The following is a 54,647-nucleotide window of genomic DNA, read 5'->3' as shown; positions in this document are numbered from 1 at the left end:
TGCTTGTCCACAAGCCGTTCGAACACGCCCCAGGGAACATGCTTCAAGACGTCGTGGAAAACGCTATTGTGGTGCCGCACGGTGTTGCTCCCTCGTGTCCGGAAGACGCGCCAAACGTCTGAACACGAGTAGAATCAACACCGTGCGCTCAGTCCACAAAATTAAACCGGACAGCCGTGGGCCTGACCCGGCCATGACCGCCTCGGCCCCGCTGCGAGGCAGGTCGTCAAGGTCGGCGCAAGCATTGCCCGGCCCTCAGCCGGAAAATCCGCCGCCGTCGAGATAGCGCTTTTCGGCGGCGCTGGAGACGCGGCCGAGGATGGCGTTGCGATGCGGGAAGCGGGCGAAGCGGCGGATGATGTCGCGGTGGTCGAGGGCGTAGGGCAGTGTCGCGTCGCCATCGCCGAGCGCGTGGGCGAGCGCGACGCAGCGATCCTGCGCGGCAAGGCTTTCGGCGTGCATGAAGGGCATGGCGAAGAATTTCCTCAGCTGAGGATCGACCCTTGCGTCATGGCCGCGTGCCAGCGCCGCCTCGGCGAGAAGAAGCGCCTTGCCATCCTCGGCGAAAGCCTCCGGTGTGCCGCGATGAAGATTGCGGGAAAACTGGTCGAGAACGAGGACAAGCGCCAGCGCTCCCTCCGGGGTGTCGGCCCAATGGTCGAGCTCGCCGGCGGCGGCCGCCTTGTGCAGGTCGGCGAAGCGCTCGCCTATCCTTGCGTCGAAGCTGGAATCTGCAGCGAACCATTTTTCCGGTCCCGCCTCAAGCCAGAAGGCGAGAATATCGGCGGGGCCGGTCGACGAAGCCGGCGTTGCGTTGGTGTCGGTCAACGGTCTCTCACAAGCTCAGAAACGCATCTGACCGCTGACAATCGCCTCGTAGAGGCCTTGGTCGAGCGGCACATAGGCTTCCTTGTCGGGATGCAGGACGTAGAGCGGATCGTGGATCTGATCCGGATCGAAGCCCTCGCGCACCAGATCCACCTTGCGCTGCTTGAAGGTGCCGGTGATGTCAAGCGCCTGCTGCACGCGCAGGAAGATCGGCCGGGCATAGCGCGGCAATTGCCGGCTGACATGGTTGTGGAAGCCGGCGAGATCGAAATCGTCCTCCACCACCAGCGCCACCATGCCGGCGCGCCCTTCCGTGCCGGGGATGGCGACGCCGAAGACGTTCGCCTCCTTGACGCCGGGATAGACGGTGAGCGCCTCGGAGACCTCAGAGGTGGCGACGTTCTCGCCTTTCCAACGGTAAGTGTCGCCGATGCGGTCGATGAAATAGAAATAGCCGTGCGCGTCCTTCTTCATCAGGTCGCCGGTGCGGAACCACATATCGTCCTTCTCGAAGACGTCGCGCAAAATCTTCTTTTCCGTCGCCACCGGATCGGCATAGCCCTCGAAGCGTTGGCTCGGCCGGTTCGGATCGTCGAGGATGCGCGAGATCACCTCGCCGACCTCGCCCGGCCCGCATTTGATGGCGTAGCCGTCCGGGCCGCGCATCGGCTCCTCGTGCTCGTAGTCGAAGCGCACCACCTCGGTGACGAAGCGCCGCTCGGCCCATTTGGGGATGCGTCCGACGGAGCCGACCTTGCCGTCGAAATTGAAGAAGACGGCGTTGCCCTCCGTGGAGGCGTACCATTCCAGGATCTTGGGGATACGGAAGCGGGTCCTGAAATCCTCCCAGATATCGGGGCGCAGGCCGTTGCCGCAGGCCAGCCGCAGCTTATGGCGCGTCTCCTTGGGATGCGTCGGGCTGTTGACGAGATAGCGGCAGAGCTCGCCGATATACTGGAAGATGGTGCATTCGAAATCGACGACGTCGTCCCAGAACTGGCTGGCGGAGAACTTCTCGCGGATGACGACGCTGGCGCCAGCCGTCAGCGCCGCCGCCGAGGCCACGCAAGAGCCGGTCGTGTGATAGAGCGGCAGGCACACATAGATGCGGTCCTCAGGCGTCATGTTCATGGCGCCGTGAAAGCCGAGCGAGATGGCGAGCACGCGGTAATGGTTGATGTTCGCCGCCTTGGGCATGCCGGTCGTGCCGGAGGTGTAAATGAACAGGCAGCGGTCGGCGGTGGTGAGGCTCGGCTTCTCGCTGTCGGCGAGGTTGCCGCCATCCATCGTCGCCAGCGCCGTGTCCAGGCGCTGCCAGTTCTCCACCGCGCCGTCGAAGGCCCAGTTTTGCGGACCGGGGTTGAGGTGCCGCTCGGCCGTATGGAAGGCGTCGGCGAGCGCGGCGTCGACGATGACGTGCTTGGGCTCCACGATGTTGACGCAATTGGCGAGCACGGCGCCGCGCAGATTGGTGTTGAGGCAGGCTGTGACGCCGCCGGCGCGGGCGATGCCGAGCCAGGCCGCCATGTAATCAGGACGGTTGGGCATCATCAGGGCGACGCAATCGCCCTTCTTGACGCCATTGGCGAGCGCCCAGCGGGCATATTGGTTCGCCCGCTCGTTGTACTCGCGGTAGGTCCAGCGCTCCTGTTCGGAGATGAGGGCCGGCCGGTCCCCAAAGCGCTCGGCCAGCTCGTCGGCAATGTCAGGAAAGGTGCGGTTCTTGTTCTTGGCTGCCGCCGTCACCTTCTTCAGAGTGCGAAGCGCGCCGCGTAGATAGGCGGCTTCGCTGGCGATCCTTTCGAAAATCCCCATGCGTCTCCCCCGTAGCCCTTCGCAGGCCACGACCATCTTGCTTCTTGCCTTTTGTCTCGCATAGGAGAAGGCAAAGTGGAAGCCATTACGCCGCCGTTGCCCGGCGCAGAAAAGGTGTCTGAAGAGCGCATGCCATCGCCGCAGGACTGGCTGATCGTCGATGTGCGCGGGCTGAAATGCCCTCTTCCCGTCTTGAAGACGCAAAAGCGCATGGCGCCCCTGCCGCAAGGCACCCTCGTGGCGGTGTTGGCGAGCGACCCGATGGCGCGCATCGACATTCCGCATTTTTGCAACGAACACGGGCATAGCCTCATCGCCCAGAGCGAGGAGGAGGGCTTCGTGCGTTACGAGATCAGGAAGGGTGGCGGACGACCCGGCTGAGAGGGCCGCGCCGTGCGATGGCCCGCCGTGAACTCGCCGGCCATTTGCGCCCCACGGGCGACCCCTATGGCTACGGGCCCCTATGGCTGCGGGCGAGGACGCGGCAGGCGCGAGGGCGCGTTCAACAGGCTAGCTGGATCGACGATGGGTTCCGGCGCGGCCTCTCGCGGCGCGAAGGCCGTCGCCAGTCGCGGCGAGAAAGGCTCAATGACGGTGGGACGCGGGCGCGGCAACACACCGATATTGGCGATGACGACGCGCCGGCCGAGCTCCTTCGTTCCCTCGCCCGCCACGCCGCCGGCGGCGACCGCGACCGGCTGCAGACCGGCGTGCCGCTCGCCGATATGCGAGGGTTTGAAGCCCTCGCCGGTGTCGATGAGGATCGGTCCGCCCTTGATCGACTTGTAGATCGGGTTTTCCGGCGAAGCCTGCTTGTTCGCCTTGCCGCCGCCGCACACGATCGGGCGCATATTCGCCGGCTCGGCATAGCCGCTGCCGGAGGAAATGCGGGTGATATCGCCGCGCGTGCCGGCAAACAGGCCGGTGCCGCGCTCAAAGCCCGCATCGAGGAGAATGGCGGCCTGCTCGGCGCGGTCGATGGCGTTTCTGGCGCCGAGCACGACGGCGATCAGCTCGCGCCCCCCGCGCCGGGCCGTGGCGACGACGTTCCAGCCGGAATCGCAGATATAGCCGGTCTTCATGCCGCTGGCGCCGCGGTAGCGGCCGATGAGCAGATTGGTGTTGCGCCGCGTGGCGCCGGAGACCTGGATCGCCGGAATGCCGAAATAGTGCTTGTAGCGCGGGTATCGCGTCATGATCGCCCGCGTCAGAAGGGCAAGGTCGCGGGCGCTCGTTATCTGGCGCGGATCGTGCAGGCCGTGCGGGTTGACGAAGCGCGTGCGGCTCATACCCAGGCGGCGCGCCTCGATATTCATCCGCTGGACGAAATCGTCGTAGCCCCCGCCGACGGATTCGGCGATGGCCGTGGCCATGTCGTTGGCCGAGCGCGTCAGCATCACTTTCAGCGCGTTGTCGACCGTCAGCACCTGGCCGGGCTTGAAGAACTGGCTGGCATAGGGCTCGCCATAGGCGGTCTTGCTCATGATGACCGGGGATTTCAGCGTCAGCTCCCCCGCCTCTATCGCCCGGAAGACCACCCAGGCGGTCATCAGCTTGGTGGTGGAGGCCGGATACCAGGGCCGCAAAGCATCCTGATCGGCGTAGACATCGCCGGTCTTGGCGTCGAGAAGCACATAGGGACCGCTATAGGCGATAGGCTGGGCGGCAAGGGCCGGCGTCCCCACCAGGCTCATCGACGCGAGCAACAAGAATGCTGCGACGGCGGCAAAAAGCTTGCGTCTCAAGGCTCGGCCTTCTTGCTCGGGTGTTGGGCGCTCAGATGTTCGAGGCTCGGTAACATAGATCGCCCGTGCGGCACAAACAGGGCGAGGACGGCAGGACAATGCCGCTTAAGCAGGCTTTGCTTTCCAAGACTTGCACCATAAGTTCTCATTTCGTGAAGAACCAAAAAGGCTTCAAGCCGGGAGGAAACAGCATGCTCTCCAAACGCGTATTTCTACGCTCCTTCGTTGCTTTGGCGGCGGTCGGCGCTTTGGCCGGCAATCTCCTTGCGCCTGGCGAGGCGCGGGCGCAGGAGGAAGAGAATTATCTTCTCGCCACCGCTTCGACCGGCGGCACCTATTATCCGGTCGGCGTGGCGCTCGCGACCTTGGTGAAGGTGAAGCTGCAGCCGAAGGACAAGATCGGCATGTCGGCGATCAACTCCGCCGGCTCCGGCGAGAACATCAAGCTTCTGCGCGACAACGAGGTGCAGTTCGCCATTCTGCAGGGGCTCTACGGCGCCTATGCCAAGAACGGCACCGGCCCGCTGGAGAGCGAGGGACCGCAGGAGGGGCTGCGCTCCATCACCATGCTTTGGCCGAATGTGGAGCACTTCGTGGTCATGAACGATCTGGTGGATAGCGGCAACGTCTCCGATGTGGAGAACGCCAAGGGCGAGGCAGTCAATCTCGGGGCGCAGAATTCCGGCACGCTCGGCTCCAACCGCACCATTCTCGGCAATCTCGGCTACGATATCGAGAACGATTTCGACCTTGTCTATTCCGGCTACAGCGCGGCCGCGGAGGCGCTGCAGAACGGCCAGATCGTGATGATGTCGACGCCGGCCGGCCCGCCGGTGGGCGCCGTCACCCAGGCCTTCGCCAATATGGGCGATCAGATCACTGTGCTCGATTTCACCGACGAGCAGGTGAGCCAGGCGAACGGCGATTTCGGCGAGTTGTGGACGCGCTTCACCATCCCCGCCGGCACCTATCCGGGCCAGGAGAAGGACATCAACACGATCGGCCAGCCGAACTTCCTCGCCGTGCGCGATGACGTGCCGGAGGAGACGATCTACAAGATCACCAAGACGATCTACGAAAACCTGGCCTTCCTGCAAGGCATCCATCCGGCGACCAACAACATGAAGCTGGAAGCGGCGATCGCCGGCCTGCCCTTGCCGCTGCATCCGGGGGCGGCCCGCTACTACGAAGAGCAGGGCATTACCATCCCGGACCGGCTGAAGATGTCGATGCAATAGCCGGGCAAGGCGCGCTCGCGCGGCCCGGCATCGTGAGTGTGGCCGTGCCCTCGCTTGCGGGCATGGCCAACGCGCCTGCGCGACCTCTCGGCCCCGGTGGTGACGCCACCGGCCGGGGTGCCGGGCGATCTCGCGTCAGCTCACACGCGGCACGAAGATGAGCGCCGAGACCCGCAATAGCGAGCCGTGCCCCGATGGCGAAGCGGCGAGGGGCCGGGAGCCGGGCGACCTCGACACGGCGACGGCGGCGAGCCCCGTCGGGCTCGGCCGGGACGTGGAGGGCGAAAGCGAGGCGCATATCCGCAGCCTCGCCGGCTGGCCCGGCCGCGCCTTCGCAGCGCTCGGCATCGCCATTTCGGCCTTCCATATCTGGGCCAATATCGACGGGCGCATCGCAACGCTCTGGCTCGTCGGCCTGCATTTCGCCGGCTTCGCCTTCCTCTGCTGCCTGCGCTATCCCTTGAAGATCGGCCGCTTCGTCGCCCCGCTCTGGCTGGATGCGGCGATCGGGGCGGTGATCGCGGGCGCGACCATCTTCATCGTCGGTTCGGAAAACGCCATCTACGCGCAGGGCGTGCGGCTCTCGCCGGAGCATTGGGCGGCGGCCGCCATCGCCATCTTCGGCGCCGTGGAGCTGACGCGGCGCACCACGGGTCCGATCATCCCAGCACTGATTTTGCTAGCGCTCGCCTATGTGTCCTTTCTCGGCGCGCACATACCGGGCGTCTTCCGCTTCGCCGGACTGTCGCTGGAGACCGTCGTCTTTCGCTCCATCTTCGGCGACGACGCCATGTTCGGCACGATCGGACGCATTTCGGCGACCTTCGTCTTCATGTTCATCCTCTTCGGCGCCTTCCTGGTGCGCTCGGGGGCGGGCGACTTCATCATCGATCTCGCCCGCGCTCTCGCCGGCCGGCTCATCGGTGGGCCGGGCTTCGTCGCCGTCTTCTCTTCCGGATTAACGGGCACGATCTCAGGCTCGGCCGTCGCCAACACCGTCTCCACCGGCGTCATCACCATCCCGTTGATGAAGAAATCCGGCTTTCCGCCGCGCTTCGCCGCCGGGGTGGAGGCGGCCTCCTCCACCGGCGGGCAGCTGATGCCGCCGATCATGGGGGCGGGCGCCTTCGTCATGGCCTCCAATACCCAGATCCCCTATCTCGATATCGTCGCCGTGGCGACGCTGCCGGCACTCGCCTATTTCCTCACCGTCGCCTCCTTCGTGCGCATCGAGGCGAAGAAGCATCACATCACCGGCGTCGACGAGGAGAGCAAGAGCGCCTGGCAGGTGCTAAAGGCCGGCGGGCCGGCCTTTCTCATTCCCATCGCGACCCTGCTTACCCTCCTCATTCAGGGCTTCACGCCGGTCTATGCCGCCGGCTGGGCGATTCTTTCCGTCGTCGCCTCCTCCTGGCTGACGAAGAACCGGATGGGGCCGCGGGCGATCCTGGAGGCGCTGGCGCTCGGCGCCCAGAACATGATCATGACGGCGGTGCTGCTCATCGCCGTCGGCCTCATCGTCAACGTCATCGCCATGACCGGCATCGGCAATACCTTCTCCTTGATGATCGCCGAATGGGCGGGTGGCAATCTTCTCATCGCGCTGGTGCTGATCGCCCTCGCCTCGCTGGTGCTCGGCATGGGGTTGCCGGTGACAGCCGCCTATATCGTGCTTGCCACGCTGTCGGCCCCCGCTCTGCAGGGGATGATCCAGAACGGCTTTCTGGTCGATCTTCTCGCCACCGGCACCTTGCCGGAGGCGGCGCGCGCGCCCTTCATGCTCGCCGATCCCGACGCGCTATCGAAGCTCGCCGAGCCGATGGGGCGGGAAGCGGCGGCCGCTTTCGTCGCGGCGACGCCGATGGAGGTCTTGCGGCTCGTTCACGATCAGGCGCTCGATCCGGCCCTGGTCACTGCCGCGCTCCTGTCGGCGCATATGATCATCTTCTGGCTGTCGCAGGATTCCAACGTCACGCCGCCGGTCTGCCTCACCGCCTTCGCCGCGGCGACGATCGCGCGCACGCCGCATATGGCGACCGGGCTGACGGCCTGGAAGCTCGCCAAGGGCCTCTATATCGTGCCGATCCTGTTCGCCTACACGCCCTTTCTCTATGGCTCGCCGCCGGAAGTTCTCCTCGTTTTCGTCCAGGCGGTGATCGGCTCCTACGCGGTCGGGGCGGCGATGGACGGGCATATGGAGGCGCCGCTCCCATGGCCCCTCAGGTTCCTCGCCGGCGTCGCCGGCGTCGTCGTCCTGTGGCCGGGCCTTCCCGTGGCGACGGCTGTTGGCGCGGCACTGACGCTCGGCCTTCTTGCCTGGAGCGTGCGCGCTGATCGCCGCGCAGCCGCCAGGCTAAGAGCGGCGTGAGCCGTCCTGGCGATCCCGCCCCTGTCGCAGTATCGCATTCGGCGCGGCCGGATCGCGCTTCCCGCCTCCCGCAACGGGGAAGCGGGACGATCACCGCCGGACGACGAGGCCCTGCCCATCATATCGGCTTGTCAGGCGCAGCCGACGCAAACTAGCATGGCTCCAGAACAGTGAGTTCCCATGCCGATCATCAATTCCCTCGCCGAATATGCGGACGACATCGCCCATTGGCGGCGCGATTTGCACCGCAATCCGGAGCTTCTCTACGACCTTGAGCGCACCGCCGGGATCGTGGCGGAGAAGCTGCGCGAATTCGGCTGCGACGAGGTGGTGGAGGGCATCGGCCGCACCGGCGTCGTCGGCGTCGTCAAGGGCCGGGAGGAGGGCGAAACGGTCATCGGTCTCAGGGCCGATATGGATGCGCTGCCCATCCAGGAGGAGACCGGCAAGCCCTGGGCCTCCGAGGTGCCCGGCAGGATGCATGCCTGCGGCCATGACGGGCACACGGCCATGCTCCTCGGCGCGGCGCGCTACCTCGCTCAGACGCGCAATTTTGCCGGCCGCGCCGTGCTCATCTTCCAGCCGGCCGAGGAGGGCGGGGCGGGCGCGCGCGCCATGATCGAGGACGGGCTGATGGAACGCTTCGGCATCGTGGAGGTCTACGGCATGCACAACATGCCGGGCCTGCCGGTCGGCCAGTTCGGCATCCGGTCGGGGCCGCTGATGGCGGCGGCCGACCATTTCTCCATCCAAATCGAGGGCAAGGGCGGGCACGCCGCCAAGCCGCATCAGGGCGTCGATCCGGTCCTCGTCGGCACCGAGATCGTCGGCGCCCTGCAGTCGATCGTGGCGCGCAACGTCGACCCTCTGAAGAACGCCGTCGTTTCCGTCACCACCTTCCATGCCGGCGATGCCTTCAACGTCACGCCGCAGCGGGCCACGCTGACGGGCACTGTGCGCACGCTGGAGCCGGGGATCCGGGACCTTGTGGAGCGGCGCATGAGCGAGATGATTCCGGCGATCGGGGCGGCCTTCGGCGCCACGGCCCGCTTCACCTACAAGCGCAACTATCCGGTGACGGTGAACCATGCCGAGCAGACGGAGAAGGCGATCGAGGTGGCGCGCTCCGTCGTCGGCGAAAAGGCGGTCCTCACCGACAATCCGCCGATGATGGGCGGCGAGGACTTCTCCTTCATGCTGGAGGCGCGGCCGGGCGCTTTCATCTTCGTCGGCAACGGCGACAGCGCCGGGCTGCACCATCCGGCCTACGACTTCAACGACAGCGCCATCCCCTACGGCGCCAGCTATTGGGCCAGCCTCGTGGAAAGGCTGATGCCGGCCTGAACAAGGGGCGCGCGAGCGCTGGAACACGCCGCGCCCGCCCGCGTTGAGGTGACGACGGCCGCCTCCGCAACCGCAGACCTCCAAGAGCTTCCGTGACCCAGCGCTTTGCCACCGATATTCGATGGGGCGCGCGCCTTCTTGACGATGGCGGCGCGCTCTTCCGCCTCTGGGCCCCGGCGCAGAGCGAGCTTCTCCTGCGCATCGGCGGGAGCGAGCGGGCGATGACGCCGGTCGGCGAGGGCTGGTTCGAGCTCGTCGTGGCCGAGGCGCGGGCCGGCCAGGATTACGCCTTCGTGCTCGCCGACGGCTTTGCCGTGCCGGATCCGGCGGCGCGGGCGCAGGCGGGCGACGTGCACGGGGCGAGCCGGCTCGTCGATCCGAAGGCCTATGCCTGGCAAAGCGGCGACTGGCGCGGCCGACCCTTCGAGGAGGCGGTCATTTACGAATTGCATGTCGGCACCTTCAGCCCCGAAGGTACCTTCGCCGGAGTGGAGGCAAGGCTCGACGAACTCAAGGCGACGGGCATCACCGCTATCGAGTTGATGCCGGTGGCGCAGTTCGCCGGGTCGCGCGGCTGGGGCTATGACGGGGTCCTGCTCTACGCCCCGCATCCGGCCTATGGCGGGGCGGAGGGGCTGAAGCGGCTCGTCGACGCCGCGCATGCGCGCGGCCTGATGGTGCTCCTGGACGTCGTCTACAACCATTTCGGCCCGGACGGTAACTACCTGCATATGTACGCGCCGCAATTCTTCGATCCGGAACGCCACACGCCTTGGGGCGCGGGCATCCATTACGACGATCCGGCGGTACGAGCCTTCTTCATCGACAACGCGCTCTACTGGCTCGGCGAATACCAGCTCGACGGGCTGCGCTTCGACGCCATCAACGAGATCAAGGGGCCGGGCGCGGAGAGCCTGTTGCCGGAAATCGCGGAGCGGGCGCGCGCCGCCTTTGCCGGCCGGCATCTCCATCTGACGAGCGAGGACGACCGCAATATCGTGGCGCTGCACGCGCGCGACGCGGCCGGAGAGATCCGGCTCTTCACCGCCGAGTGGAACGACGATTTCCACCATGCCGCGCATTGCCTGGCGACCGGCGAGCACGAGGGCTACTACCGCGACTATGCTGATGATCCGCTCGGCCATCTCATCCGCGTCCTCGCCGAGGGCTTTGCCTATCAGGGCGAGGTCTCCGAGCATTGGAACGGGCCGCGCGGGGTCGCCAGTGCCGGCCAGCCGCCTGCCGCCTTCGTCACCTTCCTGCAAAACCACGACCAGACCGGCAACCGCGCCGACGGCGAGCGGCTGACGCTTCTCGCCGAAGCCGGCATGCTGCGGCTCCTGCAGGCCATCCATCTGTTGTCGCCGCAAATCCCGCTTCTTTTCATGGGGGAGGAATACGGCGAGACGGCCCCCTTTCTCTTCTTCACCGACTTTTCCGGCGATCTCGCCGACGCGGTGCGCGAGGGAAGGCGGCGGGAATTTGCCGCCTGGGCGCGGTTCTCCGACCCGCAAAGCCGGCAAGCCATCGCCGACCCCAACGATCCTCAGACCTTCGAGCGTTCGCGGCTTGACTGGGAGCGGGCGGCGAGCCCGGAGGGGCGAGCCGAACGCGCCTTCGTCAAGGAGCTTCTGGCGATCCGGGGGAGGGAGATCGTCCCGCGCCTTGCCGGCATGCGGGCGATGAACGGCGAGGCGGAACGCCTCTCCGGTGCCGCCTTTCGCGTCGCCTGGCGCATGGGCGATGGCGCTGTCTTGACCATGCTCGCCAATCTCGGAGCGGCGCCGGCGGCGACGAACGGCTTTTCGCCGGCCGCGCCTCTCTACCTTTCCGGTCCCGGCGTCGGCGCGCAACTGCGCGACGGGAAAATCGCGCCGATGTCCGTCGCCGTCTTCATCGAGGCGGCGCATGGCTGAGGCACAAAGTCCCGACGGGCCGCCGCAGGGCACGCCAGGCGCCACCTACCGGTTGCAGTTCCGCGGCGAGATGGATTTTGCGCGCGCCGCCAAGCTCGCGCCCTATCTGAAGCGGCTCGGCGTCACGCATCTTTACGCCTCGCCCGTCTTCATCGCCGTGCCGGGCTCCACGCATGGCTACGACGTGGCGGATTTTTCCCAGATCGAGCCGGCCCTCGGCGGGCGGGACGGCTTTTCGAAGCTGGCGGCGGCGCTGCAAGCGGAGGGGATCGGCATCCTCCTCGACATCGTGCCGAACCATATGGGCGCCTCCACGGCCAATCCCTATTGGGCGGACGTTCTGGAATGGGGCGAGGAAAGCCCCTATGCGAGCGCCTTCGACATCGACTGGTCGGCGCCCAAGCTGCTCGTGCCGGTGCTGGGCGAGCCTTACGGAGAGGCGCTCACGGCGGGCGAGCTGGACCTTGCCTTTCATGCCGAAGAGGGCGGCTTTCGCATTACCTATTACGAGCTCGGCCTGCCGATCGCGCCGCCAAGCTATGCGCGCATCCTCGGCGCCATCGAGGCGCCGCCCTTCCAGGAATTGTCGCTCGCCTTCGCCACGACGGGCGCCGACGGCGCGGCCGACCTCAAGAAGCGACTCGCCGAGCTCGCGAGCGAGCCGGAAGCGCGCCGGCGTATCGAAGCGGCCGCCGCCGAACTCGCTGGCGACCACGACGCGCTGCACGAATTACACGAGGCGCAGAACTGGCGGCTCTGCCATTGGCGCATGGCGCGCGAGACGCTCACCTATCGCCGCTTCTTCGAGATCGCCGACCTCGTTGGGGTAAATGTCGATCGGCCCTCGGTCTTCGAGGCGACGCATGCGCTGACGCGCGAACTGGCCGAGGCCGGAGAGATCGCCGGGCTGCGCATCGACCATATCGACGGGCTGGCGGATCCGAAGGCCTATCTCGCGCGCCTCGGCGAGGCTATACCGGCAGCCGATTACGTGGTGGTGGAGAAGATTCTGGGGCCCGACGAGCGCCTGCCTGAGGGCTGGCGCTGCGCCGGGACGACCGGGTACGAATTCGCCCGTGCCGTCACCGCCATGCAGGTCGCGCCGGACGGTCTTGAGGCGCTGGACGCCGCCTGGCGGGCGCAGACCGGCGAGGAGCGCGACTTCGTCACCATTCTTGCCGGCGCCAAGCGGCGGCTTTTGACCTACAACCTCGCCGGCGAGCTCGCCTTTCTGACCGCGAGCGCGCGCGATATCGCCGAGGGCGATCCGGGAACCCGCGATTTCGGGCCCGATTCGCTGAGGCGCGCCATCGTCGCCATCGCCGCCGCCTTCCCCGTCTATCGCGCTTATGTCGACCTTGCCGGCGCTTCCAAGCAGGATCGCGCGCTGGTCCTGAAGGCCGCGGAGGAGGCCAAGGCCTCGCCCTTCGTGGAAGACCCGGCGGTGGTCGATTTTCTTGCCGCCATCCTGCTTCTGGACATCTCCGATCCGGAGCTTGCGGCCAAGGCGCTCTATTTCGCTCGCCGCTTTCAGCAGACGACCGGGCCGATGATGGCCAAGGCGCTGGAGGATACGGTGTTCTACCGCTTCAACCGGCTGGTGGCCCTCAACGAGGTCGGCGGCGAGGTGGAGGCGGCCGGGCCGGAAGAATTCCACGCGGCGATGCAGGCCCGCCTCAGCAGCCAGCCGGCCGGCCTTTCGGCGACGGCGACGCACGACACCAAGCGCGGCGAGGATGCGCGCGCGCGCATCGCCGCCGTCTCGGAGATGGCGGGCGAATGGGCCGAGGCCGTGACCCGCTGGAACGAGATGCTGGCGCCTCTCGTCACCGAACTGGAGGACGGGCCGGCGCCGGAGCCGAATATGATCTGGCTCTTCCATCAGGCACTCCTCGGGGGCTGGGAGTTCGGCCTTGAAAGGGGCGCGGCGAGCGCGCGCGCGGCTTTCGGCGAGCGGCTTGCCGGCTTCATGCTGAAAGCGGTACGCGAGGCCAAGGAGCGCACCAGCTGGACGGCGCCGAACGCGCCCTACGAGGCGGCCGTGACCGGTTTCGTTGAAGGCGCCCTGGCGCGCGAGGATTATCTCGCCGACTTTCTCGTCGTCTGCCGCCCGCTCTTTGCCGCCGGAGCGGTCAATTCCCTGGCCCAGCTCACCCTCAAACTGACGGCGCCTGGCGTTCCCGACATCTATCAGGGCACGGAGCTGTGGGACCTTTCCTTCGTCGACCCGGACAATCGCCGCCCCGTCGATTTTTCCGCCCGCGAGCGGCTTTTCGGCGAAGCGGCGGCCATGGATTTTACCGAGACGCTGCCGCGCTGGCGGGAGGGGCTGGCGAAGCTTTGGCTGATGCGGCGCCTCCTGGCGCTGAGGGGGGAGCACGCCGACCTCTTCTTGCACGGCAGCTACGAGCCGATCGCCGTGGAAGGGCCACAAGCGCAGCATGTCCTCGCCTTCGCGCGCTGTCATGAGGGCGTTACCATCGCCGCAGCGGTTCCCCGCCTGCCGCTGAAGCTTCTGGAGGGGGACGATGCGCTGTTTTTTCGGGACGATGCGCTGGCGGAAACCATGCTCCGGCTGCCCGAAGTTCCGGGAGATTGGCGTCACATCCTTGCCGACGGACGGTATTCTGAGGGCGGGGCCGTCGACTTGCCGACGCTTCTTGGCGCGGCGCCTCTCGCCATCCTGAAGACCGTCGATTAATAAGGAGCGGACCGCTCGTCACCGCGTTTCGACTTAACCATCCGCTTGGCCCTGGTTGTCGCATATGGAACCCGCCTGCTACAGACGGGTTCTTGAGGGGTGAGGCCGTCGCGCTATTGATGAGATCTCCGCACGATCGGAGACGGGAGAAGACAGAATGAAGATCAGAACCATTGCCATTGCCGGCATTGCCGCCCTCGGCATCACCGCTTGCACCCAGACGGAGCAGAATGCGGCGACGGGCGCTGGGGTCGGCGGTCTCGCCGGCGCGGTGATCGGCGGCGTGGCTACCAATTCGGTCGGCGGTGCCGTCGTCGGCGGCGCCATCGGCGCGGCCTCCGGCGCCATCATCGGCACGGTCGCCAGCCGTCCGGGCTATTGCTACTACCGCGACCGCAACGGACGCCGCTACACCGCCGAATGCCCCGCGGGCTATTGATCGGACAAAGCCGCTCTTGATTGCGAGGCCTCCGGTAATCCGGGGGCCTCTTCGTTTGCGTCGCCTCCAGCCGGCCGTTAAACAACGCTTCCTGCCGTATTCCATTTAACGAGTTCGTCCGTTGCGAAAAGTCTCCAAGCTTCTTGTCGCCAATCGTTCCGAAATCGCCATTCGCGTCTTCCGTGCCGCCAACGAACTGGGGCTCAGGACCGTCGCGGTCTATGCCGAGGAAGACAAGCTCGCGCTGCATCGCTTCAAGGCGGATGAAGCCTATTTGATCGGCTCCGGATCGCATCTGCCCGAGCAGATGGGGCCGATCGAATCCTACCTCTCCATCGACGAGATCCTTCGTGTCGCCAAGCATTCGGGCGTCGACGCCATCCATCCGGGTTATGGCTTCCTCTCCGAGAGTCCCGAATTCGCCGAGGCCTGTGAAGAGGCCGGCATCATCTTCATCGGCCCTTCGCCGCGGACCATGCGCCGGCTCGGCAACAAGGTGACGGCACGCAACCTCGCCGTGGAGGCCGGCGTGCCGGTGATGCCGGCGAGCGAGCCGCTCGGCGAGGACGAGGCGAGCTGGAAGGAGGTCGCGGCCAAGATCGGCTATCCGGTGATGCTGAAGGCCTCCTGGGGCGGCGGCGGGCGCGGCATGCGCGTCATCGCCGAGGAGGAGGCGCTTTTGGGCATGGTGCGCCAGGCCAAGCGCGAGGCCAAGGCCGCCTTCGGCAAGGACGAGGTCTATCTGGAAAAGCTGGTGGAGCGGGCGCGCCATGTCGAGGTGCAGATCCTCGGCGACCGGCACGGCAACCATGTGCATCTGTTCGAGCGCGACTGCACCGTGCAGCGCCGCCACCAGAAGGTCGTGGAGCGCGCCCCGGCCCCCTATCTCGGCGCGGAAAAGCGCGAGGAGCTGTGCGGCTATGCGCTGGCGATCGCCAAGGCGGCCGATTATGTCTGCGCCGGCACGGTGGAATTCCTGCAGAACGCCGATACCGGCGAATTCTACTTCATCGAGGTCAATCCGCGCATCCAGGTGGAGCATACGGTCACGGAGGAAGTGACCGGCATCGATATCGTCAAGGCGCAGATCAAGGCGATCGAGGGCGAGAAGATCGGCGAGCCGGCCTCCGGTGTGCCGGAGCAGGCGAAGATCTTCCTCAACGGCCATGCCCTGCAATGCCGCATCACCACCGAGGACCCGGAAGAGAATTTCATCCCCGATTACGGGCGCATCACCGCCTATCGCGGCGCCACCGGCTTCGGCATCCGGCTCGACGGCGGCACCGCTTATTCCGGCGCCGTCATCACGCGCTATTACGATCCGCTGCTTGAGAAGGTGACCGCCTGGGCGCCGACCCCGGAAGAGGCGATGCGGCGCATGGACAGGGCGCTGCGCGAATTCCGCATCCGCGGCGTCGCCACCAACCTCACCTTCCTGGAGAACATCGTCTCCCACCCGGCCTTCCGGGACGCCTCCTACACGACGCGCTTCATCGACGACACGAAAGAGCTCTTCGACACGATGAAGCGGCGCGACCGCGGCACCAAGCTTCTCACCTATATCGCCGACGTGACGGTGAACGGCCATCCGGAGACGCGCAGTCGCCCGCGCCCGCCGGAAGGTGTGGCGCCGCCGGTGCCGCCGACCTTTGCGGCGCGAGAGTTGCCCGAAGGCTTTCTCGGCACCAAGGCGCGGCTCGACAGGGAGGGCGCGGAGGGCCTCTGCCGCTGGGTGCGCGCGCAAGACAAGGTGCTTCTCACCGACACGACGATGCGCGACGGGCACCAGTCGCTGCTGGCGACGCGCATGCGCACCCACGACATCGCCGGCATCGCCCCGGCCTATCAGGCGGGCATGCCGGAGCTTTTCTCGCTGGAATGCTGGGGCGGGGCGACCTTCGACGTCGCCATGCGCTTTTTGACCGAGGATCCCTGGGAGCGGCTCGCCAAGATCCGCGCCGGGGCGCCGGACATCCTTCTGCAGATGCTGCTGCGCGGCTCCAACGGCGTCGGCTACACCAACTATCCCGACAATGTGGTGCGCTTCTTCGTGCGCCAGGCGGCCGAGGCCGGCATCGATGTCTTCCGCGTCTTCGACTGCCTCAACTGGGTGGAGAATATGCGCGTCGCCATGGATGCGGTGCTGGAATCGGGCAAGATCTGCGAGGCGGCGATCTGCTATACCGGCGACATCAACGATGCGGCGCGCGCCAAATACGACCTGAAATACTATGTCGATCTCGCCCGGCAGCTGGAGGCGGCCGGAGCGCAGATGATCGCCATCAAGGACATGGCCGGCGTGCTGCGTCCCGGCGCGGCGAAGACGCTGTTCACGGCGCTGCGCGAGACGACCGACCTGCCGCTGCACTACCACACCCACGACACCTCCGGCATTTCCGCCGCCTCGGTGCTGGCGGCGGTGGAGGCCGGCGTCGATATCGTCGATGCGGCCATGGATTCGGTCGCCGGCCTCACCTCGCAGCCGGCGCTCGGCTCCATCGTGGAGGCGCTTGCCTCCGGCGAGCGGGCCACCGGCCTGTCGCGCGAGGCCATCCGCCGGCTCGCCTTCTACTGGGAGGCGGTGCGCCACCAATATTCGGCCTTCGAGAGCGACCTCAAAGCGCCGGCCTCGGAGGTTTATCTTCACGAGATGCCGGGCGGCCAGTTCACCAACCTGAAGGAGCAGGCGCGCGCGCTCGGCCTTGAATCGCGCTGGCACGCAGTGGCGCGTGCCTATCACGACGTCAATCTGATGTTCGGCGACATCGTCAAGGTGACGCCCTCCTCCAAGGTCGTCGGCGATATGGCGCTGATGATGGTAAGCCAGGATCTTTCGGTGGAGGACGTGCTGGATGAGAAGCGCGAGATCTCCTTTCCCGAATCGGTCGTGCAGATGATGCGCGGCGAGCTCGGCCAGTCGCCCGGCGGCTGGCCGGAGGCGATCCAGAAGAAGGTTCTGAAGAACGAGGAACCGATCACCGTCAGGCCGGGATCGCTGATGGCGGCGGCCGATCTTGAGGCGGAGCGGGCCAAGGCGGCCGAGGCGACGGGCGTGGAGATCGCGGACCGCGAGCTCGCCTCCTATCTGATGTATCCGAAGGTGTTCACCGATTTCGCCGCCGCGCAGGAGACTTACGGGCCGACCGAGGTGTTGCCGACGCCGGTCTATTTCTATGGGCTTCAGGCCGGCGAGGAGGCGCTCATCGAATTGGAGCGCGGCAAGACGCTGGTGGTGCGCTGCCTCGTCGTTGGCGAGGCGGACGAGGAAGGCCAGGTGCGCGTCTTCTTCGAGCTCAACGGCCAGCCGCGGGCGGTGCGCGTGCCGGATCGGCTGCATGGCGCGGCCGACGCGGCGAGAAAGCCGAAGGCGGAGGCGGGCAACGCCAACCATGTCGGCGCGCCGATGCCCGGCGTCATCTCGCAGGTGACGGTGAAGGCGGGCGAGAAGGTCACGGCGGGCGACGTGCTCGTGTCCATCGAGGCGATGAAGATGGAGACGGCCATCCACGCCGATCACGACGGAACGATCGCTGAGATCTTCGTCAAGCCGGGCGATGCCGTCGACGCCAAGGATTTGCTCGTCACTTACGAGGCGGAGGGCGAGTAGGCCTGCCTCTCACCTGGCGCCGTGGCGCGAGCTTTTGAAAAGGCCGGGCTTTACGGCGATGTCATGAGGATGTGTGGCGGGACAGGCCGCGACGCGGCCGGCACCAGGCGCAGAAGCGCTGACGTCAGACGTCGAGATTGGCGACGTTGAGCGCGTTGGTCTGGATGAATTCGCGACGCGGCTCCACGTCGTCGCCCATCAGGCCGGAGAAGATGATCTCCGCCGCGTCGGCGTCCTTCACCGAGACCTGCAGCAGCGAGCGGCTCTCCGGATCGAGCGTCGTCTCCCAGAGCTGGTCGGGGTTCATCTCGCCGAGGCCCTTGTAACGCTGCAGCGAGATGCCCTTGCGCCCGGCCGCGAAGACGCCCTCCAGGAGCTGGATCGGCCCGAAGACGAGGCTTTCCGCTTCCTTGCGCCTGAGGCGCGAGGGCTTGTCGAAGACGGGGGCGAGCGGCGCGGCATGCTGGTCGATCGCCTTGGCGTCGGCCGAGCCGATGAGGCCGGAATCGAGCCGCACGACCTCGGTGACGCCGCGCAAGGTGCGCTGGAACAACAGCCCGCCTTCGCGCACCTCGCCCTGCCAGCCCTTTTCCGTCTCGTCGGCCATACGGTCGAGGCGCTCCGCCGCGGCGGCGGCGATGCGCGCAGCCTCCGCCGGCACCGCCATCCTCTCCGCATTCAGCGCCCCGGCGAGCGCCGCCTGCTCGACCACGGCGCGGTTGTAGCGCGAATGCAGCCGTTCCAGGGCGCCGCGCAACAGCCGCGCCTCGTCGATGATGGCCCGCAGATCCTGCCCGGCGCGCTCCTCGCCGCTTTCCAGCGTCAGCACCGTCTCTTCCAGGCCGCCGCGGATGAGGTAGTCCTCCAGCGCCCGCTCGTCCTTCAGATACTGCTCGGAACGGCTTCGCGTGACCTTGTAGAGCGGCGGCTGGGCGATGAAGAGATGGCCGCGCTCGATGAGCTCGCGCATCTGCCGGTAGAAGAAGGTGAGAAGGAGGGTGCGGATATGGGCGCCGTCGACATCGGCATCCGTCATGATGACGATGGTGTGGTAGCGCAATTTGTCGGGATTGAACTCCTCAGAGCCGATGCCGGTGCCGAGCGCGGTGATCAAGGTGCCGATCTGGTCGGAGGAGAGCATCTTGTCGAAGCGCGCCCGCTCCACGTTGAGGATCTTGCCCCTGAGCGGCAGCACGGCCTGATAGCCCCGGTCGCGGCCCATCTGCGCCGAGCCACCGGCCGAATCGCCCTCCACGATGAAGAGCTCGGACTTGGCCGGGTCGCGCTCTGAGCAATCCTTCAGCTTGCCGGGCAGGGAGGAGATGTCGAGAGCGCCCTTGCGGCGCGTCAGCTCGCGCGCCTTGCGCGCCGCCTCGCGGGCGGCGGCCGCCTCAGCCACCTTGGAGACGATGATCTTGGCTTCCGCCGGATGCTCCTCGAACCAGGTGGCGAGCGCCTCGTTGAGCACCGATTCCACCACCGGGCGAACCTCGGAGGAAACGAGCTTGTCCTTGGTCTGGGAGGAGAATTTGGGGTCCGGCACCTTGACGGAGAGGATGCAGGAGAGGCCCTCGCGGCAATCCTCGCCCGTCAGCGAGACCTTCTCGCGCTTGGCGATGCCGGAATTCTCCGCATAGCCCGAAACCTGCCGGGTCAGCGCCCCACGGAAGCCGGCGAGATGCGTGCCGCCGTCGCGCTGCGGGATGTTGTTGGTGAAGGCGAGCACCGTCTCGTGGTAGGAATCGTTCCACCACAAGGCCGCCTCCACGGTGATGCCGTCGCGCTCGTGATGCACGGAAATGGGGTCCGGCATCAGCGGCTTCTTGGCCCGGTCGACATAGCGGACGAACTCAATCAGCCCGCCCTCATACTCCATGACCTCTTCGCGGATATCGGCATGGCGCCTATCGGTGAGGCGGATTCTGACGCCGGAATTCAAGAAAGCGAGCTCGCGCAGGCGATGCTCCAGCGTATCGTAGTCGAATTCCGTCATGGAGAAGGTGGCGGTGGAGGGCAGGAAGCTGACCTCCGTGCCGGTCTCTGCGCCCGCATCGCCGGTGACGGCGAGCGGGGCCTCCGCGACGCCGTCGCAAAAGCGCATGGCGTGGATCTTGCCGTCGCGCCAGATGGTCAGCTGCAGCCAGGACGACAGGGCGTTGACGACGGACACGCCGACACCGTGCAGGCCGCCGGAGACCTTGTAGGAATTCTGGTCGAATTTGCCGCCGGCATGCAGCTGCGTCATGATCACTTCGGCGGCCGATACCCCTTCCTCGGGGTGAAGATCGGTCGGAATGCCCCGCCCGTTATCCTTCACGGTGACGGAGCCGTCGGTGTTGAGCGTGACGGAGACCTCCGAGGCATAGCCGGCGAGCGCCTCGTCGATGGCGTTGTCGACGACCTCGTAGACCGTGTGGTGCAGGCCCGAGCCGTCGTCGGTGTCGCCGATATACATGCCCGGCCGCTTGCGCACCGCGTCGAGGCCCTTCAGCACCTTGATGGAGCCGGCGCCGTAATCGGAAGGATTGCGCATGGGCGGGGTTCCGGAAGTGTCCGTCATGAAGAATGTCGAATCGCTGTTGGATATGCGTAACCCCTTATAAATGGGGATTGTGGCGGCGCAAATGAAGGCCGCTCGCCGCTGCGGTGGGGAAAGATTTATCTCATAATCTCAGATACTTGCGACTTCGCCCTCGGAGACCGAGAAAAACTGCGCCGTGCCGGATGCGGCAGCGAAGAGCGCCGCGTCGGTTCCCGTCAGCAAACTCTGGCAGCCAAGCTCGGCAAGCCGTACCAGAAGCGCGGCCCGCCGGTCGGCGTCCAGATGCGCGGCGACCTCGTCGAGAAGCAGGATCGGGCGCATGCCGGCAACGCGCGCGACAAGCTCGGCCTCCGCGAGGATGACGGCAAGCAGCAAGGCCTTCTGCTCGCCGGTGGAAGAGAGCGCCGCCGGCATCGCCTTGGCCGCGAAGGTGACATCCAGGTCGGAACGGTGCGGCCCGTTCAGCGTGCGCTTCGCCGCCCGGTCGCGCCCGCGATCCGCCTGGAGCCTATGGCGATAGGCCTCCTCGGCCTGCGTGGCAGTGCGGCCGGCGACGATCTCAGCCTCGAACTCCCCGGCGAGCGCGAGGCCAGGCACGGGGAACGGCCCCTCACCGTGGCTGGCGAATAGGCCGGCAAGCAGCGCCACGGTCTCCTGGCGGGCGAGCGAAACGGCGAGCGCGGCGGCCGACAGCTCCGTCTCGACCGCCGAAAGCCAGCGCGGGGCGGCATCTTCGTCGAGCAGCCTGTTGCGGCTCGTCAGAAGCCTGTCGAAGGCGCGCACGCGGCCGCCATGGCCGGGATCGATGGCAAGCGTCAGCCTGTCGAGAAAGCGACGGCGCTCGCCCGGCGCGCCGGTGAAGAGCCCGTCCATGGAGGGCGTCAGCCAGAGAATGCGGCAATATTCCAAAAGCGCTTCGGAGCTTTGGGCATCGACGCCGGCAATGCGCACCTCGCGGCTCGTTTCCGGCCCGCCGGGCCTCATTCCGGTGCCGAGCCGCGTCGTCTCGCCGTTCCGGGCTATCTCGGCGGCGACCGCCCAGCAGCCGGCCCCGCCGACGCGGCAGAGCGAGGCGAGCCGCGCGCGTCTGAGGCCGCGGCCGGGGGAGAGAAGGGAGACGGCTTCCAGAAGGTTGGTCTTGCCGGAGCCGTTCGGCCCGGTGAGCACGACGAGCCCCGGCGCCAGATCGAGCCGGGCGGCGGCGTAGTTGCGAAAATCGGTCAGCCGTAATTGGGTAAGGGCGATCTCGGCCGGCGGCCTCGGGAGCCCGGTTTCGGCTCCCATAGCATCAGACGCGCATCGGCATCAGCACATAGAGCGCCTCGCCGCCATCCTTGTCGCGGATCAGCGTCGGCGAGCCGGGATCGGCGAGCTCGAAGCGCGCCTCCTCGGTGGTGAGCTGGTCGGCGATGTCGAGGAGATAACGCGAGTTGAAGCCGATCTCGAGCGGCTCGCCGCTATATTCGACGTCGATCTCATCCGTGGCGCTGCCGGAATCGGGATTGTTGACGGTCAGCACCAGCCGCCCATCGGCCAAGGACAGCTTGACCGCCCGGCCGCGATCGGAGGCGATGGTGGAGACGCGGTCGACGGCGTTCTTGAAGTTCTCCTTGGCGACGGTCATCTCCTTGTCGTTGCCGGAAGGGATGACCCGCTCGTAGTCGGGAAAGGTGCCGTCGATCAATTTGGAGGTGAGGACGATGGAGCCGGCCGTCACCCGGATCTTGGTGTCGGAGAGCTCGACGGTCACTTCCGTCTCGCCGTCCTCCAGAAGGCGCTGCATCTCGCCGATGGTCTTGCGCGGCACGATGATGCCCGGCATCTCGGCGCTGCCTTTGGGCGCGGTCATCTCCGCCTTGGCGAGGCGGTGCCCGTCGGTGGCGACGGCGCGCAGCTGCTCCTCGCCATCTCCGGAGACGTGGAAATAGATGCCGTTCAGATAGTAGCGCGTCTCCTCCGTGGAGATGGCGAACTGGGTGCGCTCGATGAGACGGCGCAGCTCGCCCGCGCCGAGCTTGAAGGAGATCGGCAGGCTGCCCGGATCGAGATCGGGAAAGTCGCTGTCGGGCAGCATCTGCAGCTCAAAGCGCGCCCGCCCGGCCATCAGCTTCATGGTGCCGCCCTCGCCGGTGGAAAGGACGATCTCCGCCCCTTCCGGCGCCTTGCGCACGATGTCGTAGAGCATATGGGCGGGCACGGTCGCCGCGCCCGCCTGCTCGGTCATGGCCGGCACGCGGTTGGAGACTTCGAGGTCGAGGTCGGTCGCCTTCAGCGTCATGCCGTCGTCGCCCGCGCGCAGCAACACGTTCGACAGAATCGGGATGGTGTTGCGCCGTTCCACGACGCGGTGCACGGGGGCGAGGGCTTTCAGGAAGGCAGCCCTCTCGATCGCAACTTTCATAGCGGCATTCCAGACGCTTCAGCGGGGAATAGCGCCGCCCGGCAAGGACCGGCGCCAGGGCGGCGGGCGGTCAAATTGGCGTGCCTGAGGGCAAAAGACAAGAGCGGCCGGCGCCTATCGGCCGGCCGCTCCCCAACCTGCGCGATTCAGTCCTGCAGGAGGCGTCTCAGAAGCTCGATCTCGTCGGAAAGCTTCTGATCGGCTCCGACCATGCCCTCGATCTTGCGCACCGCGTGCAGGACCGTGGTGTGGTCCCTGCCGCCGAATCGCTTGCCGATCTCCGGGAAGGAGCGGGGCGTCATGGTCTTGGCGAGATACATGGCGATCTGTCGCGGCTTCACCACCGTGCGGGTGCGCCTCGCCGAGACCAAATCCTGCCGGCTGACATTGTAGTGCCGGGCGACGACCTTCTGGATGTCCTCGATGCGGATGCGCTTGGGCTCGCGGTCGCCGATGAGGTCGGCGATGGCAAGCTCGCAGGCTTCCACGGTGACAGGATGGTCGGAGAACTGGGCGCGGCAGACCAGCCGGTTGAGTGCGCCGTCGAGGTCGCGCCCGTTGCTCACCACCATCTGCGCCACGTAGTCCAGCACCACCTCCGGGATGAGGAGCCGCGGGTCGCGCTCGCGCGCCGCGCCATAGCGCATCTCCAGGATCTTGCGCCGCATCTGAACGTCGGGGCGGCCCATGCCGACGACGACGCCGCCCTTGAGGCGCGAGCGCACCCGCTCCTCAAGACCTTCAAGCTCGCCCGGGGCGCGATCGGAGGCGACGACGACCTGCCGGGAGGAATCGAGCAGCGCGTTCAGCATGTGACAGAATTCCTGCTGCGTGGAGCGCCCGGTCAGGAACTGCATGTCGTCGACGAGGAGGATGTCGGTGGAGCGCAGCATCTCCTTGAAGTCGAGCGCGGTGCGGTCGCGCAGCGAGGTGACGAACTGCGAGGTGAAGCGCTCCGCGGTCAGATAGACGACCCGGCGCTGGCGATTGATCTGGCGTGATTCATGGGCGATGGCCTGCAAGAGATGCGTCTTGCCGATGCCGACGCCGGCATGGATGTAGAGCGGATTATAGAGCGGCGTGGAGCCTTCCGGCGCGGCGGCGACGGCTCGCGCGGCGCGGTAGGCGACGTCATTGGAGGCGCCCTCGCAGAAGCTGGCGAAGGTCAGGCGCGGATCGAGCGGGGAACCGGCGGAGCAATCCTCCGCAGGCTCGGTCTGGACCGGCGCGAGGGGAGGAGCCGCCTCGGCGCTTACCAGCTTGACCTGCGCCGGCATCTTCAGGGCGCTGCGGCGGACAACCTCGACCCGGCGCACCTCGCCGATTTCCTCTTTCCAAAGGGCGACGAGCCGATCGTTGTAGTGGCTCTTGATCCAGCTTTTCAGAAACTGAGTGGGGGCGGACAGGGTGACGACGCCGGCGACAACGCCCTCGCAGTCGATGCGGCTAAACCAGGAGGAGAAGACGTCGTCGCCCAGCTCGACCTTCAGCCGCTTCTTCACGCGCGTCCAACCTTCCTGGAAATCGCCTTCTCCCGCATCGCCGTCCGCCACGATCTGCTCCTTCATGATCTTTGCCGCCTCTGCAGACATCCGCCACACCTCCTTGCGGTGCCAGGGCGCGCCGAGGGAATCGACGCGCACCAGTAATACAACCTAAGATTGCGACCACGGCAACCCGGTGGCTTTCCATCCGTTCAGATGGCCGCGCTGGCCTTTGTCATCGCGATCGCCTTCAAAGCCGCCAGCAACATTGAAGCAGGGCGAAAACCCCGCTGCCGTCATCGCCGCCGCCGCGGAAGCGCTGCGCGCGCCCGAGCGGCAGATGAAATAGATCGGTGTGCCCTCCTTGATCCCAGCCTCCGACAGGGCCCGTGCAAGTTTCTCCGCGAAGCCGGGGTCAGGTGCGCCCGAGGGAAAGCCCTGCCATTCCGCCAGGAACAATTGCTCCTCCGGCCCTGGAACATCGGGCAGGCCGACGAAGGTCCATTCGGCCCGCGTGCGCACGTCCACCATGACGGCCTCGCCCTGCGAGAGAGCCTCCCAAGCCTCTCGCGGCTCGACATCGCCCTGATAGCCTCCTGCGCGCACACAAACCTCTCCGTTCGCGCGAACGACACGTTCGCCCGCCCCAATACGCCAGACTAAGAAACCCCAGCCCATTCTCGACAAACGAGGCCGAGAGGCCCCGACACGACAGTTCGATCCGGCTCAGCCGGCCTGAGACACAGAAATCCCGCCGCCAGGAGGGATTCCTGGCGTTGGCCGGTTTCGCGTTTTTCTGAGGCTTCGGGTCGCCCCGTCGTCCGACCTAGAAACCATAGCTCGGCGGGGCGGGCAACCGCCCAATTTCCTGCGCTGAGAACGAAGACAAAACGATCGGAAGCGGCCTTGCAGGGGCATCGCGCGAAAGGGCCCCGACAAGCCTTTGGAGTCGCAAGAACTTGGGCAATTTGTGCGCCTTTCGTTGCGTCATCGCGAAACGCCGAAAAAGGATTTTGGCGCCAGGTAGCTTGACGCCCTTCGGTCCGGAAGAATCCGGGTCCCGGCTTCCGTCTTGTTCCTAACAAGTTGTTAACGCGACAAATTTCCTGACAGCAAAAGCCAATCAGACTCACCGCAGCCGCCTTTTCGTGGCGCTTGGCCGGCGATTGAGAATGTCTTTTTGCGGGATGTGGATACCGGGCAAAGCGCGCATGAATGTCTCCGCTCGCAGGAAGCCAAAGCCGTCCCGCCGCGGGGCCGACCGCCCCCCTCGAAAACGAGTGTCAGCCATGCGCGCAATTCCTTCGCGACAAAGCGCGGCGGGCAGGACCGGAGGGGGATGGAGGAATGCTCGCAACGAGGAAAAGCGACAACCGGTAGACGACAAGCATCGCCGCGCCTCGCCCGAAGGAGAGCGCGCCGCTATCGCCGCCGAAACGTCAGAGGATTATCGTCGCTCGCGCGAGAAGCATGGCCGGCTGCGGCAAGGCCGCGCCGGCGGGCGGGCGCATCGCCCGCCGCAAGGCGGTAAACTCAGGCGAGCGCCTTGACGCGCTGCGCCAGGCGGGAAATCTTCCGAGAAGCGGTGTTCTTGTGCATCACGCCCTTGGAAGCGCCGCGCATCAGCTCCGGCTGGGCCACCTTCAGCGCGTTCTGGGCCGCGCTCTGGTCGCCGGAAGCGATGGCTTCCTCCACCTGCCGCAGGAAGCTGCGGATGCGCGAGCGCCGCGCCTTGTTGATCGCCGTGCGCTGCTCGATCTTGCGCGCCGCCTTCTTGGCCGATGGGGTATTGGCCATGCTCGTTACCGTCCGTTCAGTTCGATGATCTCGTCGACCGTGGCGTGGAGCAAGCCGCCACGCAACGGAAAGCGCGGCCGAATGGGCCGCGTCGTTGGCGGCATGCTATAGTTGCGCGGCCCGTGCCAGTCAACGGCCCAGCATCGCTCGCGCGCAACTCGGCCTCCTTGTGACATGACGCACATCGAACCGGCGACGGGCGTTCTAGAAAAGAACCATTCCACAAGGGCCCGAGCCACCGGCCCGGAAGTGGAGACAAGCATCGTCAGGGAGGATCCCCATGAGCCGCTACGCATTGGCCGCTATCGCAAGCGCCGTTATCGCCACCAGCTTCGCTCCCGCCGAAGCGGGTGACCGCTCCCGCTGGGACGGGCCGGACCAGAAGCTGGAGCTGATCGTTCGCGATCCCAGCGCCTATTACTACAACAACCCGATCCGCCGGGCGACGACGCTCGAGCCGACCTGCCGCGATCGCAATGTCGAGGTCTACGATCCGCGCATCGGCGCCGTCGTGCTGCAGCGTCAGCGTGTGTGCAACTGAGCCCGACAACAACGGCCAAGCCCGGGCGGCCGCGACCCGGGGGCCGCGGCCAATGTCTCTTCTCCGCCTCTGATGAGGGCGTCAGATGATGGCTTCGGCCGAGCCGAGGCTGCCGAGGGCACGCCTTGCCATGACGGCGACGAGGTTCGCCCGGTATTCCGGCGAGCCGTGGATGTCGCCCATCATCATGTCGGGATCGACGGAGAGGCCGGCTAGCGCCTCGGCGGCGAAATTGCCCGACAGCGCCTGTTCCGCCTCGCTCCAGCGAAAGACGCCCTCATTGCCGGCGCCGGTGACGGCGACACGCACGGTGCCGTCCTTGTGCCTGGCGACGAAGACGCCCGCCATCGGATAGCGCGAGGCCGGGTTGCGGAACTTGGCGTAGCCCGCCGTCTCGGGAATGCGGAAGCTGACGCCGGTGACGATCTCGCCTTCCTCCAGAGCCGTCTCGTAAAGCGCGGTGAAGAAATCGTCCGCCGCGATCTCGCGGCCGTCGGTGCGGATGGTGGCGGCCAGCGCCAGCGCCGCGGCGGGATAGTCGGCCGCCGGATCGTTGTTGGCGATGGAGCCGCCGAGCGTGCCGCGATGGCGCACCTGGGCATCGCCGATGGAGCCGGCGAGCGCCGCCAGCGAGGGGATGGCGCCCTTCACCTCCTGGGAGCCGGCGACCTCGGCGTGGGTCACGCCGCCGCCGATCGTCAGCCCATCGCCGGAGACGCCGATGCCCTTCATGTCGGCGATGGCGCCAAGGTCGACGAGCACGTCATGGGCGGCGAGCCGCTGCTTCATCGCCGGCAGGAGGGTGTGGCCGCCGGCCAGATAGGCGGCGTCGGAGGCCTCCTTGAAGAGCCGCCTTGCTTCTTCGACGCTGGAAGCGCGCCGGTAGGACAGAGAATACATCTTGGGTCTCCCGTTATTCCGCCGCCTCGCGCAGGCCGCCGCCTGCCGCGTGCAGGGCACGCCACACCTTCTCCGGCGTTGCGGGCATGGAAAGGTCGTTGTTGCCGATAGCGTCGGTGATGGCGTTGATGACCGCCGGCGGCGAGCCGATGGCGCCGGCCTCGCCGCAGCCCTTGATGCCGAGCGGGTTGGAGGGACAGATCGTCTCCGTGGTGGAGACGCGGAAGGACGGCAGGTCGTGCGCCCGCGGCATGGCGTAATCGTTGTAGGTGGCGGTGATGAGCTGGCCGCCCTCGTCGTAGACGCAGCCTTCCAAGAGCGCCTGGCCGATGCCCTGGGCGATGCCGCCATGCACCTGGCCCTCGACGATCATCGGGTTGATGATGCGGCCGAAATCGTCGGCCGCCACGAACTGCACAATATCGGTATGGCCGGTCTCGGGATCGATCTCCACCTCGCAGACATAGGCCCCGGCCGGGAAGGTGAAGTTGGCCGGGTCGTAGAAGGCGCCCTCCTTCAGCCCCGGCTCCATGCCGTCGGGCAGGTTGTGGCCGGTATAGGCGGCAAGGCAGACCTCGTGCCAACCGAGCTTCTTGTCGGTGCCGGCAACCCTCACCTCGCCATCGGCGATCTCGATATCGCCTTCGGAGGCTTCCAAGAGATGCGCGGCGATCTTCTTGGCCTTCGCCTCCACCTTGTCGATGGCGCGCGAGATGGCCGACATGCCGACCGCGCCGGAGCGCGAGCCATAGGTGCCCATGCCGAACTGGACGCTGTCGGTATCGCCATGGACGATGGCGATGTTGTCGAGCGGCACGCCGAGGCGACTGGCGACGAGCTGGGCGAAGGTCGTCTCGTGGCCCTGGCCGTGCGAATGCGAGCCGGTCAGGACTTCGATGGTGCCGACAGGGTTGACGCGCACCTCCGCCGATTCCCACAGGCCGACGCCGGCCCCCAGCGAGCCGACCGCCTTGGAGGGGGCGATGCCACAGGCCTCGATATAGCAGGAGATGCCGATACCGCGTAATCTGCCGCGCCGCTGCGCCTCGGCCTTGCGGGCGGCAAAGCCGGCATAGTCGGAAGCCTCCAGCGCGGCGTTCAGCGAGGCCTCGTAGTCGCCGGCGTCGTAAAGCATGATCACCGGCGTCTGATGCGGGAATTCGCGAATGAAGTTGGTGCGCCGCAGCTCCGCCGGCGAGACGGAGAGCTCGCGCGCCGCCGTCTCCATCATCCGCTCCACGACGAAGGTGGCCTCCGGCCTGCCGGCGCCGCGATAGGCGTCCACCGGCGCGGTATTGGTGTAGACCGCCCGCACATTGCAGTGGATGAGCGGGATGTCGTACTGGCCCGACAGGAGGGTGGCGTAGAGATAGGTCGGCACGGCGGAGGAGAAGAGCGACATATAGGCGCCGAAATTGGCGATGGTGTCGATCTTGAAGGCGGTGATGCGGTTGTTGGCGTCGAAGGCCATCTCCGCCACCGTCACGTGATCGCGGCCATGGGCGTCGGTGAGGAAGGCCTCGGACCGGTCGCCCGTCCACTTCACCGGCACGCCGGTCTTCTTCGCCGCCCACAGGCAGGTGATCTCTTCGGGATAGATGTAGATCTTGGAGCCGAAGCCGCCGCCGACATCCGGCGCGACGACCCGCAGCTTGTGCTCCGGCGCCACATTGTAGAAGGCCGACAGCACCAGCCGCGCCGTATGCGGATTCTGCGAGGTCGTCCACAAGGTGAAATGGTCGTCCGCCGCGTCGTAGCGGGCGAGCGCGGCGCGTGGCTCCATGGCGTTCGGGATGAGCCGGTTGTTGGTCAGATCCATGCGGGTGACATGGGCGGCCTCGCCGAAGGCCTTCTCCACTTCGTCCTTGGTGCCGATCTCCCAATCGTAGATGAGGTTGCCCGGCGCTTCGGGATGGATTTGCGGCGCTCCCTCGGCAATCGCGCCGAGGACGTCGGAGACCGCCGGCAGCTCCTCCCATTCCACCTCGACCGCCTCGGCGGCATCGCGCGCCTGGCTCTTGGTCTCGGCAATGACCACGGCGACGGCCTGACCGACGAAGCGGACGGTCTCGGAGGCGAGCGCCGGCCAGGCGCCCATATTCATCGGCGAGCCGTCCTTGGAATGGATCATCCAGCCGCAGATGAGGTTGCCGATGCCGTCGGCTGCCATTTCGGCGCCCGTCAGAACGGCGACGACGCCGGGCATCGCCCTGGCGGCCTCGGCGTTGATGGCGCCGACCCTGGCATGGGCGTGCGGGCTCCGGACGAAGGCCGCATGCTTCATGCCGGGCACGCTCATATCGTCGACGTAACGGCCCTGGCCGGTGATGAATCTCTTGTCTTCCTTGCGCGCCACGCGGGCGCCGATGCCCTCAACACTCATCTTTCCTCCCTCCGGTCCTGGCGAGCGCGGGCCTTGGCGGCCTTTTTCTTCGCCGAACCTGATCGTTCGCGATGTCGTTATTCGGCCGCCTGCTTCATACCGCCGCCCATCTCGCCGGCAGCGGCGAGGATCGCCTTGACGATGTTGTGGTAGCCGGTGCAGCGGCAGATGTTGCCTTCCAGCTCCAGGCGGACCGTCGCCTCGTCGAGATCGCTGCCGTGGCGGGCGATGATGTCGGCGCCCGACATGATCATGCCCGGCGTGCAGAAGCCGCATTGCAGGCCGTGATGCTCCTTGAAGGCGGCTTGCAGAGGGTGCAGCTCGGCGCCGTCGGCCAGCCCCTCGATGGTCTTCACGCTCGCCCCATCCGCCTGGGCGGCGAGCATCGTGCAGGACTTCACCGCCTTGCCATCGAGATGCACGACGCAGGCGCCGCATTGCGAGGTGTCGCAGCCGACATGCGTGCCGGTCAGGCCGAGATCCTCGCGCAGGAAATCGACGAGCAGCCGGCGGTCCTCCACCTCCTTCGACACCTGACGGCCGTTCACCGTCATCGACACCGTGACCATCAAACTCCTCCCTGAAAAATCGGTTGTTATCTATGTGGCGCGCTGGCCGCCGTTAGGTAGTGAGGGCCCAGACGACGATCATCGCCAAGAGCACCAGAAGACCCCACATGACGGGGCCGCCAAGAAAGCCGCTGGCGGCACGCTCCTCCACGGCCTCCTCCGCCTCCTCTGCGGCATGCTCCAGCTCGTGGGCGGCATGCGCAAAGGCCGATTCGTGCTTCTCCTCTTCCCGCTTCTCGCCTTCGGCCGCCGCGACTTGCGGCTCCACCTCAGGGACACCCGTCGCCTGCGGCGGCACCGTCTCGCCCGGAAGCCCGGCGGGCGCCGCCGCCGCTTCCGCCACGGCCTTGCCGCCCGCCTTCTCGGCGAAGCAGGAGAAGAACTGGTCGGCGAGCTTCTTGGCCGTGGAGCCGACCAGCCGGTTGCCGAGCTGGGCGAGCTTGCCGCCCACCTGCACATCCGCCTCGTAGGAAAGGCGCGTGCCGCCTTCCTCCTCGGCGAGGTTCACATCGGCGTGGCCCTTGGCGAAGCCGGCGACACCGCCCTGGCCCTCGCCCTCGATGCGGTAGCTCTGCGGAGCGTTGATGTTGGTGAGCTCGACCGCGCCGTTGAAGGTCGCCTTGACCGGCCCGATCTTGGTCGTCACCCGCGCCTTGAAGCCGCCTTCTTCCGTCGTCTCCAGCATCTCGCAGCCCGGCATGCACTCCCGCAACACATCCGGATCGTTGAGGAGTCCCCAGACCCGCTCGCGCGGCGCCGGAATCTGGTATTCGCCGGTCAGTTTCATCTTGTCTCCCCGCGGCCCGCCATCCCGGCCCGCCTTTCAATTCGGCGGCGATTGTGCACAGAGGCCTGAAGATACTCAACCGGCAAAGCGTGCGCGCGAAGCGTATTTCGCGCCGAGGCATGACGGGGTAAGAGGCGCCCATGCCGATCACTCAGCTCCCGCCCCTGTTGCAATCTCTCGTTGATGCTTCTCTCGCCGCCGGCCGCAGCGTCCTTGCGCATTACGATGCCGGCTTGTCGGTGGAGCGCAAGGCGGATGAGAGCCCAGTCACGGAGGCGGACCGGGCGAGCGAGAAGCTCATCGAGGGCTTCCTCGCCAAGGCTTTCCCGGGCGTTGTTATCGTCGCGGAGGAGGCTTGCAGCCAGCACGGCCCGCCGCAGACAGGCTCGCGCTTCTTTCTCGTCGACCCGCTCGACGGCACCAAGGAATTCGTCTGCGGACGCGGCGACTTCACCGTCAATATCGCCCTCATCGAGGAGGCGCGCACGGTCGCCGGCGTCGTCTATGCCCCGGCGCGCGGCAGGCTCTATGCCGGCGCCGACGGACAGGCCTTCCTGGCGGAGGCGGATGCAAGGCAGGCGAGGGCGGGCCCCTTCCGGCGCGTCCAGGCGCGCAAGGCGCCCGAGCCGCCGGTGGCGGTCGCCAGCCGCTCGCATCTGTCGCCTCAGACGGCCGCCTTCCTCAAGCGCTCCGGCGCGGTGGAGAGCCGGTCCATCGGCTCGTCGTTGAAATTCTGCCTGCTGGCGGAGGGGGAGGCGGATTTCTACCCGCGGCTGTCGCCGACCATGCAATGGGACACGGCCGCCGGCCAGGCGGTGCTGGAGGCGGCCGGCGGTTGCGTCCTGCGCCTTGACGGCGCGCCCTTCCTCTACGGCCGCGCCCATGAGGCGGGACCGAGGCCCTTCGAGAACCCGCATTTCCTGGCGCTCGGCGATGCCGCTCTCGCCGGCCGGCTGCTTCACCGCCATGACACTCCAACGCCATGACGATTGAGCCGCCCGCCCTTGCCGCGTCGCTGCGGCCGCGCATCCTCGCCACCGCCGGGCCCGACGATTACGCCCTCATCGACAGCGGCAACGGCCGCAAGCTGGAGCGCTTCGGCGACAAGCTCCTCGACCGGCCGGAGGAGCAGGCGATGTGGGCGCCCTCTCTGCCTGCCTCCGCCTGGCAGAAGGCGGACGCCGTCTTCACCGGCGACGTGGAAGAGGAAGGCGCCGGGCGCTGGAAGCAGAGAGCGGAGGCGCCGGACTGGACCTGCCGCCACGGCGCCTTGCGGTTTTCCTGCCGCCTCACCTCCTTCCGCCATGTCGGCGTCTTTCCCGAGCAGGAGGCGCAATGGCGCTTCATCGCCGAAAGCCTCGGCGAAAGGCCGGGCGGCAAGCTTCTCAACCTCTTCGGCTATACCGGCATCGCCTCGCTCGTCGCCGCCGCGGCGGGGGCGGAGGTCGCCCATGTCGACGCTTCCAAGAAGGCGATCGCCTGGGCGCGCGAGAACCAGGCGCTGTCCGGCCTGGAGGAGAAGCCCATTCGCTGGCTCACCGAGGATGCCGGCAAATTCGCCGCCCGCGAGGTGCGCCGCGGCAACGCCTACGACATGATCCTGCTCGACCCGCCGAAATACGGCCGCGGCCCGAAGGGCGAGACCTGGCGGCTTTTTGAGGATTTGCCGCAGATGCTGAAGCTGTGCGCCGAATGCCTGAAGCCCGGCGGCACCCTGGTGCTGACCGCCTATGCCATCCGCGCCTCCTATCTTTCGCTGCATCAGCTCTGCGCCGACATCCTCGGCGGCAAGGTCACTTCCGGGGAGATGGCGCTGATCGCCGGGGAAGGGGACGCGAACGGCACCAAGGCGTTGCCCACCTCGCTCTATTGCCGGGCGCAGAAGCGGCCATGACCTCACGCTCCGCGCCCGGCGCCTTTCACCGCGTCGACAGCCCGGCGAACCCGATCGTGAAGGATCTGCGCGCCCTTACGGCGAAGAAAGAGCGGGACCGCACCGGCCTTTTTCTCGGCGAGGGGCTGAAGCTGGTGCGCGACGCGCTCGCCGCCGGCTTTGAGGTCGTCGATCTCATCGCCGCCGCGGACAGCCTGGAGGGTCCCGTGGGCGAGAGTGCTGCCGAGGTGAAGGCGCGCGGCGGGCGCGTCCTGGCCGTCAGCCACAAGGTGCTGGAGAAGCTGTCGCGCCGCGACAATCCGCAGACCGTCATCGGCGTCTTCAAGAAGCGGCTCGCGGGAGCGGAAGAGATCGGCGCGCGGGGCATCTGGATCGGCCTTGAGCGCATTCGCGATCCGGGCAATCTCGGCACCATCATCCGCACCGCCGATGCCGCCGGCGCCGCCGGCATCGTCCTCATCGGCGAATGCTGCGACCCCTTCTCGCTGGAGGCGGTGCGCGCCTCCATGGGCTCCTTCTTCCATGTGCCGCTGGCGCTGGCACGGGAGGAGGCCTTTCTCGCCGCCGCCCGCGCCAACGGGGCGCGCCTTCTCGGCACGCATCTCTCCGCCAGGCGCGATTTCAGGCAAGCCGATTACAGCCCGCCGCTCATCCTTCTCATGGGCAACGAGCGCCAGGGGCTCACCGAACGCCTCGCGGCGGCGTGCGACGAGCTCCTGCGCATACCGATGCGCGGCAAGGCCGATTCGCTCAATCTCGCCATCGCCACCGGTCTTTTCGTCTACGAGGCCTTGCGCCAGGATCAGCCGCTGTGAGGCCGCTGCCATGCCGATTTGTCGCGGCTGTGGAAAGCAGCCGTTGATGGGCCTTGCCGAGGCGCCCTATATGGGATGCGTAGTCAGCGCTCATCGTGAAAGAGCGCACCTTCCCTCAGGAGATTTCCCGTGCCTGCACCCAGCGAACCGACGCGCCTCGTTACGGTCTTCGGCGGCTCCGGCTTCGTCGGCCGGCATGTCGTGCGAGCTCTCGCCAGGCAGGGCTGGCGCATCCGCGTCGCCGTCCGACGGCCGGATCTCGCCGGCTTTCTGCAGCCGCTCGGCACGGTCGGGCAGATCAAGGCGGTGCAGGCCAATCTGCGCTATCCCTGGTCGGTAGAGCGCGCCATGGAAGGCGCCGATGCGGTGGTGAACTGCGTCGGCATCCTCTTCCAGGCCGGGCGCCAGAGCTTCGACGCCATCCAGGCGAGCGGCCCGAAGACCATCTCCGAGGCGGCGGAGAAGGCCGGCATCGCCGATGTCGTCCATATCTCGGCCATCGGCGCCGACGCCTCTTCCACCATCGCCTATTTCCGCAGCAAGGCGGAGGGCGAGGCCGGCATCCTCCAGCATCGGCCGGAGGCCGTGATTTTGCGCCCCTCCATCGTCTTCGGGCCGGAGGACGATTTTTTCAACCGCTTCGCCGGCATGGCCGGCATCTCCCCGGTGCTGCCCTTGATCGGCGGCGGCGAGACGCGCTTCCAGCCCGTCTTCGTCGGCGATGTTGCCGAGGCGGTGGTGCTGGCCCTTTCGGGCAAGGCGAAGGGCGGCACGGTCTACGAGCTCGGCGGGCCGCAGGTGCTCACCTTCCGCGAATGCATGGAGGTGATGCTGAAGACCGTCGGCCGTCGGCGCAAGCTCGTCTCCATCCCGACCGGCGCGGCCAAGGTGCTGGCCAGTTTCACCGGATTGTTGCCCAAGCCGCCGCTGACACCCGACCAGGTGCGCCAGCTTGAGCTCGACAACGTCGTCTCGCAGGAAGCGAAGGCGGAGGGCAGGACGTTGGAGGGCCTCGGCATCGAGCCGGCCGCGCTGGAGCTCATCCTGCCGACCTATCTGGTGCGCTTTCGCGACCACGGCCAGTTCGCCGCCCGCCATAGCGGCTGAGCGGCAAGGCCGTTGCGCCGCTTTTGAGGCAAGGTTCTAGCCGAACAGCCAGAGCCCGATCAGCCCGGCCGTGCCGACGACGATCCGCCACCAGGCGAAGGGCGTGAAGCCGTGGCGGGAGACGAAATCGAGCAGCGTGCGCACCACGAAGACCGCCGCCACGAAGGCGCACAGAAAGCCGATGGTGATGATGAAGGCGTCGTCGGCGGAGAGAATGTCGCGGTTCTTGTAGAGGTCGTAGGTGAAGGCGCCGGCCATGGTCGGCATCGCCAGAAAGAAGGAGAACTCGGCCGCCGAGCGCTTGTCGCAGCCCATCAGAAGGGCCCCGGCGATGGTGGCGCCGGAACGCGAGACGCCGGGGATCATGGCCAGCGTCTGAAAAAGGCCGATCCGGAAGGCGAGCCAGGGCGAATAGCGCATGGCGTCGTGATGCACGGGCCGCAGATCGAGGCGGTCGATCCAGGCGAGGATGACGCCGCCGACGATGAGCGTGACGCAGATGAGCGCCGGCGCCTCAAACAGCACCTCCTTGATGAAGCCGTGCGCGAAGACGCCGACCACCGCCGCCGGCAGGAAGGCAAGCACGATGGCGATGACGAAGCGGCGCGCCGCCGGGTCGGCGGGAAGCGCCACGGCGACCCGCCACAGCCGGGCGAAATAGACCGACAGGATGGCGAGCACGGCGCCGAGCTGGATCAGGACCTCGAAGGTCTTGCCCGTCGATTCGAAACCGAGGAAATGGCCCGCCAGGAGCAGATGCGCGGTGGAGGAGACGGGGATGAACTCCGTCAGTCCCTCGACAAGACCGAGAAAGGCGGCCTCCACGATGGTTCTCGGGTCCAAGCTGATCCCCCTGGCTTCACCGTTGCCCTACCTTCGCCCGATTGGGCCTCCATGCCATGAAGGCCGCGCGAATCGATAGGGCATGCGGCTCCTACCATGCTCGTCCGTCCTTTCCCATTTCGTTTGCCTTTCTAAGTTAGAAGCCCGCTGATGATCCGGCTCTTCCACCATCCGCTCTCCGCACCTTCCCGCTTCGTCCGCCTGGCCCTCGCCGAATGCGAGCTGACGCCCGAGCTCTTGGAGGAGAGGCCATGGGAGCGGCGGGAGGAATTCCTGCTGATGAACCCGGCCGGGACCTTGCCGGTGATGATCGAGGACGAAGGGCCGGCGATTGTCGGCGCCTGGGCGATCTCAGAATATCTCGACGAGACCCGCGGCTTTGCGCTCGACGAGCATCGGCTTTTGCCGGCCAGCGCGGAACGGCGCGCGGAGGTGCGGCGGCTGCTCGACTGGTTCCTGGTCAAGTTCAACGAGGAGGTGACGGTCTATCTGGCGGAGGAACGCGTCATCAAACGCGAGCTGTCGCGGCTGGGGCAGGATTCGTCGCCCGATTCGGCGCTGCTGCGGGCGGGCCGGGCTAATATCCGCACGCATCTGCGCTATATCGACCATCTTATCGTGGAGCGAAGCTGGCTGGCGGGCGACCGGATGAGCTACGCCGACCTTGCCGCGGCAGGCGCGCTTTCGGTCGCCGACTTTCTCGGAGAGGTGCCGTGGCAGGAAACCGAGGAAGCCAAGGATTGGTACGCCAAGCTGAAATCCCGCCCGTCCTTCCGGCCGCTGCTGGCCGATCAGATGCGCGGCGTGACACCGCCGGCGCATTACGCCGATCTCGACTTCTGAGCGCCGCAAGGCTGAAATCCAGGCTCGCCGAGTTCGCCGCCGAGGAGGGTTTTGCCTGCCTCGGCGTGACGCCGCCGGAGCGCCTCGGCGCCGCCGGTGCGCGTCTTCGTCAGGCCATCGCCGAAGGTCGGCACGGCACGATGGGCTGGCTCGCCGAGACCGCGCCCCGCCGGGCCGATCCGCGCGCGCTTTTCGCCGATCTCGGCTCCATCGTCATGCTCGGCATGAATTACGGGCCGGATGTCGATCCGCTGGCGACGCTCGCGGCGCGCGAGCGCGCGACCATTTCCGTCTATGCGCGCAACCGCGACTATCACGACCTCATCAAGGGGGCGCTGAAGCGCATCGGCTCGCGCTTCGCCGCCGAGGCGCGCCGGCTCGGCCTGCCTGACGAGATCAAGGTCTTCGTCGATACCGCCCCGGTGATGGAAAAGCCGCTGGCGCAGGCCGCCGGGATCGGCTGGCAGGGCAAGCACACCAATCTCGTCTCGCGCGAGCTCGGCTCCTGGCTGTTCCTGGGCGCCATCTTCACCGCCGCCGAGCTGCCGGCCGACGCGGCGGAGAGCGATCATTGCGGCAGTTGCCGCCGCTGTCTCGATATCTGTCCGACCGACGCCTTCCCGGCGCCCTATCAGCTCGATGCGCGGCGCTGTATCTCCTATCTCACCATCGAGCATCAGGGCTTGGTGCCCCGCGCCTTCAGGCCCGCCATCGGCAACCGCATCTATGGCTGCGACGATTGCCTTGCCGTCTGCCCGTGGAACAAATTCGCCGCAACCTCCGCCGAGGCGAAGCTGAGGGCGCGCGCCGATCTTTCCGCGCCGCTTCTTGCCGATCTCGTCCGCCTCGACGATAATTCGTTCCGGCAATTCTTCTCCGGCTCGCCGATCAAGCGCATCGGCCGGGCCAAGTTCGTCTCCAATGTGCTCATCGCCATCGGCAATTCGGGCGAGCCCGGCCTGGCGGGCGAAGCTGAACGTCTTTTGGACGATGAAAGCGCGCTCGTGCGGGGCGCCGCCATCTGGGCGTTGCAACAACTTGCCGCGGACCGCGTTTCGTCATTGGCGGAAGCTTACCTGGCAAAGGAAAAGCTGCCGGAGGTGCGCCGCGAATGGCAGCCCCAGGTAAGCGAGGTGGACCAGTGAGTTGCGAGCTTCATAGGCCGAAGGAAGTCCGTTCGTCTTGCGCGTCGAAAACGGACCGGCACGACGCCGACAGGTAGAGGAAGGCAAGGTTTGAACATCAGTCTCTTCTGCTTCGGGCTCGGCTATTCGGCCCGCTTCGCCATCGCGGATCTGCAGCCGGAGAGCGTCTGGGGCACGACGCGCACCGCAGAGAAGCTGCACGCGCTCGCCGGTCTCGGCGCCATGCCGCTCATCTTCGACGGCGTCGCCGGCGCCCCGCATAACGGCGCGGTGGAGGATGCCGTCGCGGAGGCGAGCCATGTTCTGGTCTCCATTGCGCCGGAAGCGCAGGGCGATCCGGTTCTCGCCGTCTTTCGCGATGCGCTCGCCGAGGCCCAGCCGATGGCCATCTGCTATCTCTCCACGGTCGGCGTCTATGGCGACCATGGCGGCGCCTGGGTCGACGAGACCACTCCATGCCAACCGGTTTCGGAGCGCTCCAAGCGGCGCCTCGATGCGGAGGAAGCCTGGCTGGAATTCGGCGAAGAGGTCGGCGTGCCGGTCTCCGTCATCCGTCTGGCGGGCATCTACGGTCCGGGTCGCGGCCCGTTCCGCAAGCTGCGGGACGGCACCTCGCGCCGCATCATCAAGCACGGCCAGGTCTTCAACCGCATCCACGGGGAGGATATCGGCCGGATCGTCGCCGCCGCGCTCGGCCAGCAGGCGGTCGGCATCTTCAACGGCGCCGACGACGAGCCGGCTCCGCCGCAGGACGTCATCGCCTATGCCGCCAAGCTGCTCGGCATGGAGCCGCCGCCGGAAGTGCCGTTCGAGGAGGCGGAGATGTCGCCGATGGCCCGCTCCTTCTATGGCGAGAACAAGCGGGTGCGTAACGACAAGATCAAGACGGAGCTCGGCGTCAACCTCGCCTATCGGAGCTATCGCGAAGGCCTTGCGGCGACGCTGGCGGCCGAAAGAGCGCCCTCAGGCGGAACGGTCCAGGCGCTTGCCCGCCAAAAGCACATCGGTTAGCGCCAGCTCCTCGTTCAGGACGACGAGGCTCGCCTCGGCGCCTTCGCGGAGCGCCCCGAGACGGGTAAGGCCGAGATAAGCGGCGGGCCGGGCCGAGAGCATCGCCGATGCCTGCCGGAGCGTGAAGCCGATGCCCACGAGATGGCGCAGCGTCTCGTCCATGGTCACGACGCTGCCGGCAAGCGTGTTGTCGCCCGCGAGCCTGACGCAGCCGCAGCTCTTGACGATCGCTTGGCCGCCGAGGCGGTACTGCCCGTCCGCCATGCCGGCGGCGGCCGTCGCATCGGTAACCGCGTAGAGCCCCGGGATAGCCCGTGCCGCCGCGCGGATCATCTCAGGCGCGACATGATGAAGGTCGCAGATCACCTCCGCCGCCGCGCCTTGCGCCAACGCTGTCGCGGCGACGCCCGGCGTGCGGTGGTCGGTGCCGGACATGGCGTTGAACAAATGCGTGAAGCCGGCGGCGCCGGCGGCGAGCGCGGCGCGCGCCTCGTCCGCCGAAGCCAGGCTGTGGCCGATCTGCGCCTTGACGCCGGCCTTCGCCAGCTCCCGCACGAGGGCAAGGCCGCCCGCCATCTCCGGGGCCAGGGTAGCGACGCGGATGGGGAAGCGCCGGCACCAGTCGGCGGCAAGGGCCGGATCGGGAAGCAGCGTTGCCGGCGGCTGCGCTCCGAGCTTGCCTGGATTGATGAAGGGGCCTTCCAGATGCGCCCCGAGCACGGCGGCTTCGCCCGGCCGAGGCCTCGCCCTGACCGCCGCGATGCCGGCAAGCGCCGCCTCGACCTCCGCGACGGGCGCCGTCATCGTCGTCGGCAAGAGCGCCACCGTGCCGTGACGGGCATGGAAGCGCGCCATCGCCCGCACCGACGTCTCGCCCTGCATGGCATCGGCGCCGGCGCCGCCATGGACATGGCAGTCGATGAAGCCGGGCAGGAGGATCGGCGCCGTCGTCTCCTGTCCGTCCAGGGGCGTGCCGCGAATGGCCGCGATCCGCTCTCCCTCCACGAGAAGCGCGCCGGCCACCCAGCCCGATGGCGTCAGGATGGAGCCTTCAAGCCTCATCCGCGCAGCTCCTGCGGCGCGATGCCGAGGGCGACGAGCCGCGCCCCGTGAAGCGCATCGCCTTGCGGCGCGGCGAAAAGCTGGCCGGTCTTCGCCTCCACCAAGGGGCCGAGAACGCCGGCCAGCCCGCCGACGCAATAGACCGGCTCCCGGCTTTCCGGGCCGAGGGCGCGCAACAGCGCCGCCACTTCCTCGCCAGCCGCGTCCAGCAGCGCAAGCGCCGCCTCGTCTCCTTCTCCGGCGGCTTCCACGATCTCCGGAACGAGGGAAGCGCAGTCGCGCGCGCCGGCGGCAAGCAGCCAGGCGAGGATAGGGGCCTCCTCGCCGCCGAGACGGGCGATGATGCGCTCCGACACGAGGCTCGGCGGCGCCGCCCCGTCGAAGCTCCTTAACGCCAATTCGATCGCCCGCCTTCCCAGCCAGGCGCCGGAACCGCGGTCGCCGCCCAGAAACCCCCAGCCGTCGCGCTGGATGGAGGTGCCGTCGGCGAAGAGCCGGTGTCCGACGGCGCCGGTGCCGAGGGCCAGCAGCGTTGCCGGCCGCCCGCCCGAGGCGCCGACAAGCGCCGCATAGCCGTCGGTCATGGCGACAAGGCGCGCAAAGCCGCTAAGCGCTCCGAGGAAGGCGTCGCGCCGGGAAGCATCGACAAGCCCGGCAGCAGCGATGGCCAGCACCATCTCGGCGCGCCGCGGCTGCGGATCGAGCGCGCCGGCAAGCTCTTCGATCAGCGCCTCCAGACTGGCAAGCGCGCCGGAAAGGTCGCTGGAAGGGTTTGCCGGCCCGCCGCTCGCCTTGGCCAGCACCTTTCCTTCCGGATCGGTGAGCCGGCCGCGGCAGGCGCTGCCGCCCGCATCGATGCTGAGAATAAATCCCATGCAAGGGCCTTGGCGGAAGCGCGGCTTCTGCGCAAGAGGCGTTAGCCGGCGCCGACCGCTTCCAGCATGGCCTTGGTCAGCGACTGGCGCGCCCGGAAATAACCCTCCCAGGGGGCGCTCTTCAGGGCCCCGAGCCGCCGCAGGAGGCTCTCCACGTCGTAGCTGCCCGCCGCCTTGACGCCGGAAAGCTCCTCCCAGGCGAGCGGCGTCGCCACCGGCGCGCCCTCCCGAGCGCGGGTGGAGAAGGGCGCAATCGCGGTGGAGCCGCGCTCGTTGCGCAGATAGTCGATGAAGATGCGCCCCTTGCGCTTCGCCTTCGACATGGTGGCGACGTATCTGTCCGGCGCCTCTGCGGCCAGCTTGACGGCGAACGCCTTGCAGAAGGCCTTCACCTCGGGCCATTCGCGCCGGCGCACGAGCGGGGCGACGACATGCACGCCCTTGCCGCCGGTCAGAAGGGGAAAGCTTTCCAGGCCGAGCTCGGCGAGCCGCTCGCGCAGATGGAAGGCTGCCCGCTTGACGTCGGAAAAACCGAGCCCCTCGTCGGGGTCGAGGTCGAAGATGAGCCGTTCCGGCTTCTCGATGGCGTCGATGCGCGCGCCCCAGATATGGAACTCCCTGACGCCCATCTGCACCGCCGCGATCAGCCCGGCGGCATCGTCGATGTAGAAATAGCTGGCTTTCTCGCCGGAGCTCTCGGTGATGGCGAGGCGCTTCATCTCGGCCGGGAAACCGCCGGAATCGTGCTTCTGGAAGAAGCACTCCCCCTCACGTCCCTGCGGGCAGCGCACCAGGCTCAAGGGCCGCTCGGCGATGGTCGGCAGCATCGCATCGGCGACCTTGAGATAATATTCGGCGAGCGCCCGCTTGGTCAGGCCCTGGCCGGGAAAGACGATGCGGTCCGGCGAGGAAAGCCGCACGCCGGCGATCTCAGTCGCCGCGCCTTCCTTGCCGGAGCCAGAGGCCGGCTTGCCGCCCTTGCGGCCGCCTTTCGACGGCTTGGAAGCGCTCTCGCTCTTTGGGGCCGGCATGGGCTCCTCCAGGCTGACCTCGCTCGCCGCCTTGTCCTGACGCAGGCCGAGGAAGGATGGATGGCGCAGGATCATATCGCCGGTGAACTCGGTAAAGGCGATTTCGGCGACAAGATCCGGCCTCACCCAATGCGCGCCCTTGCGCGCTTGCCGCGGCACGTCGACGAAGGGGGAGGTCTTGCGCTCCAGCTTCTTCAGCCGGGCGGAAAGCCGCGCAAGATCGTCCGCGCTAAAGCCGGTGCCGACGCGGCCGCGATAGACGAGCTCGCCGTTCTCATAGGTGCCGAGGAGAAGCGAGGAGAAGCCGGCGCGCCTGTCCGACGGCGACCAGCCGCCGACGACGAATTCCTGCTGTTTCACGCATTTGATCTTCAGCCAGGTGCGGGTGCGGCGCGAGCGATAGGGCGCGAGTGCCTTCTTGGCGATGATGCCTTCGTGACCGCCTTCGCAGATCGCGGCGAGAACCTTCTCGCCCTTGCCGCGCACATGCTCGGAGAACTGGATGGGCGAACTCTTCGGCAGCTTCTTCAGAAGCTCACGAAGCTTCTGCTTGCGCTCCAGCAAGGTCTCGCCGGTGATGTCCTCGCTTTCGACCTGCAAGAGGTCGAAAGCGAAGAAGGCCGTCTCGCCGCCCTCGCCGAGCGCCTGCTGCAGGCAGGAGAAATCCGTCCGGCCGCGATCGTTGAAGGCGACGAGCTCGCCGTCGATCAGCGCCGAGATGCCGTGAAGCGGCGCGAAGGCGGCGGCGAGCTTCGCCAGCTTCTCGGTCCAGTCCTGGCCGGAGCGGGTGTAGAAGCGCGGCCCGCCTTCGCCGAGCGCGACGAGGAGGCGGTAGCCGTCATATTTCATCTCGTGCACCCAGCCGGCACCCTCCGGCACGCTATCGACCAGGGTGGCAAGCTGCGGGGCGCGGAATTTCGGCGCCTTGCCGGGCTTGGCTTGCTTGCGCCTGCCCTCGGCGGCCGTCTTGTTGCGCGCGGCCTTGCGCGCCGGCGCGGCCTCGGCGATCTCCCGCATCGACCGGCCGGTGGCGATGCTGACGACGTTCTTCTCCAGAAGCTTGTCGGCCTCGTCGGCCGTCTCGTCCCGCTCCTTGATGAGAAGCCAGTTCTCGCGCTTCTCCCTGCCGCGCGGGCGCATCCTGACCAGCGCCCAGCCGCCCTTCATGCGCTCGCCATGGAGGCGGAAATGCAGCTTTCCCTCCGCAAGGCCTTTCTGCGGGTCGTGCAGCGGCTCCCAGGTCCCGGTATCCCACAGCATCACCGTGCCGCCGCCATATTCGCCTTCGGGGATGGTGCCCTCGAAATCGGCATAGTCCAGCGGATGGTCCTCGGTGCGCACGGCAAGCCGCTTCTCACCGGGGTCGAGGCTCGGCCCCCTGGTGACGGCCCAGCTCTTCAAGACACCGTCCAGCTCCAGGCGGAAATCGTAATGCAGGCGGCTCGCATCGTGCTTCTGCACCACGAAGGCGCGACCATCGCCGCTGGCCGCCTTGCCGGAAGGCTCGGAGGTCCGGGCGAAGTCGCGCTTCTGCCGATAGGTTTTCAGGAGGTCGGCGGTTGCCATTGCCGCAAGCCCTCAGGCCGATTTGCGCTGACGGCCATTGCCGGAACGGCGCGAGGCGGACTTGCCGCCGGAGGCGCTGCGCTTCTTCCTGCCGCCCTCGCTCTTCTCCAGGCTTTGCTTCAACGCCGACATCAGGTCGACGACGTTGTCGCCGCCGCGCCCGCGCGGCGCTTCCTCTTCCGTCTCCACCACGTTCGGACGCTTCTTCTTCAGCTTGGCGTCGATGAGTTGGCGCAGCGCCTCGGCGTAATGGTCCTTGAAGATGCCGGCATCGAAGGGCGCCGTCTTCTTCTCGATGAGCTCGGTGGCGACGCCGAGGAGGTCCTTGTCCGCCTTCTTGCCGCTCACCTCAGAGAAGAAGGGATCGGATTTGCGGATTTCGTCCTCGTAGTGCAGCGTCTCCAGCAGCAAGCCCGTGCCGCAGGGCTTGATGGCGACGAGGTATTCCTTGCCGCGCAGGGCAAGCTGGCCGAGCCCGACCTTCTCGCTCTGGCGCAGCGCGTCGCGCAGGACGCGAAAGGCGTCCTCGGCGAGTTCGTCCTGCGGCACCAGGTAATAGGGCTTGTGGAAATAGATCGGGTCGATCTCGCACGCGCCGACGAATTGCGTCAGCTCCAGCGTCTTCTTGGTCTCAAGCTTGACCTCCTCCACCTCGTCCTCGGAGAGGAGGACGTAACTGCCCTTCTCGTATTCGAAGCCCTTCAGGATTTCGTCCCTGTCCACCGGCCCGACGCCGGGGACGACCTTTTCGTAGCGGACCGGCTTGCCCGAGGGCTCGTGGATTTGCCGGAAGGAGATCTTGGAGGAGCTCTTCGTCGCCGAATAAAGCTCCACCGGGATGGAGACGGGGGAGAGGCGGAGCTGGCCTTTCCAGACGGGGCGGGCGGCGGGCATGTTGCGACTCAAGCTACTGACGTGAATCGATAATCTTGAACGCCGGCTCCTTGTTCCAAAGCCCGGCCCGCCATCTGGTGTCGTCCTGGCCGGGCTTGGCCCGGCCATCCATTGCTCCGTGTGGCACGACGCCCTGATAAGCAAGGCCGCCCGCCGGGGCCGCCCTTGGCGCTCGCGGAACGGCACGGATGCCAAGGTCGAGCCTTGGCATGACGACCGCCGTGAACGCGGCGCAAATCCCTTGGAAACCGGCGCGCCTTGGCGCAATTACTTGCGCGAGGAACCCATTTTTGGAGATGTGAAGAATGCTGAAGGGCAAGACCGCCGTCGTGACCGGCTCCACATCGGGCATCGGGCTCGGTATCGCCGAGGCGCTGGCCGCCGAAGGCGCCGATATCGTCATCAACTCCTTCACCGACCGCGCCGAGGACCACGCGATCGCCGAGCGGCTGGCAGCGGAACACGGGGTGACGGCGCGCTACGTCGCCGCCGACATGTCGCGGCAGGAGGATTGCCGGCGGCTCATCGAGACGGCGGCGGAAATCGGCCCGGTCCAGGTGCTCGTCAACAATGCCGGCGTGCAGCACGTGGCGCGGGTGGAGGATTTCCCGGCCGAGAAATGGTACGCCATCATCGCCATCAACCTTTCCTCCGCCTTCTTCACCATTGCCGCCGCGGTGCCGGCCATGCGTCAGGCCGGTTGGGGGCGCATCGTCAACATCGCCTCCGCCCACGGGCTCACCGCCTCGCCCTATAAGAGCGCCTATGTCTCGGCCAAGCACGGTGTCTTGGGCCTGACCAAGACCGTGGCGCTGGAGCTGGCGGAAGCCGGCGTCACCTGCAACGCCATCTGTCCGGCCTATGTGAAGACGCCGCTGGTTGAGGGCCAGATCGCCGACCAGATGAAGGCGCATGCCATGGACCGCGAGACGGTGATCCGCGAGGTCATGCTGGAGCGCCAGCCGACGAAAGAATTCGTCAAGGTGAGCGATGTCGCCGCGATGACACTGTTCCTGTGCTCCGACGCGGCGGCGCAGATCACCGGCGTGCCGATTTCCATCGACGGCGGCTGGACGGCGATGTAGCAAGTCGAAGAGCCGATAAATGTATTATTTTGTGCAATTTGTTCATACTAATCGAAGAGGTTTCCCGGTGGTCGAAGGCTAATTATGTAAGTGTTGTGCATCTTTGACGATGCAGCATTTCGCATTTCTGCGCATCTTTGATTTGCATCAATACAGTAGATTGCTTTTTCGGAAATACTTTTGCGGCCATGACTCTTGACGGAGGTTCCTATGGCTCAAGAGAAGAAGTTCGTCCTAGACGACGCGAAGGTAAAGGCGCTGAAAGGCGCCCTGAAGGAGGCGCAGATCGATGAGCTTTTCATCGACCGCTTCATCGACGCGGCATTGATGACTTGCAACGAAGCTTGCTTCAGCGGCTGTGCCGCCTGTTGCTCGTCCGGCACGGCCAATCGGCTGGCTGCCGCCTGAGACGGCCGACCCGGCCGGCGGGCAACTCGCTGGCCGGGCCGACCTTCCGATCGCTCTGCCCTGCCGCCTTCCAAGGAGACCGAGCATGTCCGCGGTTCCTTCGCATCTTTACGGCGCCCTTCATCCCGGCCTGAGGCTCAAGAACGATCTCGACCGGGCGGTGCTCATCACCCGGCCGCAGCCGCTGACGACGCGCAGCTATATCTGCCGCCGGCTGCCGCCTGCCGAAGCCATCGTCCTTTCTCTTTTCGACGGAAGGTGCACCGTCGGCGAGGTTGCGCGTCTGTGGGCGGAACTCACCGACCGCGACGTTGCCTCCGCGGAAGAGGAGGTGCAGTCGCTGCTCGATTTCTACCTGAGCGGCGAGCGGGCGAGGGAGGACATCTTCCGCCTCAGCGAGACGCCGATTCCTGAGGCGCACGCCTACGACCCGGCCGATTTCGTCATCGATGCGCGCCAGGTGAATTTGAAGGAGCGGCGGCTGCGCTTTCCCTACAACGTCTATTTCCTGACGACGCTCTATTGCCCGCAGGATTGCGTCTATTGCTATGCCAAGGTGCGCAAGAGCTGCGAGAGTAACCTGCTTGCCGTGGAGCGGGTGGAGGAAATCGTCGTCGAGCTCGCCGGCCTCGGCGTGGAATGCGTGCAGTTCTCCGGCGGCGACGCGCTGGCGCGGCCGGGCATCTTCAGGATCATCGAGAGCGTCTACGCCAATGGCATGGTGGCCGATATCCCGACCAAGATAGGCGCCGGACCGGCCAAGGCGCGACGGCTGCGCGAGATCGGCGTGGAGGTCGTCCAGTTCAGTCTCGATTGCGTCGATCCTGAAACGCTCGATTTCATGGTCGGCGTCGAGGGCTACCACGCCAAGGCCTTTCGAGCCCTGCACCATCTGCGCGAGGCCGGGCTCAAGGTGCGCGTCAACACCGTGCTGACGCCCTTCAACGCCGCCAAGGCGCGCGAGCTCATCCGCTTCGCCGGCGAGATGGGCAATATCTTCCGCCTGCAATTTTCCGCCTATGGCCGCTCGCTCTTTCGCCATCGCGACGCGCTCTTCGCCCGCGAGGCCGATATCGCGGGCGTGGAAGCGGCGGCGCTCGAGCTTGGCAAGGACTATCCGCATATGGATATCTCGGTGGGCGGCGGAGCCCTGCCGCCGGCCTCCGACCCGCAGGAGCGGCAGATGGAATGGACGCACCGGGCCTTCTGTACCGCCAACCGCGACAGTTTCGTCATCCTGCCGGACGGGCGCGTCACCGTCTGCGAGGAGCTTTACGACCATCCGGCCTTCATCATCGGCGATTTAAGGCGGCAATCGGTGATGGAGATGTGGAACTCGCCGCCGGCGCGCGGGCTGCTGCATCCGCCGCAGCCGGAAGTTCCGGAGGGTCCTTGCGCGAGCTGCGCGTACTTCGCGGAATGCAACGCCGATCGCGGCCGCTGCTGGCGCGACGTCATCAAGAGCTATGGCTGGCAGAAGCATTACTATCCCGATCCGCGCTGCCCGCGCGCGCCGCAGGGCATGCGCCTCGGCTAGGATTGGGATAGGCTGGCGGCATGGACAGCCTGACCATCGGCGAGACCGAGCTTGCCGTCCTTGTCGCCGACATCACGACGCTGAAGGTCGCGGCCATCGTCAACGCCGCCAACGAAGCGCTTCTCGGCGGCGGCGGTGTCGACGGCGCCATCCACCGGGCGGCGGGGCCGGAGCTGTTGGAGGAATGCCGCAAGCTCGGCGGCTGCCCGACGGGCGAGGCGCGGCTGACGCGCGGCTACAAGCTGCCGGCCGATTTCGTCATCCATGCCGTCGGCCCGCGCTGGCGGGGCGGGCAGGCGGGCGAGGCGGAGCTTCTCGCCTCGGCCTATCGCAATAGCCTCGCGATCGCCCGCGAGGCCGGCCTGACATCGCTCGCCTTTCCGGCCATCTCCACCGGCATCTACGGCTTTCCGGCGGCCGAGGGCGCGAAAATCGCCGTGCGCACCAGCGCCGGCTACGCGGCGGATGATCCCGGCCGCCTTCGGCGGATCGTCTTTTGCTGCTTTTCGGAGGATTCGGCCGTGCATCACCGCAAGGCAATGGCGGCTTTGGCAAGGGCGTGAGGCGCGCAAGGCCGGGCCGCTGGCAAGGCAGCGCCAGCAGCGCGGCGGCTCAGCCAAGCCACACATCGAGGAACAGCATGGTGACAAGGCCTATCCCGAGGCCGGCCGTCGCCTCGTTCTGGAAGCCGCGGCGATGCGTCTCGGGAATGATCTCGTGGCTGATGACGTAGATCATCGCGCCGGCGGCGAAGACCAGGCCCCAGGGCAGCATCGGCTCGGAGATGGAGACGACGGCCGCGCCGATGAGGCCGCCGACAGGCTCCACCAGCCCGGTATAGGTGGCTATGCGCACCGCCCGACCGCGCGGATAGCCCTCGCCCGTCAAGGCCACCGCCACGGCCAGGCCCTCCGGCGCGTTCTGCAGGCCGATGCCGATGGCGAGCGGCAGGCCGGTCGCCACATCGCCGGTGCCGAAGCCGACGCCGACGGCAAGGCCTTCGGGGAAATTGTGCAAGGTGATGGCGATGACGAAGAGCCAGATGCGGCGCAGCGAAGGCCGTATCGGTCCTTCCGGCCCGGTCTGGAAATGCTCGTGCGGCATGGTGTGATCGAGGGCGGCGATGGTGCCCATGCCGAGAAGGATGCCGGCGACGGCGATCGCGGCCGGGACGACGCCGTCGCCATAGAGCTCGGCCGAGACGTCGAGCGCCGGGATGATCAGGGAGAAGAACGTGGCCGCCAGCATCACCCCGGCGGCGAAGCCGAGAAGGGTGTCGCGCGCCCGCTCGCCCGGCACGCGGCCGAAAAGCACGGGTATGGCGCCGACGCCCGTCATCAGCCCGGCGGCGAGGCTGCCGAAAAGGCCGAGCGTCAAGGGAGAGAGATCGTCCAGCAAGTAAGCGATCCTTGCGCCTTGGGGTCTGTTGAGGATCACCGCATGGGCTGATCCTCAAGACCTTAACGAAAGCCGCCGCCGCGGCCGGCGAGGAAGCAAGCACGGCCGGCCGCGCGCGTCGAGAAGGCGCTCGGTTTTCATGCGGCGCCGCGGAGGCGCCGCTTCAGGATGTGGGCAGGAAGGTTGCGTCCTTAGAGGCCGAGAAAACCGCCGATACGGCCGAGGAAGCCCGGCTCCTCGCGCACCAGGCGGATGCCGAGATGGGTCGGCGGGGCGCCGACGGAGCAGGCGCCGCTCTTGGGGTCGCGGATGAAGCCGGTGAGATAGGCGCGGTGGGCACCCTCGGCCACGCGCACGCCGCAGTTTTCATGGCGCGTCACCTCGCCGCTCGCCGGATCGGTGCTGTGGCGGAGATAGCAGGTGGAGGTCCATTCCCAGACATTGCCGGCCAGATCGAGAAGCCCGTGCTCGTTGGCGCCGAAGCCGCCGGCGGGCCTGAGCTTCGAATCCTCGGCGCGCTTCTTGGCGCTCGCGGCGTCGTATTCGGCGAGCCAGCGGGTCGCCGGATTGGCGGGGTCGGCCTCCTCGAAGCCGTCGTCGACGAAGCGCGAGCCGGCGGCAAGCGCCCATTCGCGGTCGCTCGGCAGGCGCCATTTCCGTCCCGTCTCTTGCGACAGCCAGGCGGCATAGGCGGCGGCGTCGTGGAAGCTGACGCCGGTGACGGGAAGGGCCGGATCGCCGTCCTGGTCCAAGGTCTTGCAGGCGCCGGCGGCGACGCAGGCCTCATATTCGCCGCGCCTCACCTGCCGCTGCATGATGAAGAAGGGCCTTTCGGGACGAATTTCCACCAAAGGCGCGTTGACCGGCGTCTGGCCGGAAAGGAACTCGCCGGCCTCGCGATAGGTCATTGCCGCCTCGTCGATGCGGATTTGCGCCACGTCGGAAGGCTCCTGCGAGAGCGCCAGCGGCGCGGCCAGGAAGGCGAGGGAAAAGGAGGCTGCGGCGAGAAGGTGGCGTGTCACGCGCATGGCCGGCTCCTTGGAGACGCTCCTTGAGAAAAAGGGTGCGGCCCGTCGGGGGGCGCGACGGGCCGCTGAGCCGGCTTTTCAGCCGACGATGGGGCTGGGCGCGGCGACCTGGGTCATCAGATCGTCGTTCCAATCGCCCTCGACCTTGACATGCGCCGTCGCTCCGAGCTCGGCCGCCTCGATGAGGTTGTGGTTGACGTAGGCGTAGATGCCGGGCTGCAGGAAGGTGTAGAGCGCGGCCGCGGCGCTGCCGCCACGCACGAACCAGGTCTCCTGATGCAGCTGCGGCGCGTTGGCGAATTTTCCGGTCTCCCAGACGTAATCGCCGTGGCCGCCGATGAGATGCGGGCGGCTGTCGCGGTTGGCGCAGGAATGGATGAACAGGACCGTCTCGCCGACCTTGGCGGTCATCGCCGTCTCGCCGGTCAGTGCGCCGACCTTGCCGTTGAAGACGACATGCGTCGGAACGAGGCCGCGCATCACCTCCACCGTATCGGTGTAGGATTCGCCGAGGCTCTCGTAGGTCTTGTAATTGCCCGTCTCGTCCTTGGCGATGTAGAGGTCGAACTCGCCGATCGTGTAGGCCTTGTCGTAGCGTAGCGGGTTGCCCTCGCCGTCCTTCAGACCCTCGCGCGGCAGAACCATGAGCGTGCCGCTCATGCCGCTGACCACATGCCAGGGGACCATGCCCGCAGGGGCGCAATGGTAGACGAAGGTGCCCGAACGCGTCGCCTTGAAGCGCAGGACCACCTGCTCGCCGGGCATCACGTCGGTGAGCTGGGCGCCGCCGAGGGCGCCGGTCGCGGCATGGAAATCGATATTGTGGGGCATGGTGTTGGTGTCTGGATTGACCAGCGTCAGCTCCACATAGTCGCCCTCGTGCACGACCATGGTCGGGCCCGGCATGGAGCCGCCGAAGGTCATGGCCTGGAACTCCGTGCCCTGATCGTCGACGACGATCTTCTTCTCCTCGATCGCCATGCGGAACTCGACGATCTTCGGGCCGCCGGAGGCGACCTGCTCGTGCTTCATCACGGCGGGGGGCGCCACGAGCTCGGCCTTCACCCGCGGCAGGCTGCCGACGGGTGCGGCGGGGGCAAGGCCGGAGCTCGCCTTTTCGGCGGCGCGCGCCGGGGCGCTTGCCATCAGCGCTGCCGTGGTGGCGGAGGCGGCGCCGAAAAGAGCGGTGCGACGGGTGATCATGGCTCTCATCCTCTTCTTCGCGGGTCTGTTCGCTGTGAAAACTGAACACCCGATCGCGCTCCGGCTTGTTGCGAAAACACAAAGAGCGATGAGCTAAGCCCTTATCGAGCCGCGACATTCTGACATCCCCGGCGTCGGTTCGCAGGCTCGCGGCAGGAGGGCCGGCCGAAGGGCGGCCGGCATGCGCGGATGTTGTTTGCGCCCCGACAAGGACGGCCAGTCGATGGGCGGCTAGAGATTGTCTCAGAGCCGATACCGGCGAGAAGGAGAAGCAGATCATGAGCGAGCGAAGCGAGCCGATTGTCCATCTCGACCTGCGCAGCGTTCCCCGCCCGCAGCGGCATCTTTCGGTCTTCGCCGTTTTCGACCGGCTTGCGACCGGCCAGGCCTTCGAGCTCGTCAACGACCACGATCCGATGGGTCTTTTCCATTATCTGCAAACGGCCATACCGGGCGACTTCACCTGGCAATACGTGATGCGCGGGCCTGAGGAATGGCGCGTGCGCATCGGCCGGGCCTGAGCGGCCCTTCTCCCGCGACAGCGCCGAAACGCCATGACCTCCCAGCCTTTCCTAACCGCCGCCCATCGCCAGAGCGAGGCGAACTGGCTGTTCGCCGTCTCTTTCCGGCCGCTGTTCCTCGGCGCCTCCATCTTCGCGGCGCTCGCCGTGCCCGTCTGGGTGCATTTCTACGTCACCGGCGCGGGCGATATCGCCGGCATGCCGGCGCTCGCCTGGCATGCCCATGAGATGGTCTTCGGCTATCTGCCGGCGGTGATGGCGGGCTATCTTCTATCCGCGACGCCCAACTGGTCGGGCAGATTGCCCGCCTCCGGTGGGCCGCTCGCCCTTCTCTTCACGCTCTGGCTGGCCGGGCGGACGGTGCCGCTCGCCGTCCCCCTCCCCCTCTGGGCGGGGGCGGCGGTCGACGCCGCCTTCCCGCTCGCCGTGGCGCTCGCCTTGATGCGCGAGGCGCGGGTGAAGGTCCCGCAGGCCTCGCGTCACGGGCTTATTCTGTTTCCGCTTCTGGCGACCGCTTCCATCGCGCATCGGCTGCTCGCCGCCGATCCGCTGCTGGCGGCGCAGCTTGCCCGGCTCGGCGTCGCCATCGGCGCGTTGCTGATCGCCGCCGTCGGCGGGCGGCTGGTGCCGAGCTTCACCCGCAACGCGCTCGCTGGGCGCGGCGCGGACAAGGTCCCGGAGCCCTATGGGCGCTTCGACCGCTTCTGCCTGCTTGTCGCCTCCGCGGCGCTCATCTCCTGGGTGCTCGCACCGAGCCATTCCGCGACGGCCTTCCTCGCTCTTGCCGCCGGGCTGTTGCATCTCTTCCGCCTGGCGCGCTGGCGCGGCTGGCTCTTGCGGCAGGGCGACGTTCTCGCCCTGCATGCCGGCTATCTCTGGCTGGTCTTGGCGCTGTTCCTGGCGGGCCTTGCGGCCGAGCCCTTGGCGCTGGTTCCGCCGGAGGCGGCGTTGCACGCCTTCGCGGCGGGGGCCATCGGCACGATGACCATGGCGGTGATGGCAAGGCTTGCCGCAACGCGCGGACCCGGACCTCGCGCCGAAGCGGCGCTTTGTGCCGCGGCGCTCGTCATCACGCATCTGGCGGCGACGGCGCGGGTGGCGGCGGTCCTCCTGCCTTCCCTCTATATCCCGCTGCTTCTGACGAGCGCGGCGCTCTGGGCCGTCGGCTTCGCCGTCTTCGCCCTGGCGCAACTGCCCGGCCCGGCGAGCCCGGTAGGTGGGCAAAAGCGGGGATAGGTCACTGCCTCACGCGATTGTGCGCGTTTCGGCCGCCCGCATCGCCGGCGGGAGTGGCGCGCAAGCTGGCCGGCGGCGCGTCGGTACCTATTCTCTCTTCGCATCCATAGCGTTTGATCTTCAGGAGGAGACAATGCATCTCAATCGGCGCGCACTCATCATGTCGTCCGCCGCCGGCGCAGCGGCAAGCTTCACGCTCGGGAGAATCGATATCGCTCAGGCTCAGACAAGCTCCGGTGCAAGCAGCATGGCCATGGCCGGGTCCGGCGAGCAGCTTCCTGGCGCCTATCGCTACAGGCTCGGCGATTTCACCGTCACGCAGATCACCGACGGCATGGCGGCGCGACCGCTGGATGCCGGCTTCGTCGTCAACGCCGAGCTTGAGGATGTGCAGGGGGCGCTTCAGGAAGCCTTTCTGCCGCCGGACAAGCTCTTCATCCCCTTCACGCCGCTGACGCTCAGAAGCGGCGACGAGCTCGTCCTCTTCGATACCGGTTTCGGCGAGAGCGGGCCGCCGACGGCCGGTCAGCTGGCGCGCGGCATGGCGGCGGCCGGCATCGATCCGGCGGCGGTGAGCTGCGTCGTCATCAGCCACTTCCATCCCGACCATATTCTCGGCCTGACGACCAAAGCGGGCGAGCCGATCTATCCGAACGCCGAGGTGATGGTGCCGGAGCCGGAATACGCCTTCTGGATGAGCGATGACAACAAGGCCAACGCACCGGAAGGCCGGCGGGGCAATTTCGACATGGCGCAGAAGATCTTCGGCGCCCTCGGCGAGCGCGTCAGCCAGTTCAAATGGGACGCTGAGGTGATGCCGGGGGTGACGGCCATCGACGCGCATGGCCATACGCCGGGCCATACCGTCTTCGCCATCGAATCGGGTGATGAGCGGCTGATGTTCCTCGCCGACACGACCAACCATCCGGCGCTGTTCGTGCGCCATCCCGATTGGGCGGCCGTCTTCGACCAGGACGCGGAGGCGGCGCGGCAGACGCGGCGCCGGCTGCTCGATATGGCCGCCGAGGAGCGCATGCGCGTCGCCGGCTATCATTTCCCCTTCCCGGCGACGGGGCACATCGCCAAGGACGGCGAGGGCTACCGCTTCGTGCCGGCGCAATGGATGCCGGTGCTGGACGGTCAGGCCTGACCTCAACGGGCGCGTTCCTCGGTCCGGTCAAGAGCCCGTCCCTCTCGCGAGAGGAGGGCGCTGGCGGCCGGCGGCCCGCTTCGTTCCTCGCCCGCAAGCGGGGCCCCGCAAGTGGGGCCCCGCAAGCGGGAGAGGCTGCGCGCCCTCATGCTTTGATGGCGGAACGGCATGGATGCCAAGGCGGGGCCCTTGGCAGGACGATACTTTAAGGGGCCGGCGCCTATCTTCGTCGAGCCAGGTTCACCCTCTGCTGTCGTCATGGCCGGGCTTTGACCCACGGCTGTCCGGTTTAATTTTGTGGACTGAGCGCACGGTGTTGATTCTACTCGTGTTCAGACGTTTGGCGCGTCTTCCGGACACGAGGGAGCAACACCGTGCGGCACCACAATAGCGTTTTCCACGACGTCTTGAAGCATGTTCCCTGGGGCGTGTTCGAACGGCTTGTGGACAAGCACCATGCGGACAAGCATGTGCGTCGGCTGTCGACCAAGAGCCAGTTCGTGGCCTTGCTCTATGGGCAATTGTCGGGGGCTCAGAGCCTGCGCGAGATCGTCGGCGGCCTTGAGAGCCATGCGGCCCGGCTCTACCAT

General features: G+C 67.1%; 45 protein-coding genes. 24 read left to right on the top strand and 21 right to left on the bottom strand.

Annotated features, from left to right (window positions below; all coding sequences use genetic code 11):
* Positions 1 to 255: 255 nt before the first annotated feature.
* Both Q331_RS0115620 and Q331_RS0115615 read right to left on the bottom strand, forming a co-directional pair.
* Positions 256 to 828 (bottom strand): DUF924 family protein, encoded by a 573-nt coding sequence (locus tag Q331_RS0115620; protein ID WP_051631239.1) that lies wholly within the window; start codon positions 826 to 828, stop codon positions 256 to 258.
* 15 nt (positions 829 to 843) lie between these two features.
* The gene (locus Q331_RS0115615; RefSeq protein WP_034492613.1) at positions 844 to 2,643 is read right to left on the bottom strand and encodes a long-chain-acyl-CoA synthetase; all 1,800 of its coding nucleotides are present in this window, start codon (positions 2,641 to 2,643) and stop codon (positions 844 to 846) included.
* 129 nt (positions 2,644 to 2,772) lie between these two features.
* Here Q331_RS0115615 and Q331_RS0115610 point away from each other — a divergent pair, with 129 nt between their 5' ends.
* Positions 2,773 to 3,024, top strand: coding sequence for a sulfurtransferase TusA family protein (locus Q331_RS0115610; protein ID WP_026381441.1), 252 nt, complete (start codon positions 2,773 to 2,775; stop codon positions 3,022 to 3,024).
* Between the two features lie 80 nt (positions 3,025 to 3,104).
* Here Q331_RS0115610 and Q331_RS23210 read toward each other — a convergent pair whose 3' ends face one another.
* Positions 3,105 to 4,388, bottom strand: coding sequence for a D-alanyl-D-alanine carboxypeptidase family protein (locus tag Q331_RS23210; RefSeq protein ID WP_051631238.1), 1,284 nt, complete (start codon positions 4,386 to 4,388; stop codon positions 3,105 to 3,107).
* A 191-nt stretch (positions 4,389 to 4,579) separates the two neighbouring features.
* Between Q331_RS23210 and Q331_RS0115600 the strand changes: the two genes are divergently transcribed.
* The 7 genes from Q331_RS0115600 (at position 4,580) to pyc (ending at position 18,001) form a co-directional block, all read left to right on the top strand.
* Positions 4,580 to 5,626: a TAXI family TRAP transporter solute-binding subunit gene (locus Q331_RS0115600; protein WP_026381440.1), complete on the top strand. Its 1,047-nt coding sequence runs from the start codon at positions 4,580 to 4,582 to the stop codon at positions 5,624 to 5,626.
* A 157-nt stretch (positions 5,627 to 5,783) separates the two neighbouring features.
* Positions 5,784 to 7,994 carry a TRAP transporter permease gene (locus Q331_RS0115595; protein WP_084175096.1) on the top strand — a complete coding sequence of 737 codons (2,211 nt, stop codon included), beginning with the start codon at positions 5,784 to 5,786 and terminating at the stop codon, positions 7,992 to 7,994.
* A gap of 180 nt (positions 7,995 to 8,174) precedes the next feature.
* Positions 8,175 to 9,338 (top strand): M20 aminoacylase family protein, encoded by a 1,164-nt coding sequence (locus Q331_RS0115590; protein ID WP_026381438.1) that lies wholly within the window; start codon positions 8,175 to 8,177, stop codon positions 9,336 to 9,338.
* Between the two features lie 92 nt (positions 9,339 to 9,430).
* Positions 9,431 to 11,254 carry a malto-oligosyltrehalose trehalohydrolase gene (gene treZ, locus Q331_RS0115585; protein WP_026381437.1) on the top strand — a complete coding sequence of 608 codons (1,824 nt, stop codon included), beginning with the start codon at positions 9,431 to 9,433 and terminating at the stop codon, positions 11,252 to 11,254.
* Positions 11,247 to 13,955, top strand: a complete 2,709-nt coding sequence (treY, locus tag Q331_RS0115580) for a malto-oligosyltrehalose synthase (RefSeq protein ID WP_051631237.1) — start codon at positions 11,247 to 11,249, stop codon at positions 13,953 to 13,955. Before treZ ends, treY begins: the two co-directional genes overlap by 8 nt.
* Positions 13,956 to 14,112: 157 nt before the next feature.
* A complete protein-coding gene (locus tag Q331_RS0115575; protein ID WP_084175095.1) occupies positions 14,113 to 14,394 on the top strand; it encodes a glycine zipper domain-containing protein in 282 nt (93 codons plus the stop codon).
* Positions 14,395 to 14,515: 121 nt separating this feature from the next.
* Positions 14,516 to 18,001, top strand: a complete 3,486-nt coding sequence (pyc, locus tag Q331_RS0115570; RefSeq protein WP_026381434.1) for a pyruvate carboxylase — start codon at positions 14,516 to 14,518, stop codon at positions 17,999 to 18,001.
* A 124-nt stretch (positions 18,002 to 18,125) separates the two neighbouring features.
* On the opposite strand, the gene gyrB is transcribed toward pyc, so the two are convergent.
* The 6 genes from gyrB to rpsT all read right to left on the bottom strand — a co-directional run bounded on the left by gyrB (position 18,126) and on the right by rpsT (position 26,225).
* A complete protein-coding gene (gene gyrB / locus Q331_RS0115565) occupies positions 18,126 to 20,561 on the bottom strand; it encodes a DNA topoisomerase (ATP-hydrolyzing) subunit B (protein ID WP_026381433.1) in 2,436 nt (811 codons plus the stop codon).
* A gap of 111 nt (positions 20,562 to 20,672) precedes the next feature.
* Positions 20,673 to 21,827: a DNA replication/repair protein RecF gene (gene recF, locus Q331_RS0115560; RefSeq protein ID WP_034492610.1), complete on the bottom strand. Its 1,155-nt coding sequence runs from the start codon at positions 21,825 to 21,827 to the stop codon at positions 20,673 to 20,675.
* Between the two features lie 4 nt (positions 21,828 to 21,831).
* The gene (gene dnaN / locus Q331_RS0115555) at positions 21,832 to 22,944 is read right to left on the bottom strand and encodes a DNA polymerase III subunit beta (RefSeq protein ID WP_026381431.1); all 1,113 of its coding nucleotides are present in this window, start codon (positions 22,942 to 22,944) and stop codon (positions 21,832 to 21,834) included.
* Between the two features lie 146 nt (positions 22,945 to 23,090).
* A complete protein-coding gene (dnaA, locus tag Q331_RS0115550; RefSeq protein ID WP_051631241.1) occupies positions 23,091 to 24,512 on the bottom strand; it encodes a chromosomal replication initiator protein DnaA in 1,422 nt (473 codons plus the stop codon).
* Between the two features lie 87 nt (positions 24,513 to 24,599).
* On the bottom strand, positions 24,600 to 25,034 hold the full coding sequence (locus tag Q331_RS0115545; protein ID WP_026381429.1) for a rhodanese-like domain-containing protein: 435 nt from the start codon (positions 25,032 to 25,034) through the stop codon (positions 24,600 to 24,602).
* A gap of 927 nt (positions 25,035 to 25,961) precedes the next feature.
* A complete protein-coding gene (rpsT, locus tag Q331_RS0115540; protein ID WP_026381428.1) occupies positions 25,962 to 26,225 on the bottom strand; it encodes a 30S ribosomal protein S20 in 264 nt (87 codons plus the stop codon).
* Between the two features lie 280 nt (positions 26,226 to 26,505).
* Here rpsT and Q331_RS0115535 point away from each other — a divergent pair, with 280 nt between their 5' ends.
* Positions 26,506 to 26,766 carry a hypothetical protein gene (locus Q331_RS0115535; protein WP_026381427.1) on the top strand — a complete coding sequence of 87 codons (261 nt, stop codon included), beginning with the start codon at positions 26,506 to 26,508 and terminating at the stop codon, positions 26,764 to 26,766.
* Between the two features lie 81 nt (positions 26,767 to 26,847).
* Here Q331_RS0115535 and Q331_RS0115530 read toward each other — a convergent pair whose 3' ends face one another.
* The 4 genes from Q331_RS0115530 to Q331_RS0115515 form a co-directional block, all read right to left on the bottom strand.
* Positions 26,848 to 27,666, bottom strand: coding sequence for an FAD binding domain-containing protein (locus Q331_RS0115530; protein ID WP_026381426.1), 819 nt, complete (start codon positions 27,664 to 27,666; stop codon positions 26,848 to 26,850).
* Positions 27,667 to 27,679: 13 nt separating this feature from the next.
* The gene (locus Q331_RS0115525; protein WP_026381425.1) at positions 27,680 to 30,049 is read right to left on the bottom strand and encodes a xanthine dehydrogenase family protein molybdopterin-binding subunit; all 2,370 of its coding nucleotides are present in this window, start codon (positions 30,047 to 30,049) and stop codon (positions 27,680 to 27,682) included.
* A 77-nt stretch (positions 30,050 to 30,126) separates the two neighbouring features.
* Positions 30,127 to 30,618: a (2Fe-2S)-binding protein gene (locus Q331_RS0115520; protein WP_026381424.1), complete on the bottom strand. Its 492-nt coding sequence runs from the start codon at positions 30,616 to 30,618 to the stop codon at positions 30,127 to 30,129.
* A 52-nt stretch (positions 30,619 to 30,670) separates the two neighbouring features.
* Positions 30,671 to 31,405 carry an SRPBCC family protein gene (locus tag Q331_RS0115515; RefSeq protein ID WP_026381423.1) on the bottom strand — a complete coding sequence of 245 codons (735 nt, stop codon included), beginning with the start codon at positions 31,403 to 31,405 and terminating at the stop codon, positions 30,671 to 30,673.
* A 140-nt stretch (positions 31,406 to 31,545) separates the two neighbouring features.
* Here Q331_RS0115515 and cysQ point away from each other — a divergent pair, with 140 nt between their 5' ends.
* The 4 genes from cysQ (at position 31,546) to Q331_RS0115495 (ending at position 35,221) form a co-directional block, all read left to right on the top strand.
* Positions 31,546 to 32,391: a 3'(2'),5'-bisphosphate nucleotidase CysQ gene (cysQ, locus tag Q331_RS22055; protein ID WP_051631236.1), complete on the top strand. Its 846-nt coding sequence runs from the start codon at positions 31,546 to 31,548 to the stop codon at positions 32,389 to 32,391.
* Entirely contained in the window at positions 32,388 to 33,299 is a 912-nt protein-coding gene (locus Q331_RS22050; RefSeq protein WP_051631235.1) for a class I SAM-dependent methyltransferase, read from the top strand. The genes cysQ and Q331_RS22050 overlap by 4 nt, the downstream gene beginning before the upstream one ends.
* Positions 33,296 to 34,114 carry a TrmH family RNA methyltransferase gene (locus Q331_RS0115500; protein ID WP_026381422.1) on the top strand — a complete coding sequence of 273 codons (819 nt, stop codon included), beginning with the start codon at positions 33,296 to 33,298 and terminating at the stop codon, positions 34,112 to 34,114. The genes Q331_RS22050 and Q331_RS0115500 overlap by 4 nt, the downstream gene beginning before the upstream one ends.
* Before the next feature lie 129 nt (positions 34,115 to 34,243).
* Positions 34,244 to 35,221, top strand: coding sequence for a complex I NDUFA9 subunit family protein (locus tag Q331_RS0115495; RefSeq protein WP_026381421.1), 978 nt, complete (start codon positions 34,244 to 34,246; stop codon positions 35,219 to 35,221).
* Positions 35,222 to 35,257: 36 nt separating this feature from the next.
* Here the strand turns inward: Q331_RS0115495 and Q331_RS0115490 are convergent, their stop codons facing one another.
* Positions 35,258 to 36,064, bottom strand: a complete 807-nt coding sequence (locus Q331_RS0115490) for an undecaprenyl-diphosphate phosphatase (protein WP_026381420.1) — start codon at positions 36,062 to 36,064, stop codon at positions 35,258 to 35,260.
* 150 nt (positions 36,065 to 36,214) lie between these two features.
* On the opposite strand from Q331_RS0115490, the gene Q331_RS0115485 reads away from it, so the two are divergent.
* The 3 genes from Q331_RS0115485 to Q331_RS22045 all read left to right on the top strand — a co-directional run bounded on the left by Q331_RS0115485 (position 36,215) and on the right by Q331_RS22045 (position 39,063).
* Positions 36,215 to 36,907, top strand: coding sequence for a glutathione S-transferase family protein (locus Q331_RS0115485; RefSeq protein WP_026381419.1), 693 nt, complete (start codon positions 36,215 to 36,217; stop codon positions 36,905 to 36,907).
* A complete protein-coding gene (queG, locus tag Q331_RS0115480; protein WP_026381418.1) occupies positions 36,904 to 38,052 on the top strand; it encodes a tRNA epoxyqueuosine(34) reductase QueG in 1,149 nt (382 codons plus the stop codon). Before Q331_RS0115485 ends, queG begins: the two co-directional genes overlap by 4 nt.
* 90 nt (positions 38,053 to 38,142) lie before the next feature.
* Positions 38,143 to 39,063: an SDR family oxidoreductase gene (locus Q331_RS22045; protein ID WP_156953381.1), complete on the top strand. Its 921-nt coding sequence runs from the start codon at positions 38,143 to 38,145 to the stop codon at positions 39,061 to 39,063.
* Here the strand turns inward: Q331_RS22045 and Q331_RS0115470 are convergent.
* Genes Q331_RS0115470 through ku form a run of 4 tightly spaced genes read right to left on the bottom strand, consistent with a single transcriptional unit; the run spans position 39,016 to position 44,491 of the window.
* A complete protein-coding gene (locus Q331_RS0115470) occupies positions 39,016 to 40,125 on the bottom strand; it encodes an N-acetylglucosamine-6-phosphate deacetylase (RefSeq protein ID WP_026381417.1) in 1,110 nt (369 codons plus the stop codon). The genes Q331_RS22045 and Q331_RS0115470 overlap by 48 nt on opposite strands.
* Complete coding sequence (locus Q331_RS23205) at positions 40,122 to 41,000, bottom strand: BadF/BadG/BcrA/BcrD ATPase family protein (RefSeq protein WP_051631234.1); 879 nt, start codon at positions 40,998 to 41,000, stop codon at positions 40,122 to 40,124. Before Q331_RS23205 ends, Q331_RS0115470 begins: the two co-directional genes overlap by 4 nt.
* Positions 41,001 to 41,041: 41 nt before the next feature.
* Positions 41,042 to 43,597, bottom strand: a complete 2,556-nt coding sequence (ligD, locus tag Q331_RS0115460; protein ID WP_026381416.1) for a DNA ligase D — start codon at positions 43,595 to 43,597, stop codon at positions 41,042 to 41,044.
* Between the two features lie 12 nt (positions 43,598 to 43,609).
* Positions 43,610 to 44,491 (bottom strand): non-homologous end joining protein Ku, encoded by an 882-nt coding sequence (gene ku / locus Q331_RS0115455; RefSeq protein WP_026381415.1) that lies wholly within the window; start codon positions 44,489 to 44,491, stop codon positions 43,610 to 43,612.
* 305 nt (positions 44,492 to 44,796) lie between these two features.
* On the opposite strand from ku, the gene Q331_RS0115445 reads away from it, so the two are divergent.
* The 4 genes from Q331_RS0115445 to Q331_RS0115430 all read left to right on the top strand — a co-directional run bounded on the left by Q331_RS0115445 (position 44,797) and on the right by Q331_RS0115430 (position 48,084).
* Entirely contained in the window at positions 44,797 to 45,576 is a 780-nt protein-coding gene (locus Q331_RS0115445; RefSeq protein ID WP_026381414.1) for a 3-hydroxybutyrate dehydrogenase, read from the top strand.
* Positions 45,577 to 45,786: 210 nt separating this feature from the next.
* Positions 45,787 to 45,984, top strand: coding sequence for a hypothetical protein (locus Q331_RS0115440; RefSeq protein ID WP_026381413.1), 198 nt, complete (start codon positions 45,787 to 45,789; stop codon positions 45,982 to 45,984).
* An 85-nt stretch (positions 45,985 to 46,069) separates the two neighbouring features.
* Complete coding sequence (locus tag Q331_RS0115435; RefSeq protein WP_026381412.1) at positions 46,070 to 47,521, top strand: radical SAM/SPASM domain-containing protein; 1,452 nt, start codon at positions 46,070 to 46,072, stop codon at positions 47,519 to 47,521.
* A 20-nt stretch (positions 47,522 to 47,541) separates the two neighbouring features.
* Positions 47,542 to 48,084: an O-acetyl-ADP-ribose deacetylase gene (locus Q331_RS0115430; RefSeq protein WP_026381411.1), complete on the top strand. Its 543-nt coding sequence runs from the start codon at positions 47,542 to 47,544 to the stop codon at positions 48,082 to 48,084.
* Positions 48,085 to 48,133: 49 nt separating this feature from the next.
* Here Q331_RS0115430 and Q331_RS0115425 read toward each other — a convergent pair whose 3' ends face one another.
* From Q331_RS0115425 to nirK, 3 genes are all read right to left on the bottom strand, one after another.
* Positions 48,134 to 48,919: a ZIP family metal transporter gene (locus Q331_RS0115425; RefSeq protein ID WP_245615686.1), complete on the bottom strand. Its 786-nt coding sequence runs from the start codon at positions 48,917 to 48,919 to the stop codon at positions 48,134 to 48,136.
* 191 nt (positions 48,920 to 49,110) lie between these two features.
* Complete coding sequence (locus tag Q331_RS22035) at positions 49,111 to 49,947, bottom strand: SUMF1/EgtB/PvdO family nonheme iron enzyme (protein ID WP_034492604.1); 837 nt, start codon at positions 49,945 to 49,947, stop codon at positions 49,111 to 49,113.
* Between the two features lie 78 nt (positions 49,948 to 50,025).
* The gene (gene nirK, locus Q331_RS0115415; protein WP_026381409.1) at positions 50,026 to 51,150 is read right to left on the bottom strand and encodes a copper-containing nitrite reductase; all 1,125 of its coding nucleotides are present in this window, start codon (positions 51,148 to 51,150) and stop codon (positions 50,026 to 50,028) included.
* Positions 51,151 to 51,428: 278 nt separating this feature from the next.
* Here nirK and Q331_RS0115410 point away from each other — a divergent pair, with 278 nt between their 5' ends.
* The 4 genes from Q331_RS0115410 to Q331_RS23525 all read left to right on the top strand — a co-directional run.
* A complete protein-coding gene (locus Q331_RS0115410) occupies positions 51,429 to 51,671 on the top strand; it encodes a DUF2249 domain-containing protein (RefSeq protein ID WP_034492602.1) in 243 nt (80 codons plus the stop codon).
* A gap of 33 nt (positions 51,672 to 51,704) precedes the next feature.
* Entirely contained in the window at positions 51,705 to 52,907 is a 1,203-nt protein-coding gene (locus Q331_RS22030) for an NnrS family protein (protein ID WP_051631233.1), read from the top strand.
* A 253-nt stretch (positions 52,908 to 53,160) separates the two neighbouring features.
* Positions 53,161 to 54,057, top strand: a complete 897-nt coding sequence (locus tag Q331_RS0115400; protein WP_245615685.1) for an MBL fold metallo-hydrolase — start codon at positions 53,161 to 53,163, stop codon at positions 54,055 to 54,057.
* Between the two features lie 374 nt (positions 54,058 to 54,431).
* A partial coding sequence (locus tag Q331_RS23525; RefSeq protein ID WP_156953380.1) for a DUF4372 domain-containing protein occupies positions 54,432 to 54,647 on the top strand: 216 nt, incomplete at its 3' end.

The sequence above is a fragment of the Afifella pfennigii DSM 17143 genome, from assembly GCF_000688515.1.
GTDB lineage: Bacteria > Pseudomonadota > Alphaproteobacteria > Rhizobiales > Afifellaceae > Afifella > Afifella pfennigii.
Note: the sequence above shows the minus strand (reverse complement) of the source record. Positions and strands in the feature narration are given on the sequence as shown.

Excerpts from the sequence above, each read along its gene's own strand:
- Q331_RS23205 (WP_051631234.1), bottom strand. The coding sequence starts at position 41,000 with ATGGGATTTATTCTCAGCATCGATGCGGGCGGCAGCGCCTGCCGCGGC.
- Q331_RS0115435 (WP_026381412.1), top strand. The coding sequence starts at position 46,070 with ATGTCCGCGGTTCCTTCGCATCTTTACGGCGCCCTTCATCCCGGCCTG.
- Q331_RS22030 (WP_051631233.1), top strand. The coding sequence starts at position 51,705 with ATGACCTCCCAGCCTTTCCTAACCGCCGCCCATCGCCAGAGCGAGGCG.
- Q331_RS0115515 (WP_026381423.1), bottom strand. The coding sequence starts at position 31,405 with ATGAAACTGACCGGCGAATACCAGATTCCGGCGCCGCGCGAGCGGGTC.
- Q331_RS0115400 (WP_245615685.1), top strand. The coding sequence starts at position 53,161 with ATGGCCGGGTCCGGCGAGCAGCTTCCTGGCGCCTATCGCTACAGGCTC.
- Q331_RS0115595 (WP_084175096.1), top strand. The coding sequence starts at position 5,784 with ATGAGCGCCGAGACCCGCAATAGCGAGCCGTGCCCCGATGGCGAAGCG.
- ligD (WP_026381416.1), bottom strand. The coding sequence starts at position 43,597 with ATGGCAACCGCCGACCTCCTGAAAACCTATCGGCAGAAGCGCGACTTC.
- Q331_RS0115615 (WP_034492613.1), bottom strand. The coding sequence starts at position 2,643 with ATGGGGATTTTCGAAAGGATCGCCAGCGAAGCCGCCTATCTACGCGGC.
- dnaN (WP_026381431.1), bottom strand. The coding sequence starts at position 22,944 with ATGAAAGTTGCGATCGAGAGGGCTGCCTTCCTGAAAGCCCTCGCCCCC.
- Q331_RS22035 (WP_034492604.1), bottom strand. The coding sequence starts at position 49,947 with ATGCGCGTGACACGCCACCTTCTCGCCGCAGCCTCCTTTTCCCTCGCC.
- Q331_RS0115600 (WP_026381440.1), top strand. The coding sequence starts at position 4,580 with ATGCTCTCCAAACGCGTATTTCTACGCTCCTTCGTTGCTTTGGCGGCG.
- Q331_RS0115485 (WP_026381419.1), top strand. The coding sequence starts at position 36,215 with ATGATCCGGCTCTTCCACCATCCGCTCTCCGCACCTTCCCGCTTCGTC.
- Q331_RS0115535 (WP_026381427.1), top strand. The coding sequence starts at position 26,506 with ATGAGCCGCTACGCATTGGCCGCTATCGCAAGCGCCGTTATCGCCACC.
- Q331_RS22050 (WP_051631235.1), top strand. The coding sequence starts at position 32,388 with ATGACGATTGAGCCGCCCGCCCTTGCCGCGTCGCTGCGGCCGCGCATC.
- nirK (WP_026381409.1), bottom strand. The coding sequence starts at position 51,150 with ATGATCACCCGTCGCACCGCTCTTTTCGGCGCCGCCTCCGCCACCACG.
- Q331_RS0115610 (WP_026381441.1), top strand. The coding sequence starts at position 2,773 with ATGCCATCGCCGCAGGACTGGCTGATCGTCGATGTGCGCGGGCTGAAA.
- Q331_RS0115410 (WP_034492602.1), top strand. The coding sequence starts at position 51,429 with ATGAGCGAGCGAAGCGAGCCGATTGTCCATCTCGACCTGCGCAGCGTT.
- Q331_RS0115575 (WP_084175095.1), top strand. The coding sequence starts at position 14,113 with ATGAAGATCAGAACCATTGCCATTGCCGGCATTGCCGCCCTCGGCATC.
- dnaA (WP_051631241.1), bottom strand. The coding sequence starts at position 24,512 with ATGAAGGAGCAGATCGTGGCGGACGGCGATGCGGGAGAAGGCGATTTC.
- Q331_RS0115590 (WP_026381438.1), top strand. The coding sequence starts at position 8,175 with ATGCCGATCATCAATTCCCTCGCCGAATATGCGGACGACATCGCCCAT.
- Q331_RS0115520 (WP_026381424.1), bottom strand. The coding sequence starts at position 30,618 with ATGGTCACGGTGTCGATGACGGTGAACGGCCGTCAGGTGTCGAAGGAG.
- ku (WP_026381415.1), bottom strand. The coding sequence starts at position 44,491 with ATGCCCGCCGCCCGCCCCGTCTGGAAAGGCCAGCTCCGCCTCTCCCCC.
- Q331_RS0115430 (WP_026381411.1), top strand. The coding sequence starts at position 47,542 with ATGGACAGCCTGACCATCGGCGAGACCGAGCTTGCCGTCCTTGTCGCC.
- cysQ (WP_051631236.1), top strand. The coding sequence starts at position 31,546 with ATGCCGATCACTCAGCTCCCGCCCCTGTTGCAATCTCTCGTTGATGCT.
- Q331_RS0115530 (WP_026381426.1), bottom strand. The coding sequence starts at position 27,666 with ATGTATTCTCTGTCCTACCGGCGCGCTTCCAGCGTCGAAGAAGCAAGG.
- treY (WP_051631237.1), top strand. The coding sequence starts at position 11,247 with ATGGCTGAGGCACAAAGTCCCGACGGGCCGCCGCAGGGCACGCCAGGC.
- Q331_RS0115440 (WP_026381413.1), top strand. The coding sequence starts at position 45,787 with ATGGCTCAAGAGAAGAAGTTCGTCCTAGACGACGCGAAGGTAAAGGCG.
- Q331_RS0115445 (WP_026381414.1), top strand. The coding sequence starts at position 44,797 with ATGCTGAAGGGCAAGACCGCCGTCGTGACCGGCTCCACATCGGGCATC.
- Q331_RS0115500 (WP_026381422.1), top strand. The coding sequence starts at position 33,296 with ATGACCTCACGCTCCGCGCCCGGCGCCTTTCACCGCGTCGACAGCCCG.
- recF (WP_034492610.1), bottom strand. The coding sequence starts at position 21,827 with ATGGGAGCCGAAACCGGGCTCCCGAGGCCGCCGGCCGAGATCGCCCTT.
- rpsT (WP_026381428.1), bottom strand. The coding sequence starts at position 26,225 with ATGGCCAATACCCCATCGGCCAAGAAGGCGGCGCGCAAGATCGAGCAG.
- Q331_RS0115525 (WP_026381425.1), bottom strand. The coding sequence starts at position 30,049 with ATGAGTGTTGAGGGCATCGGCGCCCGCGTGGCGCGCAAGGAAGACAAG.
- Q331_RS0115470 (WP_026381417.1), bottom strand. The coding sequence starts at position 40,125 with ATGAGGCTTGAAGGCTCCATCCTGACGCCATCGGGCTGGGTGGCCGGC.
- gyrB (WP_026381433.1), bottom strand. The coding sequence starts at position 20,561 with ATGACGGACACTTCCGGAACCCCGCCCATGCGCAATCCTTCCGATTAC.